This is a genomic window from Rhodococcus sp. NPDC019647 (genome assembly GCF_044389235.1).
In the GTDB taxonomy this organism is placed as follows: domain Bacteria; phylum Actinomycetota; class Actinomycetes; order Mycobacteriales; family Mycobacteriaceae; genus Rhodococcus_F; species Rhodococcus_F oxybenzonivorans.
Genome location: NZ_JBIRXS010000003.1, coordinates 455,192 through 512,862, shown reverse-complemented (window position 1 = coordinate 512,862; position 57,671 = coordinate 455,192). Strand labels below are relative to the sequence as shown.

At 66.1% G+C, this 57,671-nt stretch carries 56 protein-coding genes, 1 tRNA gene and 1 pseudogene (2 of these 58 running past the window's edge); 20 read left to right on the top strand and 38 right to left on the bottom strand.

The genetic code is table 11. From position 1 onward, the window contains the following. On the top strand, positions 1-2,109 hold the 3' portion of the coding sequence (locus tag ACH49N_RS10030; RefSeq protein WP_358271453.1) for a DEAD/DEAH box helicase. 240 nt of this gene lie to the left of the window's left edge; only the last 2,109 of its 2,349 coding nucleotides appear in the window; its start codon lies off the left edge, out of view; the stop codon is at positions 2,107-2,109. A gap of 9 nt (positions 2,110-2,118) precedes the next feature. On the opposite strand, the gene ACH49N_RS10025 is transcribed toward ACH49N_RS10030, so the two are convergent. Genes ACH49N_RS10025 through ssd form a run of 7 tightly spaced genes read right to left on the bottom strand, consistent with a single transcriptional unit; the run spans position 2,119 to position 6,747 of the window. After that, positions 2,119-2,469 (bottom strand): Rv3654c family TadE-like protein, encoded by a 351-nt coding sequence (locus tag ACH49N_RS10025; RefSeq protein ID WP_159918989.1) that lies wholly within the window; start codon positions 2,467-2,469, stop codon positions 2,119-2,121. Continuing rightward, positions 2,466-2,834 carry a TadE family type IV pilus minor pilin gene (locus tag ACH49N_RS10020; protein WP_109326385.1) on the bottom strand — a complete coding sequence of 123 codons (369 nt, stop codon included), beginning with the start codon at positions 2,832-2,834 and terminating at the stop codon, positions 2,466-2,468. The genes ACH49N_RS10025 and ACH49N_RS10020 overlap by 4 nt, the downstream gene beginning before the upstream one ends. Continuing rightward, complete coding sequence (locus ACH49N_RS10015) at positions 2,834-3,037, bottom strand: DUF4244 domain-containing protein (RefSeq protein WP_358271455.1); 204 nt, start codon at positions 3,035-3,037, stop codon at positions 2,834-2,836. Before ACH49N_RS10015 ends, ACH49N_RS10020 begins: the two co-directional genes overlap by 1 nt. A 50-nt stretch (positions 3,038-3,087) precedes the next feature. Next, entirely contained in the window at positions 3,088-3,669 is a 582-nt protein-coding gene (locus tag ACH49N_RS10010) for a type II secretion system F family protein (RefSeq protein ID WP_358271457.1), read from the bottom strand. Further along, the gene (locus tag ACH49N_RS10005) at positions 3,666-4,457 is read right to left on the bottom strand and encodes a type II secretion system F family protein (protein WP_358271459.1); all 792 of its coding nucleotides are present in this window, start codon (positions 4,455-4,457) and stop codon (positions 3,666-3,668) included. Before ACH49N_RS10005 ends, ACH49N_RS10010 begins: the two co-directional genes overlap by 4 nt. After that, positions 4,454-5,659: a TadA family conjugal transfer-associated ATPase gene (locus ACH49N_RS10000; protein ID WP_397504493.1), complete on the bottom strand. Its 1,206-nt coding sequence runs from the start codon at positions 5,657-5,659 to the stop codon at positions 4,454-4,456. Before ACH49N_RS10000 ends, ACH49N_RS10005 begins: the two co-directional genes overlap by 4 nt. Further along, positions 5,656-6,747 (bottom strand): septum site-determining protein Ssd, encoded by a 1,092-nt coding sequence (gene ssd / locus ACH49N_RS09995; protein ID WP_358271463.1) that lies wholly within the window; start codon positions 6,745-6,747, stop codon positions 5,656-5,658. Before ssd ends, ACH49N_RS10000 begins: the two co-directional genes overlap by 4 nt. A gap of 391 nt (positions 6,748-7,138) precedes the next feature. Between ssd and ACH49N_RS09990 the strand changes: the two genes are divergently transcribed. After that, positions 7,139-7,975, top strand: a complete 837-nt coding sequence (locus ACH49N_RS09990) for an HAD-IB family hydrolase (RefSeq protein ID WP_358271465.1) — start codon at positions 7,139-7,141, stop codon at positions 7,973-7,975. 389 nt (positions 7,976-8,364) lie between these two features. On the opposite strand, the gene ACH49N_RS09985 is transcribed toward ACH49N_RS09990, so the two are convergent. The 5 genes from ACH49N_RS09985 to ACH49N_RS09965 form a co-directional block, all read right to left on the bottom strand. Beyond that, a complete protein-coding gene (locus ACH49N_RS09985) occupies positions 8,365-9,114 on the bottom strand; it encodes an oxidoreductase (RefSeq protein ID WP_159918982.1) in 750 nt (249 codons plus the stop codon). Positions 9,115-9,146: 32 nt separating this feature from the next. Then, complete coding sequence (locus tag ACH49N_RS09980) at positions 9,147-10,892, bottom strand: dipeptide ABC transporter ATP-binding protein (protein ID WP_397504492.1); 1,746 nt, start codon at positions 10,890-10,892, stop codon at positions 9,147-9,149. Then, a complete protein-coding gene (locus ACH49N_RS09975) occupies positions 10,889-11,866 on the bottom strand; it encodes an ABC transporter permease (RefSeq protein ID WP_358271468.1) in 978 nt (325 codons plus the stop codon). The genes ACH49N_RS09980 and ACH49N_RS09975 overlap by 4 nt, the downstream gene beginning before the upstream one ends. Next, positions 11,859-12,785 carry an ABC transporter permease gene (locus ACH49N_RS09970; RefSeq protein ID WP_358271470.1) on the bottom strand — a complete coding sequence of 309 codons (927 nt, stop codon included), beginning with the start codon at positions 12,783-12,785 and terminating at the stop codon, positions 11,859-11,861. Before ACH49N_RS09970 ends, ACH49N_RS09975 begins: the two co-directional genes overlap by 8 nt. 67 nt (positions 12,786-12,852) lie before the next feature. Further along, positions 12,853-14,469 carry an ABC transporter substrate-binding protein gene (locus ACH49N_RS09965; protein ID WP_358271472.1) on the bottom strand — a complete coding sequence of 539 codons (1,617 nt, stop codon included), beginning with the start codon at positions 14,467-14,469 and terminating at the stop codon, positions 12,853-12,855. 285 nt (positions 14,470-14,754) lie between these two features. Between ACH49N_RS09965 and acs the strand changes: the two genes are divergently transcribed. The 4 genes and pseudogenes from acs (at position 14,755) to ACH49N_RS09945 (ending at position 18,489) form a co-directional block, all read left to right on the top strand. Next, a complete protein-coding gene (acs, locus tag ACH49N_RS09960) occupies positions 14,755-16,746 on the top strand; it encodes an acetate--CoA ligase (protein WP_358271474.1) in 1,992 nt (663 codons plus the stop codon). Between the two features lie 91 nt (positions 16,747-16,837). Next, positions 16,838-17,020: pseudogene (gene nhaA / locus ACH49N_RS09955) on the top strand (Na(+)/H(+) antiporter NhaA); the annotation flags it as partial. After that, the gene (locus ACH49N_RS09950; RefSeq protein ID WP_109326364.1) at positions 17,017-17,541 is read left to right on the top strand and encodes a phage holin family protein; all 525 of its coding nucleotides are present in this window, start codon (positions 17,017-17,019) and stop codon (positions 17,539-17,541) included. The pseudogene nhaA and the gene ACH49N_RS09950, both read left to right, overlap by 4 nt. 9 nt (positions 17,542-17,550) lie before the next feature. Then, positions 17,551-18,489 (top strand): alpha/beta hydrolase, encoded by a 939-nt coding sequence (locus ACH49N_RS09945; protein WP_358271475.1) that lies wholly within the window; start codon positions 17,551-17,553, stop codon positions 18,487-18,489. A 7-nt stretch (positions 18,490-18,496) separates the two neighbouring features. On the opposite strand, the gene ACH49N_RS09940 is transcribed toward ACH49N_RS09945, so the two are convergent. From ACH49N_RS09940 to nth, 4 genes are read right to left on the bottom strand one after another with little or no spacing between them, the layout of a single operon-like run. Continuing rightward, a complete protein-coding gene (locus ACH49N_RS09940; RefSeq protein WP_159918975.1) occupies positions 18,497-19,687 on the bottom strand; it encodes a MarP family serine protease in 1,191 nt (396 codons plus the stop codon). Then, the gene (locus ACH49N_RS09935; protein WP_159918974.1) at positions 19,684-20,445 is read right to left on the bottom strand and encodes a CoA pyrophosphatase; all 762 of its coding nucleotides are present in this window, start codon (positions 20,443-20,445) and stop codon (positions 19,684-19,686) included. The genes ACH49N_RS09940 and ACH49N_RS09935 overlap by 4 nt, the downstream gene beginning before the upstream one ends. Further along, positions 20,442-21,098, bottom strand: coding sequence for a TlpA disulfide reductase family protein (locus ACH49N_RS09930; protein WP_358271477.1), 657 nt, complete (start codon positions 21,096-21,098; stop codon positions 20,442-20,444). Before ACH49N_RS09930 ends, ACH49N_RS09935 begins: the two co-directional genes overlap by 4 nt. Positions 21,099-21,110: 12 nt before the next feature. After that, complete coding sequence (nth, locus tag ACH49N_RS09925; RefSeq protein WP_358271479.1) at positions 21,111-21,896, bottom strand: endonuclease III; 786 nt, start codon at positions 21,894-21,896, stop codon at positions 21,111-21,113. A gap of 81 nt (positions 21,897-21,977) precedes the next feature. On the opposite strand from nth, the gene ACH49N_RS09920 reads away from it, so the two are divergent. Together ACH49N_RS09920 and ACH49N_RS09915 are read left to right on the top strand one after the other, a co-directional pair. Further along, complete coding sequence (locus ACH49N_RS09920; RefSeq protein WP_109334827.1) at positions 21,978-22,250, top strand: hypothetical protein; 273 nt, start codon at positions 21,978-21,980, stop codon at positions 22,248-22,250. Between the two features lie 209 nt (positions 22,251-22,459). Continuing rightward, positions 22,460-23,134 (top strand): Crp/Fnr family transcriptional regulator, encoded by a 675-nt coding sequence (locus tag ACH49N_RS09915; RefSeq protein ID WP_005256089.1) that lies wholly within the window; start codon positions 22,460-22,462, stop codon positions 23,132-23,134. Positions 23,135-23,192: 58 nt separating this feature from the next. Here ACH49N_RS09915 and ACH49N_RS09910 read toward each other — a convergent pair whose 3' ends face one another. The 3 genes from ACH49N_RS09910 to ACH49N_RS09900 are packed head-to-tail and all read right to left on the bottom strand — an operon-like array spanning position 23,193 to position 24,634. Next, entirely contained in the window at positions 23,193-23,984 is a 792-nt protein-coding gene (locus tag ACH49N_RS09910; RefSeq protein ID WP_358271481.1) for an MBL fold metallo-hydrolase, read from the bottom strand. 4 nt (positions 23,985-23,988) lie between these two features. Next, positions 23,989-24,465 (bottom strand): RidA family protein, encoded by a 477-nt coding sequence (locus tag ACH49N_RS09905; RefSeq protein WP_358271482.1) that lies wholly within the window; start codon positions 24,463-24,465, stop codon positions 23,989-23,991. Between the two features lie 4 nt (positions 24,466-24,469). Beyond that, on the bottom strand, positions 24,470-24,634 hold the full coding sequence (locus ACH49N_RS09900) for a DUF4177 domain-containing protein (RefSeq protein WP_005248493.1): 165 nt from the start codon (positions 24,632-24,634) through the stop codon (positions 24,470-24,472). 54 nt (positions 24,635-24,688) lie between these two features. Here ACH49N_RS09900 and ACH49N_RS09895 point away from each other — a divergent pair, with 54 nt between their 5' ends. Both ACH49N_RS09895 and ACH49N_RS09890 read left to right on the top strand, forming a co-directional pair. After that, positions 24,689-25,705, top strand: a complete 1,017-nt coding sequence (locus ACH49N_RS09895) for an ArsA-related P-loop ATPase (RefSeq protein WP_358271484.1) — start codon at positions 24,689-24,691, stop codon at positions 25,703-25,705. Further along, positions 25,702-26,841, top strand: coding sequence for an ArsA family ATPase (locus ACH49N_RS09890; protein ID WP_358271486.1), 1,140 nt, complete (start codon positions 25,702-25,704; stop codon positions 26,839-26,841). Before ACH49N_RS09895 ends, ACH49N_RS09890 begins: the two co-directional genes overlap by 4 nt. Before the next feature lie 68 nt (positions 26,842-26,909). Here ACH49N_RS09890 and ACH49N_RS09885 read toward each other — a convergent pair whose 3' ends face one another. Continuing rightward, positions 26,910-27,233, bottom strand: a complete 324-nt coding sequence (locus ACH49N_RS09885) for a WhiB family transcriptional regulator (RefSeq protein ID WP_005248496.1) — start codon at positions 27,231-27,233, stop codon at positions 26,910-26,912. 258 nt (positions 27,234-27,491) lie between these two features. Here ACH49N_RS09885 and ACH49N_RS09880 point away from each other — a divergent pair, with 258 nt between their 5' ends. Then, complete coding sequence (locus tag ACH49N_RS09880; protein ID WP_358272036.1) at positions 27,492-29,837, top strand: transglycosylase domain-containing protein; 2,346 nt, start codon at positions 27,492-27,494, stop codon at positions 29,835-29,837. Positions 29,838-29,885: 48 nt separating this feature from the next. Here ACH49N_RS09880 and ACH49N_RS09875 read toward each other — a convergent pair whose 3' ends face one another. Beyond that, complete coding sequence (locus tag ACH49N_RS09875; RefSeq protein WP_159918966.1) at positions 29,886-30,353, bottom strand: GatB/YqeY domain-containing protein; 468 nt, start codon at positions 30,351-30,353, stop codon at positions 29,886-29,888. 112 nt (positions 30,354-30,465) lie between these two features. Between ACH49N_RS09875 and ACH49N_RS09870 the strand changes: the two genes are divergently transcribed. The 3 genes from ACH49N_RS09870 (at position 30,466) to ACH49N_RS09860 (ending at position 32,692) form a co-directional block, all read left to right on the top strand. Continuing rightward, positions 30,466-31,437 (top strand): metallophosphoesterase, encoded by a 972-nt coding sequence (locus tag ACH49N_RS09870; protein WP_358271487.1) that lies wholly within the window; start codon positions 30,466-30,468, stop codon positions 31,435-31,437. Positions 31,438-31,491: 54 nt separating this feature from the next. Further along, a tRNA-Pro gene (locus tag ACH49N_RS09865) sits at positions 31,492-31,565 on the top strand. Positions 31,566-31,684: 119 nt separating this feature from the next. Continuing rightward, positions 31,685-32,692 (top strand): iron-siderophore ABC transporter substrate-binding protein, encoded by a 1,008-nt coding sequence (locus ACH49N_RS09860; protein ID WP_358271488.1) that lies wholly within the window; start codon positions 31,685-31,687, stop codon positions 32,690-32,692. 6 nt (positions 32,693-32,698) lie between these two features. Here the strand turns inward: ACH49N_RS09860 and ACH49N_RS09855 are convergent, their stop codons facing one another. The 9 genes from ACH49N_RS09855 to ACH49N_RS09815 form a co-directional block, all read right to left on the bottom strand. After that, a complete protein-coding gene (locus tag ACH49N_RS09855; RefSeq protein WP_358271490.1) occupies positions 32,699-33,502 on the bottom strand; it encodes a metal-dependent hydrolase in 804 nt (267 codons plus the stop codon). A 156-nt stretch (positions 33,503-33,658) separates the two neighbouring features. Continuing rightward, positions 33,659-34,132 carry a Dps family protein gene (locus tag ACH49N_RS09850; RefSeq protein WP_159918963.1) on the bottom strand — a complete coding sequence of 158 codons (474 nt, stop codon included), beginning with the start codon at positions 34,130-34,132 and terminating at the stop codon, positions 33,659-33,661. A gap of 63 nt (positions 34,133-34,195) precedes the next feature. Then, positions 34,196-35,665: a catalase gene (locus tag ACH49N_RS09845; RefSeq protein ID WP_358271491.1), complete on the bottom strand. Its 1,470-nt coding sequence runs from the start codon at positions 35,663-35,665 to the stop codon at positions 34,196-34,198. Positions 35,666-35,714: 49 nt separating this feature from the next. Further along, complete coding sequence (locus ACH49N_RS09840) at positions 35,715-36,155, bottom strand: Fur family transcriptional regulator (protein ID WP_159918961.1); 441 nt, start codon at positions 36,153-36,155, stop codon at positions 35,715-35,717. A 48-nt stretch (positions 36,156-36,203) separates the two neighbouring features. Next, positions 36,204-36,896 (bottom strand): hypothetical protein, encoded by a 693-nt coding sequence (locus ACH49N_RS09835; protein ID WP_358271493.1) that lies wholly within the window; start codon positions 36,894-36,896, stop codon positions 36,204-36,206. Then, positions 36,880-38,592 carry a GMC family oxidoreductase gene (locus ACH49N_RS09830; RefSeq protein ID WP_358271494.1) on the bottom strand — a complete coding sequence of 571 codons (1,713 nt, stop codon included), beginning with the start codon at positions 38,590-38,592 and terminating at the stop codon, positions 36,880-36,882. Before ACH49N_RS09830 ends, ACH49N_RS09835 begins: the two co-directional genes overlap by 17 nt. Beyond that, positions 38,589-40,079 carry an NAD(P)/FAD-dependent oxidoreductase gene (locus ACH49N_RS09825; protein WP_358271495.1) on the bottom strand — a complete coding sequence of 497 codons (1,491 nt, stop codon included), beginning with the start codon at positions 40,077-40,079 and terminating at the stop codon, positions 38,589-38,591. The genes ACH49N_RS09830 and ACH49N_RS09825 overlap by 4 nt, the downstream gene beginning before the upstream one ends. Then, positions 40,076-40,600 (bottom strand): TetR/AcrR family transcriptional regulator, encoded by a 525-nt coding sequence (locus ACH49N_RS09820; protein ID WP_358272038.1) that lies wholly within the window; start codon positions 40,598-40,600, stop codon positions 40,076-40,078. The genes ACH49N_RS09825 and ACH49N_RS09820 overlap by 4 nt, the downstream gene beginning before the upstream one ends. A gap of 173 nt (positions 40,601-40,773) precedes the next feature. Then, complete coding sequence (locus ACH49N_RS09815; RefSeq protein WP_358271496.1) at positions 40,774-42,558, bottom strand: multicopper oxidase domain-containing protein; 1,785 nt, start codon at positions 42,556-42,558, stop codon at positions 40,774-40,776. A gap of 138 nt (positions 42,559-42,696) precedes the next feature. On the opposite strand from ACH49N_RS09815, the gene ACH49N_RS09810 reads away from it, so the two are divergent. Together ACH49N_RS09810 and ACH49N_RS09805 are read left to right on the top strand one after the other, a co-directional pair. Beyond that, on the top strand, positions 42,697-43,635 hold the full coding sequence (locus ACH49N_RS09810; protein ID WP_358271498.1) for a formylglycine-generating enzyme family protein: 939 nt from the start codon (positions 42,697-42,699) through the stop codon (positions 43,633-43,635). 86 nt (positions 43,636-43,721) lie between these two features. Continuing rightward, complete coding sequence (locus tag ACH49N_RS09805; protein WP_317745710.1) at positions 43,722-44,627, top strand: hypothetical protein; 906 nt, start codon at positions 43,722-43,724, stop codon at positions 44,625-44,627. Here ACH49N_RS09805 and ACH49N_RS09800 read toward each other — a convergent pair. From ACH49N_RS09800 to ACH49N_RS09775, 6 genes are all read right to left on the bottom strand, one after another. Beyond that, a complete protein-coding gene (locus ACH49N_RS09800) occupies positions 44,574-45,239 on the bottom strand; it encodes a GAP family protein (protein ID WP_358271500.1) in 666 nt (221 codons plus the stop codon). The genes ACH49N_RS09805 and ACH49N_RS09800 overlap by 54 nt on opposite strands. 98 nt (positions 45,240-45,337) lie before the next feature. Beyond that, positions 45,338-46,369, bottom strand: a complete 1,032-nt coding sequence (locus tag ACH49N_RS09795) for an aspartate-semialdehyde dehydrogenase (RefSeq protein ID WP_358271502.1) — start codon at positions 46,367-46,369, stop codon at positions 45,338-45,340. Between the two features lie 3 nt (positions 46,370-46,372). Next, positions 46,373-47,638 (bottom strand): aspartate kinase, encoded by a 1,266-nt coding sequence (locus ACH49N_RS09790; RefSeq protein ID WP_159918953.1) that lies wholly within the window; start codon positions 47,636-47,638, stop codon positions 46,373-46,375. 95 nt (positions 47,639-47,733) lie between these two features. Next, on the bottom strand, positions 47,734-48,702 hold the full coding sequence (locus tag ACH49N_RS09785; protein WP_358271504.1) for a hypothetical protein: 969 nt from the start codon (positions 48,700-48,702) through the stop codon (positions 47,734-47,736). 84 nt (positions 48,703-48,786) lie between these two features. Further along, on the bottom strand, positions 48,787-50,484 hold the full coding sequence (locus ACH49N_RS09780) for a SulP family inorganic anion transporter (RefSeq protein WP_358271506.1): 1,698 nt from the start codon (positions 50,482-50,484) through the stop codon (positions 48,787-48,789). Between the two features lie 9 nt (positions 50,485-50,493). After that, positions 50,494-50,931, bottom strand: a complete 438-nt coding sequence (locus ACH49N_RS09775; protein ID WP_159918950.1) for a hypothetical protein — start codon at positions 50,929-50,931, stop codon at positions 50,494-50,496. Between the two features lie 159 nt (positions 50,932-51,090). Here ACH49N_RS09775 and ACH49N_RS09770 point away from each other — a divergent pair, with 159 nt between their 5' ends. The 4 genes from ACH49N_RS09770 to ACH49N_RS09755 all read left to right on the top strand — a co-directional run bounded on the left by ACH49N_RS09770 (position 51,091) and on the right by ACH49N_RS09755 (position 57,179). Then, entirely contained in the window at positions 51,091-52,179 is a 1,089-nt protein-coding gene (locus ACH49N_RS09770; protein ID WP_159918949.1) for an AI-2E family transporter, read from the top strand. A gap of 161 nt (positions 52,180-52,340) precedes the next feature. Continuing rightward, complete coding sequence (locus ACH49N_RS09765; RefSeq protein ID WP_358271508.1) at positions 52,341-55,007, top strand: LuxR C-terminal-related transcriptional regulator; 2,667 nt, start codon at positions 52,341-52,343, stop codon at positions 55,005-55,007. 110 nt (positions 55,008-55,117) lie between these two features. Beyond that, a complete protein-coding gene (locus tag ACH49N_RS09760; RefSeq protein WP_109326312.1) occupies positions 55,118-55,345 on the top strand; it encodes a hypothetical protein in 228 nt (75 codons plus the stop codon). A 52-nt stretch (positions 55,346-55,397) separates the two neighbouring features. Beyond that, entirely contained in the window at positions 55,398-57,179 is a 1,782-nt protein-coding gene (locus ACH49N_RS09755) for a protein kinase (protein ID WP_358271510.1), read from the top strand. Between the two features lie 41 nt (positions 57,180-57,220). On the opposite strand, the gene ACH49N_RS09750 is transcribed toward ACH49N_RS09755, so the two are convergent. Both ACH49N_RS09750 and ACH49N_RS09745 read right to left on the bottom strand, forming a co-directional pair. Continuing rightward, positions 57,221-57,556 carry a WhiB family transcriptional regulator gene (locus ACH49N_RS09750; protein ID WP_109326306.1) on the bottom strand — a complete coding sequence of 112 codons (336 nt, stop codon included), beginning with the start codon at positions 57,554-57,556 and terminating at the stop codon, positions 57,221-57,223. Beyond that, positions 57,541-57,671 carry the 3' portion of an ROK family glucokinase gene (locus tag ACH49N_RS09745; protein WP_358271512.1) on the bottom strand. Its footprint extends 874 nt past the window's final position, so the window shows 131 of its 1,005 coding nt (coding positions 875-1,005); its start codon lies off the right edge, out of view — the gene reads right to left on this strand; it ends in the stop codon at positions 57,541-57,543. The genes ACH49N_RS09750 and ACH49N_RS09745 overlap by 16 nt, the downstream gene beginning before the upstream one ends.

The following is a 57,671-nucleotide window of genomic DNA, read 5'->3' as shown; positions in this document are numbered from 1 at the left end:
GCCGATTTTGCCCACCAGGGCACGAACGTGGTGGTGTCGACCGGAACGGCATCGGGAAAGTCGCTCGCCTACCAGCTACCGGTACTCACCACTCTGGCAATGGATCCGCGGGCGACCGCCCTCTACCTGTCACCGACCAAAGCCCTGGGCGCAGACCAGTTGCGGGCGGTGACCTCGATCATCGACGCTACGGACGACCTTCGGGGCGCTTGCCCTTGCATGTTCGACGGTGACACACCGTCGGAGGTGCGGCAGTGGGCGCGCGAGAACTCACGGTGGCTCTTCACCAACCCCGATATGCTGCACATCTCCCTTCTCCGGACCCATCAACGGTGGTCGCACTTCTTCCGCAATCTGGCGTTTGTCGTAATCGACGAATGCCACTCCTACCGTGGTGTCTTCGGCTCCAATGTGGCTCTCGTCCTGCGCCGACTCCGACGCATCGCGGCGCGATACGGGGCCGACCCCGTCTTCATCCTCGCCTCCGCCACCACCGCCGAACCCGGCTCCGCCGCGTCCCGCCTCATCGGGGCGCCGTGCGCCGAGATTGTGGACGACGGGTCGCCCCACGGCCCGCGGACCATCGCCCTCTGGGAGCCACCCCTCATGCGGGAGGTGACGGGAGAGAACGGGAGTCCGGTCCGCAGGCCTGCAGGTTCGGAGGCCGCACGCATCATGGCCACCCTGATGACCGAGGGGGCACGTACTCTCACCTTCGTCCGTTCGCGGCGCGGCGCCGAGCTGACTGCCATGGCCACCAAACGCCTACTCGCGGAGGTCGATCCCGACCTTGCCACACGGGTCGCGTCGTACCGCGCCGGCTACCTGGCCGAAGACAGACGCGAACTCGAGGCAGCCCTCGCCGACGGCACACTGCTCGGTGCGGCAACGACGAACGCGCTCGAACTCGGTGTCGACATCGCCGGACTCGACGCCGTGGTGGTGGCGGGATTTCCCGGGACGGTCGCCTCGTTCTGGCAGCAGGGAGGCCGCTCCGGCCGACGTGGTGAAGGATCGCTCGTCGTCCTGGTAGCCCGCGACGATCCGCTGGACACCTACCTCGTGCACCACCCGTCCGCACTCTTGGACAAGCCGGTGGAGGCCACCGTCACCGACCCGTCCAATCCGTACGTCCTCGGTCCACAATTGCTCTGCGCAGCAATGGAATTGCCGCTTTCCGATGCCGAAGCAGAAAAATTCGGCGGCCTCGACGTCCTCGCAAAGCTGTCCGAACAGGGCCTGATTCGCAGGCGCGCCCACGGTTGGTTCGTGACTGCGGGAACAAATCCGCATGGCGCACTGGATATCCGGGGTGGAATCGGTACGCAAGTAGCAATAGTGGTGTCGGAAACCGGACGTCTGCTGGGAACTGTCGACACCGGTCGCGCCCCGGCGACCGTCCATCCCGGCGCCGTACACATCCATCAGGGGGAGTCGTATGTCATCGACGAACTCGATCTCGATCAGGGTCTTGCCCTGGTTCACGCCGAGGACCCCGATTGGACGACCTCGGCCCGGGAAACCACCGAGATCACCGTGACGGCTGTGCTGGAGCAGAAACTTTTCGGTGACGTCGAAGTGGCGCTCGCCGAGGTAGAGGTAACGCACCAGGTGATCGGGTACCTGCGCCGACTGCCGTCCGGTGAAGTACTCGACTCGGTGGAGTTGGACATGCCGGAGCAGACCCTCTGTACCCGTGCCGTGATGTACACGATGACCCCGGAGCTGCTCTCCCGAGCCGGTGTCGCGGCCGAACGAGTGCCCGGATCTCTCCACGCCGCTGAGCACGCAGCCATCGGACTCCTGCCCCTGGTCGCGGTGTGCGATCGCGAGGACGTCGGCGGCGTCTCGACGGCGTTGCATGCCGACACCGGCTTGCCCACCGTGTTCGTCTACGACGGACACGCCGGCGGCGCCGGATTCGCCGACCGGGGCCACGCCGAGCTCGTGCGGTGGCTGGGCGCGACCCGGGACGCGATCACTTCCTGCGAGTGCACCTCCGGTTGCCCTTCCTGTGTGTACTCACCGAAATGTGGAAACGGAAACGACCCCCTCGACAAGGACGGTGCTATCCGAGTCCTCGCGGCGGTGCTCGACGCGCTCGGATGAGCGGCCGTCTCATTCCGCAGGTCCGGCCCGAGCCACTGCCCGGGCATCTCGAATGCCCAGCGAGGACAGCAACATCGGGGCCGTGACCGTCACCACCACATCCCAGTCGTCGACTGTGCAGTCGACCACCTCGGCGTGCATCCGCTCCGCCACGGCACGCGCCGCAGCGCATGCGGACTCGCTGCCCCGGTCGAGCCCCACTCCGGCGGCCAGGGCCGCAAGGTCCGCCGCGGACTGAGCCCGATGCCGCACCGAGACCGCCGAACCGAGGTGCAGCAGAGTCGCCGTTATCACCACCAGCGCCGCGAGCCCGAAACACGCGAGCACTGTGGCGGAACCACGCTCGTCGCGAGCATTCATCGCCCACCCCACCCAGCGGCGGTGGGCTCGCGTACCGCGACAGCTTCGGCCGAGATATGCACGAGCGGAAGGAGCGGACTGCGGGCGCGTACGGTGGCGACGACGAGATCCCCCTCCTCGCGCAACACCACGTCGGCGCCATCAGGAGCCACCCTCGCCGCTGCGGACATCGCCGACTCCCGATCCCCGCGAGCAGCGAGGCGAGCCGCTTCACGGGCCGAGTCGACACAGCGAACATGGAGCGTCGCCGCCGTGATCGCTCCGATGCACAGGACGACCACCACCACGATGGACGCGATTGCGATGGCCGCCTCCACCGTGACCGCCCCCGCATCCGAACGCCGCAGCCCCCTCGACTGTGTCATCAGACCGTGGTACTCAGCGCTTTGTCGATGATATTCGTCAGCGCGGTCACAATGCTGTCACCGGTGACCACCGAATAGAGCACCGCACCGAACGCCGCCGCGGCGATCGTGCCGATTGCGTACTCGGCGGTCGACATCCCCTCCTCCTCGACCGCAAGCAGTGTCAGGCGAGCCGTCAGAGCACGCATCGTGTTTATCATCATGTTTCCCCCTTGTTGTACCGGCGCAGTGGATCTGCACCGGGAGTGCGAAGTCAGAGCAGTCCGCCATCGAGAACCCGGGAGGCGAGACCGACGACGACGGGAATGATCCCGAGGCAGATGAAGGCAGGCAGGAAGCACAGACCCAGCGGACCGCTGATCAGCACACCGGCGCGTTCGGCCGAAGCCGCCGCCGAATCCTCGGCCTGGGAGCGACTTTCTGTAGCCAACTCGGTCATCGAGCCTGCCAACGACGATCCTGAGCTGGCCGAGCGTCGAGCCATTCGGGCAAGTGATTCAGTGGCCGGATCCGACGCCGCCGACTCCCATGCGGTGGCCGCGTCCGCTCCCAGGGACAGTAGATCCGCCGCTCGGCGCAACGACTCCGACAGCGGTGCTGGAGCCGTGAGCGACACCGCCTCGGCAGCGACCGCGACAGGGAGCCCCGAGCGTAGGCACGCGGCCAGCAGGTCGAAGGTGGCAGCGACGGCGAGCGGGTCCTCGCGCCGGTGTAGATCGTCGCCGTCGTTCTGCACGACCGGGCCACGCTCGCCTTGCAGGCGCGCCCGTGAAGGCCGGCGACCCGGAAGGATGAGAAGTGAGCCGGCCATCAGCGACAGCGTGATCCAGGTCATTGTGTTACCTGCGCGGTGATGCGATCGGTCCACAGCAGTCCCGCACACACCAAGCCCGTCCCCAGCACGGCCAGACCACCGCCCAGTCCGCCGCCGAGCAACACTTCGAGTGGCGCAGCACCCATCATGTGGCCGAGGCCGATGCCCAGGACCGGAAGAGCAGCCAGCACGCTCGCCGTTGCCCTCGCGCCCGCCAGCCCCGCCTCGGTGCGCCCACGAAATCGCCGTCGACCGAGCAGATCAGCGCGCGCCGCCTCGAGTAACTCGGCGAGCGCAAGACCGTGCTTCTCCGCGACGTCCCAGATGTCGGCGATGCGCGCCAGCTCCACTCCGACTCGGGAGTCGTTGATACGCAGTCCATCTGCTGCGGTACCCCCGAGACGCGCGCGTGCCGATGCGGATCGGAAGGCCACCGACACGACACCGGAACCCTCGTTTGCGGCCGTGTCACACGCCGTCGCAGGATGCGCACCGACGCGAAGTTCGGCAGTCACCACCTCGAGACTCGACAGGATTACGCGCAGGTCGGCATCTCTCGCCCGAGCCGCTCGCCGCCGCACATATCTGAAACGAACTGTGGCGCACGCAATCATCGCCGCGAGTACGACGGCGACACCGCCCAGTTCGTAGGAAACGGGAAGGACGAGGAGAGCAGCCGGAATTATGCCGGACACCCTGGCGCGCCTCCGCGGTGGCCGTCGCCCGACAACCGCGAGCAACCGAGTACGGGACAACGCCGAGGGCATCGCGAGGACAGCGCCGGCCAGCACCACGAGACTTGCGATCACGTCGCCACCACACGTTCGGCAGATTCTTCTCCGATGCGGCGGGCGCAGAGTTGCTGCAGGACCGCGGCGCCCGCATCCGACCCGGTGCCGAAAGTCCAAGCCGGGACGATGGAGACGTATCCCCGGTCGTCACTGGTGACCACACCGATCTGCATCAGCTTCCGAGTTCCATTCGAGGACCGATGCACGTGCAAGATCACTTGGACCGCAGCGGCCAGCTGACTGTGCAGGGCGCTGCGGTCCATTCCCCCCAGCGCGGCGAGGGCTTCGAGCCGGGCGGGCACTTCCTCGGGCGAGTTGGCATGGACGGTTCCCGCACCGCCGTCGTGGCCGGTATTGAGAGCCGTGAGAAGGTCGACGACCTCCGCGCCGCGCACCTCCCCCACAACTATTCGATCAGGACGCATGCGCAGGGACTGGCGCACCAGATCCCGGACGGTCACCTCGCCGACTCCTTCGACGTTGGCCGCCCGCGCCACCAGCCGGACCACGTGCGGATGTCTGGGCGCCAGCTCGGCGGCGTCTTCGACACAGATGATGCGTTCGGCCGGATCGACGGCGCCGAGCAGCGCGGCGAGCAGCGTGGTCTTTCCGGCGCCCGTGCCCCCGGTGACCAGAAAGGCGAGCCGCGCGCGCACCACTGTTCCGAGCAGCGCGTGGGCTTCTTCGGTGAGCGCACCGCCCGACAGCAGCGCGTCGAGGCCCTGAGTGGCCGGCCGCAGCACACGCAGCGACAGGCAGGTTCCACCGTGCGCCACGGGGGCGAGCACGGCGTGGAGCCGCACTCCGAACGAGCCATTGCCCACCCTGCGCAGGCGCCCGTCGACCCAGGGCTGCGCGTCGTCGAGCCGGCGACCGGCTGACAGGGCGAGGCGTTGAGCGAGTCTGCGTACCGCCGCCTCGTCGGCGAACCGTACGTCGGTGCGTTCGAGACCGCGACCCTGATCGACCCACACCTCGTCGGGAGCAGTGACGAGGACATCCGCGACGCCGGGACGCGTGAGCAGGGACTCGAGGGGACCGGCACCCGTCAGCTCGGTCATCAGCACGCGCAACGCACCGAGAAGATCCGTGTCACCCAGTACACCACCGGACTCGGTCCGGATGGCGGCAGCGACCGTTGCCGGGGTCGGCTCCCCCGAGGTGTGGGCGAGGCGTTCGCGGACCCGGTCGAGGAGGTCGGGCGTGACGAGGGAACTCACGCCGCCCACTCCCGTGAACGCGGCCTCTCGGCCGCCGTGTCGAGGATCGCCGATGCCGCGGCGATGAGCGCTGAGCGCCGGCCGGGTTTCAAGCCGCCGTGTTCGAGCATTGCGGTGAGGGAGCGCTCGGCGCGCATGGACGCGATCAGAGGGAGTTCGAGCACCTCCGCCACATCCGCGCCCCGCAGACCTCCCGGCGCCGGGCCGCGCACCACGACGCCCTGGTTCGGGTTTCGCTCGGCAATCCACTGCGCGACCTTGCCGGCAGCGATGCAGGCACGGACGGTCGCCGGCACGACGAGGACTACCAGATCCGCCAGTTCGAAGACCGTTTCGGTGACCGGTCCCGGAAATCTCGACGCGTCGCATACGACGAGATTCCCGGCGTACCGACTCGCCTCGATCACTGCGCGTGCCGCTGCCGGTGTGGGCCCCGAGCTTCCGTGGCCGCTGCGACTGCAGGACAGAACCCGTAAGTGCTCGCCGCGTGCGGGGAGCGCGTCTCGGAGTGCGTCGGACGAAATCCGTCCACCCTCGATCGACAGGCCCGACCACCTCAGGCCGGGGACGTCCTCGAGGCCGAGGAGCACGTCCAGACCCGACCCCCACGCGTCGGTGTCCACCAGCAGTGTCGTTTCCGCTTGCGCACCGGTGGCGGCACACAGGGCTACCGCCGTTGCCATGGTGGACGCACCGGCACCACCGCAGCCTCCGACGACAGCGACGACGCTGCCGTCCGCCTCCGGCTTTTGAGGCTGCTCACCGAGCACCGTGACCAGAGTGGCTTCGTCCTCAGGTACCGCGAGGACGTGCTCCGCACCGATCGCGGTCGCGATCCGCCATTCGTCGATCCCCGGCGTTCCGTCACACAGCAACACCACCCGACGTCGGCGAGGGAGGCGGTGACACGCGATGGCGGCCCGGGTGTCGAGTACGACGAGGGGAGCATTCCCCCAGGTGTGGTGCGCATCGGCGACCTCGGCTTCGTCGATCCTGCGGTCCGCCGCGGCGGCGACCCGCCGAATGCTGTGCAGCAGTGCAGGGTCTTCGATCAGAACCAGCACTTCGCCACCGATGTCCGTGTCCATGCAGTGAGCGTGCCCGGCACCGCATATGCGCGAAAGGGGCACAGAACGATCTGTGGACAACTTCGGCCCTGTGGATAGAAATAGGTACGTGCGTACCATTACGTATCGGAGAATCCTGGCCGCATCTGCCGCGAAATCCATACCTGCTGCAGACAGAGGACGACCCTCGCCAGGGGGGGAGGAGGCGAGGGTCGTCGGCGTTCAGCCCCGGGGGGTCGGGCTGAACATGTCCGAATCAAATCCGGACATCTTTGATAGTACACCTCCCCGGATGTGTATTTGCAAGTTCAACTGTCGAACGATTGTGCCGTGTCGCACGAATGTTTCGAGGCCACTCGCGGTGGCGTCCGGAACACAGCTTCCCTCCCGAACAGCGCATATCCTGGCAGCTGTGACCGTGAAGCCACAGATAAGTGCAAAGACAGGTCGACACACCGAGACGGGTCGAGTGGCCGCATTTTTCGACCTCGACAAAACGATCATCGCCAAATCGAGCACCCTCGCGTTCAGCAGGCCGTTCTTCGACCAAGGTCTCATCAACCGGCGGTCCGTCCTCAAGAGCAGCTACGCCCAGTTCCTGTTCCTTCTGTCCGGGGCCGACCACGATCAGATGGAGCGCATGCGTGCCTACCTGACGAGCATGTGCACGGGGTGGAATGTGGAACAGGTCCGGGCCGTCGTCGCCGAGACACTGCACGACATCGTCGACCCCCTCGTGTTCGCCGAGGCCGCCGACCTCATGGCGGATCACAAGCTGCGGGGCCACGACGTGGTCGTGGTGTCGGCGTCGGGCGAGGAGGTGGTGACACCGATCGCCGAAGCGTTGGGAGCTACCCGCAGCATCGCCACGCGCATGGCCGTGAAGGAAGGGCTCTACACGGGCGAGGTTGAGTTCTACTGCTACGGCGAAGGAAAAGTGGAAGCCATCGTCGAACTGGCCGAGAAGAACGGCTACAACCTGTCGTCCTGTTATGCCTATTCCGACTCCGTCACCGACCTTCCCATGTTGACGGCGGTGGGGCACCCGACCGCGGTCAATCCCGACCGTGCCCTACGAAAAGTAGCGTCCGGAAACGGTTGGCCCATACTGACTTTCTCCAATCCGGTGTCCCTCCGGGCGCGCCTCCAGTCCCCGTCGGCGACGACGGTCGCCACCACCGCAGCGGTCAGCATCGGCGCCCTCGTGGCTGGCGCATTCACCTACGGAGTAATGCGCCGCAGGCGCTGACGGGTGACAACACCCGACACGGCCACAAACCGAATTTGACACTTGCTGTGAGGTGGGTCACGGGGTACAAAGGAGTTACGGAAGAACGGAAGGCCAAGATCGACCCGGAAGAGAAGGATCGATCTCCCGACCGCGATTCCCGGCACGGGCACTAGGTACCCACGCGGAGCACAAGCCACTATAAGGGCAGAAGCGTTGTGGGCCTGCGAGACTCGCGTTTCATCGGCAAGGACCCTGCACCGGTTGCAGGGACGACCCGACGATCGTCGAACTCTCGCCGAGGCCACCCACACAACCCACCGAGCACGCTTGGTAACCGGTAGTCCGCGCTGACGGGCGGCGAAGTCGACGAGAGTCGGCAGCGCCGCCCGTTTCGTGTGGCGCTCGGGTCAGGTCGCTGCCGCCTCGGCGATGGACATCGCCTCCCGCGCACCTGCCTCCAGCGCCCCACAGCACAGGATCACCCAGCTGCCGACCCCCTCCGCGGCACCGGATGCGAAGGCGCCGATCCCGTTGCGGTACGCCTGCTGGCGGCGAAACCAGCTCACTTCCGGCACACCGAGGTTGTGGGGGTCGAGGCCGCTGGACACGCACACCAACCGTGATGCCGCTCGGGCGACGACACCGTCGCCGACACCGAAGGGCTTCAATGCCAACAGTTCGCCGTGCACTACCGCGGCAAGGACCGGCGCCGGCGCCGTTGTCTCTCCGGTGACGAGTTGCGCGAGACCATCCAACCGCTCGGCCACCCCGGCGGCCGGGCGGGGCCTGCCCAGCAGCTCCGGATCCTCCACGAGGTCTGCGGCGGCGAGGAGGTGAAGCCTCGCGAGCGCTTGCAGCGGAGCGCGCTGCCACGTCGACTGCAGTAGACCCAGCGCATCCCCGTCGAGCGCCTGACCGACACGCAGTGCACCCGACAGGATCGGATCCGCGACCTCGCCCGGCGCCGGCAGTTCCGTGCGTCCACCGTCGAGTGAGGCCGACGCGCGAGCAGCCCGGACGGCTGCCTCCGCCGCCGTGGTCGGCCAACCACGGCGGTTGGTCTTGTGGCGATGCACCTCCCCGAGCGCGTCGCGCGCACGGTCGGCGGCGTCGCGGACACCGGGAAGGTCGACGAGGGGTTGCAACGGGTCACTCACGTCTGAGAACGCTACCCGGCACCGAGTCGTCCTCAGGCGCCGAGCCGGATCGATCCACCCGGGATGGCCGCGAGCAGTTTCCGCGTATAGGCCGCCTTGGGCGAGCGAAACACCTCGTCGGTAGTGGCCTTCTCTACGATGGCGCCCGCCGACATGACCACGACGTCGTCAGCGATCTGCCGCACCACCGCCAGGTCGTGAGTGATGAACAGGTACGTCAACCCCAGTTCTGCCTGCAGGTCGTTGAGCAGGGTGAGGATCTGATCCTGTACCAGCACGTCCAGCGCCGACACCGCCTCGTCACACACCACCATCTCGGGTTGCAGCGCCAGCGCACGGGCGATCGCCACACGCTGGCGCTGCCCGCCGGAAAGCTCGTTCGGGAATCTCCGCATCACCGACGCAGGCAACGCGACCTTGTCCAGCAGGTCCCGCACCCGGGCCTCCCGCTCCTTGCGGGTACCCACCTTGTGCGTGCGCAGAGGTTCTTCGATGGTGCGGAAGATGGAGTACATCGGGTCGAGGGTGCCGTACGGATTCTGGAAGATGGGTTGTACGCGGCGCCGGAAAGCCAGCGTCTCCCTCCGGTCGAGCGTCGCGACATCCTTACCGTCGAAGACCACGTGTCCCGACGTCGGGGCCAACAGTCCGAGCACCATGTGCGCCACGGTCGACTTGCCCGACCCGGACTCACCGACGAGGGCGGTCGTCGTTCCCCGGCGGACCGCGAACGAGACGTCGTCGACGGCCTTGAACTCGGTGGATCTCCGTAAACCGTGACGGATGGTGAAGACTTTGTTCAGTCGGGTCACCACCACCACATCATCGGTGACCTCACCGAACTTGCCCTCGAGCGCACCGTGCTGCTCCGCCTCACCGACCACCTCGAGTGCCTGATCCCGGATGTCGGCCCGCGCGAGCGAAGAGCTGCGTCGCTGGGAGGCCAGCGAGGGCGCTGCGGTGACGAGTTTCTGCGTATAGGGGTGTTGCGGGCGCTGCAGGATCTCGAGGGCAGGCCCGGACTCCACGACGCGGCCCTTGCTCATCACGACGAGATGCTCCGCCCGCTCGGCCGCGAGACCGAGGTCGTGGGTGATGAGGAGTACTGCCGTCCCCAGCTCACTGGTGAGCCCGTCCAGGTGATCGAGTATCTGTCGCTGGACGGTGACGTCGAGGGCCGACGTCGGTTCGTCGGCGATGAGCAACTGCGGGCGGGCCGACAGTCCGATGGCGATGAGCGCCCGCTGGCGCATGCCACCCGAGAACTCGTGTGGATACTGCCCCAACCGGTCTTCGGCATCGGCGAGCCCGGCCTCTTCGAGGAGTTCGGCCGCGCGGATCCTCGCGGCCTTCCCCTGCGCGATCCCGTTGGCCGACAGTGCCTCCCGGATCTGGAAGCCCACCTTCCACACCGGATTGAGGTTGGACATCGGGTCCTGCGGAACGAGGCCGATCTTCTGTCCACGCAAGGCGACGAAGTCTCGCTCCGGGGCAGCGGCCAGGTCACGTCCTGCGAAGAGAATCCGGCCGCCGGTGACCTTCCCCGTACCGGGCAGCAGATCGATGACGGCGTGAGCGATCGTGGACTTTCCCGACCCCGACTCACCGACGATCGCCACCGTCTGCCCCGGATACACGGTAAGACTCACCCCGCGCACCGCCGGAACCGAACCCGAACGGGACGCGAAGGTGACCTCCAGGTCTCGGATATCGAGCAGCGGCGCCTCGTCGGCCGTAGCCATCGGTCCGGTGGTTTCATTCGGGGACATCACGCTCACCGCTTCCGCGCCCTGGGGTCGAGCGCATCCCGGAGAGCGTCGCCCATCATGATGAAGCCGAGCACCGTAATCGCCAGCGCGGCAGCCGGGTAGAACAAAATCGCCGACCCTTGACGGAGTGTCACCTGCGCAGTGCTGATATCTCCGCCCCACGAGATCTCGGAGGACGGGAGGCCGATACCCAGGAACGACAGCGTCGCCTCGGCCACGATGTAGACACCCAGCGAGATGGTCGCGATGACAATGATCGGCGCCAGGGAATTCGGCAGGATATGACGCAGCAGCGTCCGGAAGTTCGAGACGCCGAGCGCCCTCGACGCCATCACATAGTCGTTGTTCTTGGCCGAGAGGACCGCCCCGCGAGCGATTCTCGCCATTTGGGGCCAGCCGAAGAGGGCGAGTACGACGATCAGCGTCCAGATACTGCGATTCGCGAACAACTGCATGAGAACGATAGCAGCGAGAATGAGCGGGACACCGAAGAAGATGTCGGTTACCCGCGACAGCAACGAATCGGCCCAGCCTCCGTAATATCCGGCGAGGGAGCCGAATACGACGCCGACAAGTAAGACGATCGTGGTGACCCCCACGCCGACCAGCACCGACGCGCGGGCCCCGTAGATGGTGCGGGAATAGATGTCACATCCCTGCTTGTCGAAACCGAACCAGTGGCCGGAGGACGGGCCGCGCATGCTGAACGCAAGGTCGCAGAACCGTGGGTCGGTGCCGGTGAACAGGCTCGGGAAGGCGGCTACCGCGATGACGACGAGAATGATGACGGACGCCACCACGAACAAGGGACGTCGACGAAGATCGCGCCAGGCATCCGACCACACACTCGTGGGCGGCTGATCGAGGGACACGGTGTCGGTCTCCCCCGGCGGCGCGACCTCCTCGGGAGCGACGAAGTGTGATTGGCGAATCTTCCGGTCTCCGGTCCGGGGCGACTCGTCGTTGACCACTTTCTCAGACATAACGGATCCTCGGATCGAGTGCGGCGTACAGGAGATCGACGATCAGGTTGGCCAGCAGGTAGATGACGATCAAGACGGTGACGAACGAAACGACCGTGGGCGCCTCCCCCCGGGTGACCGCCTGGTAAATCGTGCCGCCGACTCCGTTGATGTTGAAGATGCCCTCGGTGACGATCGCCCCACCCATCAAGGTGGCGAGGTCGGCACCCAGGAAGGTCACGACAGGGATGAGCGAGTTCCGCAATACATGCACCTGCACGACTCTGCGCCGCGAAAGCCCCTTGGCGGTAGCTGTTCTCACGTAGTCGGCCGTCAGATTCTCGGCCACCGAGGTGCGGGTGAGCCGCAGCACGTACGCGAAAGACACCGACCCGAGCACGAAGGCCGGGAGCAGAAGATTGACGAAGCTGGTATTGCCCCCCACCGTCGGCGGCACCCATCCCCACTTCACCCCGATGAAGAACTGGGCAAGGAACCCGATGACGAAGATCGGGACCGCGATGATCACGAGGCTGACCAGCAACACGGTGCTGTCGAAGACGCCGCCCTTGTGCAGTCCCGCAAACAGCCCGAAGCCGATTCCGAAGAGCCCTTCGATGGCCAGTGCCATCAGAGACAGCTTGATGGTGATCGGAAATGCCTGCGCCAGAACCTCGCTGACCGGACGACCCGAGAAGGATGTGCCGAAGTCGAGAGTGAAGATGCCTTCGAGATAGAGGAAGTACTGCATCAGGAACGGTTGATCGAGGTGGTATCGGGCGCGGAGCTGGGCTGTGACGGCGGGACTCAGCGCCTTGTCGCCGGCGAGCGCGGCGATCGGGTCACCGGGCAGGAGAAACACCATCGCGTAGATCAGGAAGGTCGACCCGAGGAACACAGGAATCATCTGGAGCACACGGCGGCCGATGTACCAGAGCATCGGGTCCCATCCTCTCCGCAGGCCGGCGACGGCGGAAGCTCGCCCCACCCCGTCGGCGACTCCGGTGTCAGTTCTTCTCGATGTCCGAATACATCGGGATACCTTTCCAGTCGATCGTCACGTTCGACACGTTCTCCGACCAGCCGCTCGCGGCATTGCGGTACCACGTGGGAACAGCGGGAAGATCCCTCAGAAGAACTTCCTGCGCCTCGTCGAGCAGATCCTGAGCCTTACCCGGATCGACCTCGCCGGCCGATGCGCGCAGCAGCCGGTCGAACTCCGGATTGGAGTAGTCACCGTCGTTCGAGCTGCCGCCTGTCTGGTAGTTCTGCGCAAGGAAGCCGTACTGCTGGGGGTAGTCGCCCTGCCATCCCGAACGGAATGCGGACGGGATCGTGCGGTTGGTGGCCTCGGTCCGGATTTGAGCGAAGGTCGGGTATTCCTTGCCCTTCGCGTCGATGCCCAGCGTGTTGCGGATGCTGTTGGCCGTGGCATCCACCCATTCCCTGTGCCCGCCGTCGCCGTTGTACGCGATCTCGAAACTGCCGGTCCACGGCGCAATGGCGTCGGCCTGTGCCCACAGTCTTTTCGCAGCCTCGGGGTCGAACTTCAAATTGCCGTTACCGGCGAGCGAATCCGACCAACCCTCGATGGCCGGACTGGTGAAGTCGAGAGCCGGAGTACGGGTGTTGTTGTAGATCTGTTCCGTGATCTGGTCGCGGTTGATCGCCATCGAGATGGCCTGACGACGGAGGGTGCCTTCTTCACCACTGAAGTGCGGCAGACGCCCCGGAATGGTGAAGGTCTCGATGGTCGCGGATGGCTGGTTCACGGTGCGACCGGGCAGATCCGACTCGAAGGTGGTGACTGCGCTCGGCGGAACCTGGTCGAGAACATCGACGTTGCCGGCCAACAGATCGGTGTAGGCGGTGTCGAGGCTGTTGTACATGATGAAGTCGACACCGTCGTTCTTCGGCTTCCGATTCCCGTCGTAATCGGGGTTGGTGACGGTGTCGATCCGCACGTTGTGCTGCCAAGCACCGGGTCCGGCCAGCTTGTACGGCCCGTTTCCGACCGGGTTCTCGCCGAACGCTGCCATGTCCTCGAACGCCACCTGGGGCAGGGGGAAGTACGCGGCGAATCCGAGTCGATCGGGGAACGCCGACTCCGGTTGCTTCAGCTCGATCGTGAAGGTGGTGTCGTCCACCACCTTCAGTCCGGACATCGTCTGGGCCGTCGGGTTCTCGGCCGCCACCTCGTCGTAGCCCTGGATCGGGTCGAAGAAGGACGCCTGGAGCTGCGCATTGGTGGACAGCGCGCCGTAGTTCCATGCGTCGACGAACGACGATGCCGTGACGGGTGACCCGTCCGTGAAGGTCCAGCCGTCCTTCAGCGTCACAGTGAATGTCTTACCGTCCGTGGTGTCGATGGACTCGGCCACTTCGTTGGTAATTGCACCGTGGGCGTCGTAAGAGACGAGGCCGGCGAACAGGGCATCGATGACACGGCCGCCCTGGTTCTCACTCGTATTGGTGGGGATCAGAGGATTCTGCGGCTCACCCGCCCAAGCATTGACGATCCCGCTTCCTCCTCCGCCCGAGGATTCACCGGACGAGCAGGCGGACAGCATTCCCGCTGCAATGCCCACCGCCAGAACAGCAGTTGCCACGCGTGTCCTACGCACAACGGTCCTCCAGCCCCGGTGGAATGATGGGACGACGATAGTCACGTTACGGCTCCGCGGGGCCGGAGACGCAGAATCTCGTCGAAATGCCGTCTCGGCGAATCTTCGACCGGGACAGTTCGGCCGTTCGGCCGCCGAGGAATACCGTCCGGCGCGCCGAAAGGACCGATCGTCGCAGAACACGGGCATGCAACCTCGTGCAACGGTGCGCTCCCGAGCCCTTGTGACTACCCTCACACGTGCTAGAACTGCCGTTTTCGAGACTGGAAAGAAGGCCGGGCCACAATGACCAGTGCAGCACAGGCGAACGGATCGACGGAGAAATCCGCACAGCCGGATGCCGTCCCGCAGGTGTACCCGCCGAGCCCCGAGTTCACCGCGACCGCGAACGCCGGACCCGAACTCCAGGCCGAGGCAGATGCCGATCGCCTCGCATTCTGGGCGAAGCAGGCGCAGCGACTGCACTGGCACGCACCATTCACCGAGGTCCTCGACTGGTCGGATGCCCCCGTGGCGAAGTGGTTCGTCGGCGGCCGGCTCAACGTCGCATTCAACTGCGTCGACCGCCACGTCCTCGAAGGCAACGGCGACCGCGTCGCCATCCACTTCGAGGGCGAACCGGGCGATACCCGCGACCTCACCTACCACGACCTCCTCACCGAAGTGAGCAAGGCGGCCAACACCTTCAGCGACCTCGGACTGGTCCCCGGCGACCGCGTCGCCATCTACATGCCGATGATCCCCGAGGCCATCGTCACGATGCTCGCCTGTGCACGCTTGGGCCTGACCCATTCCGTCGTCTTCGCCGGTTTCTCCGCCAGCGCCCTGCGCTCCCGCATCGACGACGCCGAAGCCAAACTCGTCGTCACCGTCGACGGCCAGTGGCGCCGAGGCCAGGCGGCCCCCCTCAAACCCTCGGTCGACGACGCTCTGGCCGGCGCAGCCGATGATCCGACGGATGCTGGCGCCGAATCCGTCAGGAACGTGCTCGTCGTCAAACGCACCGGCATCGACGTCGACATGGCCGAGGGCCGGGACCTGTGGTGGCACGACACCGTCGAGAAAGCCTCCGACACCCACGAGCCGAAGCCGTTCGACTCCGAACATCCCCTGTTCATCCTCTACACCTCCGGCACCACCGGAAAGCCCAAAGGCATCATCCACACCTCCGGCGGCTACCTCACCCAGGCCTCCTACACCCACCACAACGTGTTCGACCACAAAGTCGGGCAGGACGTGTACTGGTGCACCGCCGACATCGGCTGGGTCACCGGGCACAGCTACATCGTCTACGGACCGCTGTCCAACGGCGTCACCCAGGTGGTCTACGAAGGCACCCCCAACTCCCCCGACGAGCACCGCCACTTCCAGATCATCGAAAAGTACGGTGTCAGCATCTACTACACCGCTCCCACCCTGGTGCGTACCTTCATGAAGTGGGGCCGGGAGATCCCCGACGCCCACGACCTGTCCTCGATCCGGCTCCTCGGCAGCGTCGGCGAACCCATCAACCCCGAGGCGTGGAAGTGGTTCCGTGAGGTGATCGGCGGAAACACGGCACCGATCGTCGACACCTGGTGGCAGACCGAGACCGGGGCGATCATGATCTCGCCGCTCCCCGGCATCACCGCCACCAAACCCGGATCCGCCATGGCACCGCTACCCGGCATCTCCGCCAAGATCGTCGACGACGACGCCAAGGAACTCGGCAACGGCGAATCCGGCTACCTGGTGCTCGACAAGCCGTGGCCGGCGATGCTGCGCGGTATCTGGGGCGACATGGACCGCTACCGCGACACCTACTGGTCCCGCTACCCCGATCAGGGCTGGTACTTCGCCGGTGACGGCGCCAAGTACGACGAAGACGGCGCCCTGTGGGTCCTCGGCCGCGTCGACGACGTCATGAACGTTTCCGGCCACCGCATCTCCACCTCCGAGGTCGAATCCGCCCTCGTCGGACACCACGGAGTCGCCGAAGCCGCCGTCGTCGGAGCCGCCGACGAGACCACCGGCCAGGGCATCGTCGCGTTCGTCATCCTCCGCGAAGGCGTCGAGAACACCGGCGACGACCTGATCGCCGAACTCAAAGCCGAGGTCGCGCGGGAAATCAGCCCCATCGCGAAGCCGCGGCAGATCACCGTCGTCCCGGAACTACCCAAGACCCGCTCCGGCAAGATCATGCGTCGCCTGCTCAAGGACATCGCCGAAGGTCGCGACCTCGGCGACACCTCCACCCTCGTCGACCCCAAGGTCTTCGACGCCATCCGCGGCAAGTAGGGCGCTTCGCGCCCCGTGCGCCTTTTTGGTAGCTCCCACTACCAGAAAGGCGCACGGGCGGCGGAGCCGCCTACACCCGGGCAGCCCACTGACCGCTAGCCTTCTCGTAGCGAATCTCGCAAACGCGGGAATCGGTGACGGCAGCACGGCCGACGCGATGAAGGTCGGGCTGCTCGTGACATCGTCGGCAGTTACTGTGACGACGGTGTCGGGCACACATGGCCAGAACGAAGACTCGGACGTGCAAGAGCTACCTGGAGGGGTCGACAAGTGAGCATCACTCACGGCAAGGGAGACAGCCCGCGTTACACGGGAGACGGGGTGCCGAACACGGTGTCGTCGATCCCGCTCACCGACGCGGACATTTCACCGTCCGGCGAGGTGACCCTCGGCACGCTGGTCAAGCACGCAACCGCGCAGGTGTCCACGCTCGTGCGCGCCGAGGTGGAGCTCGCGAAGGCCGAGGTGACCGGCGAGGTCAAGAAGGGTCTGCAGGGCAGTCTGTTCTTCATTCTCGCGTTCACCGTGCTGCTGTTCAGCTCGTTCTTCTTCTTCTTTTTCCTCGCCGAACTCCTCGACGTCTGGATTGCACGCTGGCTGGCCTTCCTCATCGTCTTCCTGATCATGGTCGTCGTCACGGCGATTCTGGGTCTGCTCGGCTATCTGCGGGTCCGCAAACTACGTGCACCGGAAAAGACGATCGATTCCCTCAAGCAGGCCAGATCCGTGCTCCCGACGTCGTACTCCGATGCGGAGGCCCACCTCGCGTCTCCCAGCGGACGACACGCACGATAGTTCCGTCCGGTGGCGCCACCCGATCCGTCAACCGTCCGTTTCGACGGCCCGTGGATTCACCGTGACATCCATGCCAACGGAATCCGTTTCCACACCGTCGAGGTCGGCGCATCCGCCCCGGATGCGCCGCTCGTCGTCCTGCTGCACGGATTCGCGGACTTCTGGTGGTCGTGGCGACATCAGCTGATCGCCTTGTCCGACGAGGGTGTCCGCGCCGTGGCCGTCGACCTCCGCGGTTACGGCGACTCCGACAAACCTCCCCGCGGCTATGACGGCTGGACCCTGGCCGGTGACATCGCGGGCCTGATCCGGGCGATGGGCTACAGCGAGGCCACGCTGGTGGGGCACGCCGACGGCGGCTTGGTCTGCTGGGCTACCGCGGTGCTCCACGCGCGTCTGGTGCGGTCGATCGCACTGATCAGCTCCCCACACCCGATCGCCCTGAAGCAGGCGGTTCTTCGCGACCGTCACCAACGCAAGGCCGTTCTGCCCCCGTTCGTGTCCTACCAGTTGCCGTGGCGGCCCGAACGGCGGCTCACGCGTGACGGTGGGGCCGAAGTCGAGCGTGTGATCGTCGAACGGTCGGGGCCGGCGTGGCCGAAGTCTCCGGAATTCGACCTCGTGATGTCCCGGATGCGATCGGCGATCCAGATTCCCGGCTCCGCGCACTGCACATTGGAATATCAGCGGTGGGCGTTCCGTAGCCAGTTCCGCCCGGACGGCCGCCGGTTCATGGCCTCGATGGATCAAACGCTGCGGATACCCGTACTCCACCTCCACGGTGACCTCGACCCCTACGTGCTCGCCGACACCGTGCGGCGCAGCCGTCGCTTCGCCCCCACACAGCAGCTCGACACGATTCCCGGTGTCGGGCACTACGCGCACTGGGAAGCGCCCGAGCGAGTGAACTCCGCCCTGCAGGGGCTGGTCTCGACGCGCCGCGTGTAGGGCTCGCTCAGAGGATGCAGCTTCCGGTGTCCACTGCGGCGGTCGCGCCGGACGCCGTCTCCAGCTGGCGCGACACCTCGGCGGCGGTGAGAACGAAGCCGGTGTCACTGTTGTCTACCGCGGCGCCGAAGACCACCCCGAGCACCATGCCCTCACCGTCGACGAGCGGTCCACCCGAGTTGCCCTGCCGGATGGACCCGCGCACCGTGTACACCTCGCGCTGAACCGTTCCGGCCCGGTAGATGTCAGGACCGCTGAGGTCGAGGATCTCGCGTATCCGCGCGGCACTGGCCGTGTAGGACCCGCCGCCCGGGTATCCGAGAACCAGCGCACTGTCACCTGTTCGTCCCGGCTCCGGCGCGAAGTTCAGCACGGGAGCGTCGAGACCCGGTACCTCGAGAACGGCCACGTCAGTCGACGGGTCGAACAGCACCACCTCGGCGTCCAGAGGTCCGTCTGCGGTGTCCACGACGATTCCCGCCGTGCCCGCCACGACGTGCGCGTTGGTCATCACCCGTTCCGGCGCGACCACGAAGCCGGATCCCTCGAGCGCACGCTGACAACTGGGCGCCACACCCCGGATACGGAGCACGCTGGACTGCAGGGAGGACGCCACCGGGCTCTCGAGAACACCGGCGTCGGGCGGATCGACCGTGGTGATCGGGGTGCGTCCGAACGGACCGATGACGTCCGGAAGGCCGGAGGTGTCGAGTAGCGCGGAGAACTCGGTGGGGAGTTGGCGCATCCACGCCGGTGCAAGGTTGTCGACGGTCTCGAGCACGCTCGAGCCGCGCACCGCGGCTGCGAGTTGCGGTTGAGACGAGGACGTCAGCGGGATGGCCAACAGCCACGCCGCCACGAATACCGCGACCGCCTGCACACAGGCACCGATGACGCTGTCGACGGAGCGCGCCGCCGGACTGTGCATACTGCCGCGGGCGGCTCGGCCCAGGACCATGCCCGCCACTTCCCCGATGATCACCAGCACCACGATCAACGCAATGCCGACGAGCACCCGGCCGCGTCCCTCGTCGACGTGCACCAGCACGTGCGGGGCGATGAGGATGCCTGCGACCGCACCGAGCAGCACACCGACGAAGGCGAGTACCGACGCCACCGCACCCTGCCTCCAACCGGAGCTGGCCGCTATGAGCGCGATCAACACGATCGCCAGATCGATCCAGCGCGACCCCGTCATCGCTCACCCACCCGATGTCCGTGCTTGTGAGGCAGATGGTCGTCGTCGATGTCGTTCTCCATTTCGGCCAGGACGGTGTCGAGGTCCCGGATGTCCCGGCGGTCCCACTCCTGTTCCCAGCCCGAGATCGCGAACAACGCCGCAAGGATGCCCGCCGTGAATCCCCACACCAGCATGCCGTCGGCCGAAAATGCCGGACCCTGGTAACCGGCGGGGTGGCGCACCTGGAACCGGTTCCGCGGGTCGATCAGGGTGTGCAGCGGAACCCGTGCCACCCGCGCCGCCTCCGCCGGATCGACGACTCCCACTGCGCTCGGCTTCTCCCAGTACGCAAGAACCGGGGTGACCTCGAAGCCGGACGGCGGGACGAAAATCTGTTCCAGAACGGCGAGCGGCTGCACCCCGGCCGGATCCAGCCCCGTCTCCTCCTGCGCCTCGCGCAGAGCTGTCGCGATGGGACCGTCGTCGCCGGGATCGCTGGCACCGCCCGGAAACGCGACTTGCCCACTGTGCTGACGCATGGTGGCCGCGCGCTGGGTGAGCAGGACGTCGGCGCCCGCGGGCAGTCCCCCGGACATCAGGGGGTCTGCCTCGGCAGGACCGCCGAACAACACGAGTACCGCAGCCTCGCGCGTGGCTGCCCCGCTGGGGGCACGCCGATTCAGGACCGGATTGATGCGATGCGGGTCGGCCGGTGTGCGCCGCACGACCTCACGCAACCAGGTCGGAACGGCTGCGCCGTCGACGGACGCGGTCATGCCGCAACCCCCAGGTTCTGCTCGACGGCGACGGCGATCTCCTCGACACTGCGGAATGGCTGCGGCAGGATTTTCGCCACGCTGCCGTCGGGCCGGATCAGCACGGACACAGGCAGGACCGCGGGCGCCCCCACCGCAGCGGCGACCCGCCCGTCAGCGTCCTGCACACCGGGCAAGGTGACGGAGTAGTCGACGAGCCGCGACAATGCGCTGGCCTGCTGGGGATCGGTGTGCACGGTAAGGACGGTAACGGCGTCACCGGCCCGATCGGAAAACTGCTGCATGTAGGGCAGCTCCTCCGCGCAGGGACCACACCAGTACGCCCACAGGTTCAATAGCGCAGGCCGGCCGGCGAGAGCGGATGCGAGATCGACCCCGCTGCCGTCACCCACGCATTCGAGCGTGATGCCGGCCAATACCGAGTCGGCAGCGGGCGCCGAGGAGGGTGCGGGACAGGGCTCGAGCGCCGCATCCGAACGCAGCGCGGAGAGGGCGCCCGGATCGGCGCCAACGGACATCGGCGTACTTCCGCCCGGACCGAAACGGTCCTCGTACGACGGCGCCTGCGCATCGTTCCCGCGCGGCCAGATCGCGACGACGAGAGCTGCAACAACGACGAGGGCGGCCACACTCCACCGCGCTGCACTAGACACTCGTATCGATCCTCACCGGCCGGCCAGACGAAGCAGATGCTCGGTCTCCGGTCCGCGCACCAGCTCGGCAGCGACGTCGGGGTCGACCGGGCCCAGACCGTACGACGGACAGTCCTTGGCCAGTACACACACGCCACATGCCGGCTTGCGGGCATGGCAGACGCGCCGACCGTGGAAAATCACCCGGTGGGACAGCAGAGTCCATTCCTTGCGTTCGATGATTGCCCCGACCGCGTGCTCGACCTTGACGGGATCCTCCTCGTCGGTCCATTGCCAGCGCCGGACCAGCCGACCGAAGTGAGTGTCGACGGTGATGCCCGGGACATCGAAGGCGTTGCCCAGAATCACGTTGGCGGTCTTGCGGCCGATACCGGGAAGCTTCACCAGTTCCTTCAGGGTGTTCGGAACCTCTCCGTCGTGATGCTCGAGCAGAGCCTGCCCGAGGCCGATCAGCGACGTCGCCTTGTTGCGGTAGAAACCGGTGGACCGGATGTACTCCTCGAGTTCCGTGCGGTCGGCTTCCGCATACGCCTTCGCGTCCGGGTAGCGGGCGAACAACGCCGGCGTCGTCATGTTGACCCGCACATCGGTGCACTGCGCGGAGAGGATGGTCGCGACCGCGAGTTCCAGTGGAGTGGTGAAGTCGAGCTCGCAATAGACGTGCGGGAAAGCCTCCGCGAGGCGGCGGTTCATCCTCCGGGCGCGTCGCACGAGGCCGAGCCGGGATTCCTCCTGATTCGCGGCCCGGGAACGGGCGCGTCCACGCGGACTGGAGCCGTCACTGGGGGTCACATGCACGGGTCCAACTCTACGGACATGGCCGCAATCCGAATCGCCGCTGTGTCGCATCTGAGACATTCGCAGTGTTTACTACCCGGTATGCAAGGTCTCGCTGTGGTCCTCTTCCCAGTGCTGCTGATGCTGTTTGCGCTGGCCATGGAACGTGTGGAGTTCCGGCTCCGCCGGCTCACCGTTCGGCAGCAAGAGGTGGAAGAGTTTCTCGACCAGGCAAGTCACGACGAAGTGGCCACCCTGGCACATGAGGGATTCCCGCATGCCCTTGCCCGCTTCCACCGGCGGCGCAGAGGGCACTCGCGGTTCGACAGCGACGACGCTGCGGTGACGGAAGTCGGCTCACGTCGCGCCAGCTGACCACCGGAGAATGTGTTTCGGAGCACATACGTACGGTCAACTTTTCCGACTTGCGTGGTATCGGTCACTCAGACCGAGCCGTCTCAACGTAGACTTCAGAGCCGTACCTGTTGCACAGCGACACGCCGCCGATGACCGGGGCGCCGTCGCCGTGCAGCAAATCGCGCACAATATGACTACAGACGAACGAATATTCCCAAGGAGCGCACGTGGACGACGTCCTGGCAAGAGCCGGCATCTTCCAAGGAGTCGAGCCCTCAGCAGTAGCGGCGCTGACGAAGCAGCTGCAGCCTGTCGACTTCCCCCGCGGACATGTCATCTTCAACGAAGGTGAGCCCGGTGACCGCCTGTACATCATCGTCTCGGGCAAGGTGAAGATCGGCCGCCGCTCACCGGACGGCCGCGAGAACCTGCTCACGATCATGGGGCCGTCGGACATGTTCGGCGAACTGTCCATCTTCGACCCCGGCCCGCGTACGTCCACCGCGACGACGGTGACCGAGGTTCGCGCCGTGAGCATGGATCGCGAAGCACTCAAGGCGTGGATCGACCATCGTCCCGAGATCGCCGAACAGCTCCTCCGGGTGCTCGCGCGCCGTCTGCGGCGCACCAACAACAACCTTGCCGACCTGATCTTCACGGACGTTCCCGGCCGTGTCGCCAAGGCCCTGCTACAGCTCGCTCAGCGGTTCGGCACGCAGGAAGCCGGTTCGCTGCGCGTCACGCACGACCTCACGCAGGAGGAGATCGCCCAGCTCGTCGGCGCCTCCCGCGAGACGGTCAACAAGGCGCTCGCGGACTTCGCACACCGCGGCTGGCTGCGTCTCGAAGGCAAGAGCGTGCTGATCTCCGACTCCGAGCGTCTGGCGCGTCGCGCCCGGTAGCTTTCACGCTCGACAACGCTTCGGCCACCCCTGCGATCGGGGGTGGCCGAAGCGTTTCTCAGTTGGGCGCCCGCAAGTAGGCGAGCTGCACGTTGACCGACTTCTCGGCCGCCGGCCACAGCTGCGGATCGACGTCCGAGTACACGTGCTCGACCACCTCCCTGGCCGTGGCTTCCTCGCCCAGGTCCGCGATCGCTGCCTGAACCTGAGCGAGACGCTCCTCACGATGATCGAGGTACTGCCGGGCGACGGTGTGCAAGTCGGGCAACTCGGGTCCGTGGCCGGGCATGACGCGGTGACCGGGCCCGAGGTCGAGTAGACGACGCAGCGAAGACAGATAGTCGCCGAGGTCGCCGTCCGAGTCGTCGAGGACTGTGGTGCCGCGCCCGAGGATCGTGTCCCCAGTGAGGACCGTGCCTTCGCCTTCGACCGTGAAGGACACCGAGTCACGGGTATGACCCGGTGTCGCGACAACCCTGATGGTGAGCCCGGCGACGTCGATGATCTCGCCGTCGACGAGCGGCTCCCCGCCTCCGCGGAGGAACTCGGGGTCGACCGAACGCACCGGGGCTCCGGTCAGTTCGAAGAAACGCTGCACCCCGCCGGTGTGATCGACGTGACGATGGGTGATCAACGTCACGGCGACGGGACCGAGGGCGGCGACCCGGGCGAGGTGCTCTTCGTCCTGATCGCCCGGATCCACCACCACGCACTCGTCCCGACCCGGTGCTCGCAGGATCCAGGTGTTCGTGCCGTCGAGCGTCATCATGCCGGGATTGTTCTCGAGCACGACCGAGACGATCGGGGTGACTGCACGGACCTGCCCGTAGGCGGGATGGGCAAGCGTCATCGCTTTACGCTTCCGTCCGCACTTCGGCGATGACTTCCACCTCGACGGGCGCACCGAGGGGCAGTTCCGCGACACCGACAGCGGACCGGGCGTGCGCGCCGGCCTCACCGAAGATCTCACCGAAGAACTCGGATGCGCCGTTCACGACGCCGGGCTGACCGGTGAATCCCTCGGCGGACGCGACGAAGCCGACGACCTTGATGATGCGCACCACGGAGTCGATGCCCACCAGCGCGTCGATTGCCGCCAGCGCATTGAGTGCACACGTGCGCGCTCCCGCTTTGGCGTCGTCGTCCGACACGTCGGCGCCGACCTTGCCCTTGGTGGTGAGCCTGCCGTCGACGATCGGCAGCTGTCCCGAGGTGTACACGTAGTTGCCGGTGCGCAGGGCCGGGACGTAGGCGGCGACCGGTGGCACGACGGGCGGCAGCGTCACGCCCAGCTCGGTCAGGCGGGCCGACCAGTTCTGTGTTTCCGTCACGCTCTCAGCCCTTCGGACGCTTCAGGTACGCAACGTGCTGCTCACCGGTGGGCCCGGGGAGAACCGTGACCAGTTCCCAGCCGTCGGTTCCCCACTGGTCGAGGATCTGCTTGGTGGCGTGTGTGAGCAGCGGAACGGTGGCGTACTCCCAGGAAGTCAATTCACTCATGCCGGTGAGCCTATCCCCCGCACATCCCGGCTCCCAGACTTATAGGCTCGACGCGTGGTTGCATCCCCAGAGCAGTTCACCCCGACATGGCCAGAGAAGGCGGCGCGAGCGCGGCTGCACTTCGTGTCCGGAAAAGGTGGCACCGGAAAGTCCACGGTCGCCGCCGCGTTGGCCCTCGCACTGGCGGAGGGCGGACGTCGTGTGCTGTTGGTCGAAGTCGAGGGCAGGCAGGGCATCGCCCAGCTCTTCGACGTGCCTCCACTGCCGCCGCAGGAGACGAAGGTCGCGGCGGCCGAAGGGGGCGGCGAGGTGATGGCGCTGGCCATCGACATCGAGACCGCCTTCCTCGAGTATCTCGAGATGTTCTACAACCTCGGCTTCGCGGGCAGGGCGATGCGCAGATTCGGTGCCATCGAATTCGCCACCACCATCGCGCCCGGACTTCGCGACGTGCTGCTGACGGGCAAGATCAAGGAATGCGTCGTGCGCACCGACAAGTCCGGACGGCGGGTCTACGACGCCGTGGTCGTCGACGCTCCCCCGACGGGTCGCATCAGCAATTTCCTCGACGTCACCAAGGCAATGGCTGACCTCGCGAAGGGCGGCCCGGTTCGCTCGCAGAGCGAAGGCGTGGTGCGGCTGCTTCATTCGGACGACACCGTGGTGCATCTGGTCGCGCTGCTCGAGGCACTGCCTGTGCAGGAGACGGCGGACGCGGCTGAAGAACTCGCCCGGGCCGATCTCCGCTTGGGAACCATCATCGTGAACCGGACGAGCCCGCAGTTCCTTCCGGACGAGACCTTGGCGGAGGTCGCGAAGGGACGCATCGACGCAGACGCCGTTCGTACGGGGCTGGAGAAGAGCGGAATCACGGTGACCGACGAGGACTTTGCCGGACTGCTGACCGAGACCATCGAGCACGCCTCGGTACTCGAAGCCCAGCAGGAGAGTGCCGGACAGCTCAGCGAAGTGGACGGGGCGCGGCTGCACCTTCCCTCCCTCGCCGACGGTGTGGACCTGGGCGGGTTGTACGAACTCGCGGAATTTCTGACGGAACAGGGTGTCCGATGACCCAGACGATGGAACACGAGCGGCGTCGAACCGCTCCCGCCCTCGACATGGCCGGCATTCTCGAGAGCCCGGCCACCCGGATCGTGGTGTGCTGCGGAGCCGGTGGGGTCGGCAAGACCACGACGGCTGCGTCGCTGGCGCTGCGGGCGGCGGAACGCGGAAGGAAGGTGGTCGTGCTGACCATCGATCCGGCCCGCAGGCTCGCCCAGGCTCTCGGGGTTCAAGAGCTCGACAACTCGCCGCAGCCGGTGCAGCTCGGACCCGGTGCCACGGGTGAACTCCACGCGATGATGCTCAACATGCGCCGCACGTTCGACGAGATGGTGATCGAGCATTCCACGCCGGAGAAGGCGCAGCAGATTCTCGCCAATCCCTTCTATCAGACCGTCGCCACCTCGTTCTCGGGAACGCAGGAGTACATGGCGATGGAGAAGCTGGGCCAGCTCGCGTCCAGCAAGGAGTGGGACCTCGTGGTGGTCGACACCCCGCCGTCCCGCAACGCGCTGGACTTCCTCGACGCCCCACAGCGTCTCGGCGCCTTCCTCGACGGTCGCATGATCCGGTTGCTGACCGCACCCGGACGCGGCCTCACCCGGCTGGTGACGGGAGCGATGGGCCTGGCGCTACGCGGTGTGTCCACTATCGTCGGTAGCCAGATGCTGTCCGACGCATCGAGTTTCGTGCAATCACTCGACTCCATGTTCGGCGGCTTCCGCGAAAGGGCAACGCGTACTTACGAGTTGCTCCGACAGCCCGGCACCAGTTTTCTGGTGATCGCAGCGGCCGAGCCGGATGCCCTGCGGGAGGCGGCGTTCTTCGTGGACCGGCTCGCGGGCGACGGCATGCCGCTCGCGGGCTTGGTCTTGAATCGGACGCATCCCACCCTCAGTTCCCTGCCCGCCGATCACGCGGCCACAGCCGCCGATCAACTGGGGGAACAGGATCCCCTCACCTCCGCTGTCCTGCGGATTCACGCCCACCGAGCAGTGATAGCGAAGCGAGAGGTACAACTGCTGAGCCGGTTCACGGCCGCCCACCCTCGGGTGCCGATCGTCGGCGTTCCCTCATTGCCGTTCGAGGTGTCGGATCTCGAGGCGCTGAGAGCGGTGGGTGATCAGCTCACCCGCAGGAGCTGATAGCTCCGCCGGAGAAACGGCTCACCCACCTAGCGAAACTCTTCCGTCAGCCCACCCGGAGTGGGAGGTCAGACGGCGGACTGGTGCTGCCGCTGCGCTTCGAAGAAGTCGGACCACGACTCGACCTCGGGATGCTGCTTGAGCAACGCCCGACGCTGACGTTCCGTCATGCCGCCCCACACCCCGAACTCGACCCGATTGTCGAGAGCGTCGGCTCCACACTGCATCAACACCGGGCAATGCCGGCAAATCGTCGCAGCCTTGCGCTGCGCTGCGCCACGTACAAAAAGTTGATCGGGATCGACTTCCCGGCAACGGGCCTGCGTAACCCAGGCGATTCGGGCTTCTGCTTGCTCGACGTCCAGACGGCTGGTTGGGGTGGTCATGTGCATTCGTTTCCCCTTTTCGAGTCTGCGCAGCCCAGCACTTATCACGGAAGAGCTGCACCACATTCGCAATAGAGTGTTACCTCCATCACACTGTTCCAACAACTTAAGTAAAGAAACCGCAACGCGCAAGACGGGGAAGACGCTTTTTTGGTACGCCCGTCCATACCCCGTGCTCAGGGCAGTTTCTTCGCCGAAATCCGCGCCCAACCAGGGCACCCGCGGAGCCCACGTAGTCTGTAGATCGTGTCGATTGCAAAAACAGTGGGGAAGCTCGCCGGATCCTCCGCCCTGGCAGGTGTACTGCTCGCCGGCGTGATGTTCCCGCTCGCCGGCGGCTTCGGTTTCATGTCCAACCGAGCGGCTGACACCGTCGACAACGTCTCCGCCGAATTGGTCGAGGGCACCGTGCCGGCCGTCTCGACGATGGTCGACTCCGCGGGCAACCCCATCGCCTGGCTGTACGAGCAGCGACGGTTCGAAGTCCCGAGCGAGAAGATCTCCAACGAGATGAAACTCGCAATCGTCTCGGTCGAGGACCGCCGGTTCCCCGAGCACAAGGGCGTCGACTGGCAGGGCACCATGCGCGCGTTCCTCACCAACACGACCAGTGGTGAGGTGCAGCAGGGCGCGTCCACGCTCGACCAGCAGTATGTGAAGAACTACCAGCTGCTCGTCGTCGCGAAGACCGACGCCGAACGCCGCGCGGCGATCGAGACCACTCCGGCGCGCAAGATCCGGGAGATCCGGATGGCGCTCACGCTCGACAAAGAGCTCACCAAGGACGAGATCCTCACCCGGTATCTCAACCTGGTCCCCTTCGGCAACGCCTCGTTCGGCATTCAGGACGCCGCGCAGACGTACTTCGGCATCGACGCGTCCGAACTGAACGCCGGCCAAGCCGCGATGCTCGCGGGCATGGTGCAGTCGAGCTCGGCGCTCAACCCGTACACCAATCCGGAGGGCGTGCTCGAGCGCCGCAACGTCGTCCTCGACACGATGATCGCCAACATCCCCGACCGCGCCTCGGAGTTCCGGGCCCTCAAGGAGACCCCGCTCGGGGTGCTGCCCGAGCCCAACCGGTTGCCGCGGGGGTGCATCGCCGCGGGTGATCGCGGCTTCTTCTGCGATTACGCCCTGCAGTATCTGGCCAACGCCGGAATCAGTCGCGAGCAGATCGACAAAGGCGGCTACCTGATCAAGACCACGCTCGACCCGGCCGTGCAGGCGTCGACCAAGGCGGCGCTCACCGCGAATGCCAGGCCGGACCTCGACGGCATCGCCAATGTCATGAACGTCGTCCAGCCCGGACAGGACTCGCATCGAATCCTGGCGATGGGCAGTAGCCGCACCTACGGGCTCGACGCCAACGCCAGTGAGACCGTCCAGGCGCAGCCGTACTCACTGGCCGGTCACGGCGCCGGATCGATTTTCAAGATCTTCACGACGGCCGCCGCCATGGAGAAGGGCCTCGGCACCAGCGCCGTCCTGGACGTTCCCGGTCGATTCGAGGCCCGCGGCATGGGTAGCGGTGGCGCGCGAGGATGCCCTGCGGCCACCTACTGCGTCGAGAATGCGGGCCGGTATCCGGCGGCACTGTCGGTGACCGATGCGCTGGCGCAGTCGCCGAACACGGCGTTCGTGAAGTTGATCCAGGCCACCGGCGTTGCCCCGACCGTCGACATGGCGGTGCGTCTGGGGCTGCGCTCCTACGCCCAGCCCGGCACTTCCGGCTTCGACGAGCGCAGCATGGCCGATTTCCAGAAGGATCAGAATCTGGGGTCGTTCACCCTCGGGCCCACCTGGATCAACCCCCTCGAACTGTCGAATGTCGCCGCCACGCTGGCCTCGCACGGCAAGTGGTGCCCGCCCACCCCGATCGACTCGGTGTTCGACCGCGAAGGCAAGCCCGTTTCGGTGACCCAGCAGGCCTGTGAGCAAGTTGTCGAGCCAGGACTGGCCGATACCCTTACCAACGCGATGAGCAAGGACGACAAGCCTGGTGGCACCTCAGCGGCCGCGGCGGGCAGCGTCGGCTGGACGCTCCCCATGGCCGGTAAGACCGGCACCACCGAGTCGCACATGTCCTCGGGCTTCCTCGGATTCACCAACAACCTCGCGGCAGCCGTGTACGTGTTCGGCGACTCGCCCACGCCGGGCGAGATCTGCTCGAGTCCGCTGCGTCCCTGCGGTGACGGCAACCTCTTCGGTGGTAACGAACCGGCCCGCACGTGGTACGCGGCGATCAACCCGATCGTCAACAACTTCGGCCCGACGACCCTGCCGCCGATCGACCAGAAATATGTGCGGGGATCCCAGAACGGCCAGGTTCCGGATGTCGTCGGACTCAGCCAGTCGGCCGCCACCTCGCGGCTGCAGGCAGCAGGCTTCACCGTCAACGCCGTGACCACGCAGGCTCCGGCGGCCAAGGGAACGGTGACGGGCGCCTCGCCCTCCGGATCGGCCATCCCCGGTTCGACCATCACGATCTACGTCAGCGACGGATCGGTGCGGGCGGCGCCGCAGCAGGTACCCGGTCAGGGCATCCCCCTACCGCCCATCCAATTGCCCGGTCTGCCGCCGATCCAGCTGCCGCCCATACCGCGCTGACCATGCGTGCGTGGGAAGTGCGCACACACACTTCCCACGCACGTCGGTTCAGAGGCGGGACTTGACGGCGTGGGACAACCTCGAGCCATCGGCCTTGCCGCCGGCGAGTGCGGTGGCCGCCTTCATGACCTGACCCATCTGGCGCATGCCGGGGCGCTCCCCGATCTCCTCCGCCACCTGAGCGATGGCCGTGTCCACGACGTCCACGAGTTCCGCATCGTTGAGCGGGGTCGGCAGATATTCGTCGATGATCTGGGCTTCGGCGCGTTCCTGCGCCGCCAGTTCCCCGCGGCCGTTCTCGGTGTAGATCTCGGCGGACTCTCCGCGCTTCTTCGACTCCTTCGCAAGGACCTTCAGCACCTCGTCGTCGGTGAGTTCACGGGCTTCCTTGCCGGAGACCTCCTCGGTCTGCACGGCGGCCATGAGCATGCGAATAGTAGCGGTGCGCAGCGAGTCCTTCGCCTTCATGGCGGCCGTCATGTCGGAGCGCAGTCTTGCTTTCAGTGAATCTGGCATGGCCGAAACGCTACGCGCTCGCACGCACGGGAATGCCGCGTCCCACGCACGGGAATGCGGAGCATCAATTTGTACCCTGCACCTCGATCGCGCGCACCCGTATCCTGAAAGGGTGTCCAACGAGTTCCGCACCACCCTGACCCGTGCCGCGCTGGGTACAGCGGGCGCCGCCGCCCTCGGTGTCGGCTACGCCTCCCTCATCGAACGCAATGCGTTTGCGCTCCGTGAGGTCACGATGCCGGTGCTGGCGCCCGGGTCGTCCACGCTGCGGGTGCTGCACATCAGCGACCTGCACATGATGCCCGGACAGCGCCTGAAGCAGAACTGGCTGCGTGAGCTGGACAACCTCGAACCCGACCTGGTGGTGAACACCGGCGACAATCTGTCCCATCAGCGGGCCGTCCCCGCAGTGGTCCAGGCGCTGGGGAATCTGCTCGCGCGCCCGGGCCTGTTCGTGTTCGGCAGCAACGACTACTTCGCGCCCAAGCCGAAGAACCCGCTGAAGTACTTCAGCAGGGAGCACAAGCGCGTCCTGGGTGACCCCTTGCCGTGGGGTGATCTCCGCGCTGCCTTCACCGAGCGGGGCTGGTTCGACGTCACACATGTGCGCCGCGACCTCGAGGTGTCGGGGGTCCGGATCGCGTCGGCCGGGGTGGACGATCCCCACTTGCAACGCGACCGTTACGACACCATCGCCGGGCCGCCGAATCCGTTAGCGGATCTACGTCTGGGCCTCACCCACTCCCCCGAACCGCGGGTGCTCGACCGGTTCGCGGACGACGGGTACGACCTGGTGCTGGCGGGCCACACCCACGGCGGTCAGCTGTGCCTGCCGTTCTACGGGGCACTGGTCACCAATTGCCAGATCGACCGTTCTCGGGTCAAGGGTCCGTCGAAGTGGGGTGCCCACACCCGATTGCACGTGTCCGCTGGAATCGGCACGTCGCCGTGGGCTCCGGCACGCTTCTGCTGCCGCCCCGAGGCGACGCTGCTGACGTTGGTACCAGCCAAGCGTGGCGGCTCGGACAGCGGTGCGGGCGAAGGTTGGACGCAGCCGTCGGAAAGCTCGGTTATACGCCGCTGAACTGCGGATTTAATCGCGGCTGACTCTGTGCTGTAAGCTAGCCGAGGTTCGACACGGGGTGTGGCGCAGCTTGGTAGCGCGCTTCGTTCGGGACGAAGAGGTCGTGGGTTCAAATCCCGCCACCCCGACAGTGTGGGATTGATGTAAGACCCCTTCCGCTCAGGCGGAGGGGGTCTTTCTCTTCTCCGGACCCGGTGCCCACGACTCCCGGACACCCGCCGCCGGGTCGGTAGGCTAGCCTGCCCTCATGTCTACGAGGTCTCCCCTGAAGGCCGGGCTCGTCGCCCTGGCCACCGTCTTTCTCGCCGCCTGCGGCACCACCGACACCGGGTCCAGTTCCGGCAACACCGACGTCGCCACGGGCGGACGGCTGTTCGCCACCGCCGACGAGGAGACCGCCAAACTGGGTAGTGATGCCGAACCCGGCGCATTCCCGCGCACTGTCATACACGCACTGGGCGAGACGGTCATCGAGAAGAAGCCGGAACGGGTCGTCGTCCTCGACGGCGGCGAACTCGACGACGTCCTGTCGCTGGGAATCACCCCCGTGGGATTGGCGAGTCCGGAGAGCGCTGCGGGTCAGCCGTCGTATCTTGCCGACAAGCTGGCGGGTGTGCCCGATGTGGGAACGACCAACAACCTGAACATCGAGGCGATCACCGCATTGCAGCCCGATCTGATCCTCGGCAGCAAGCTGCGTGCCGACAAGCTCTATCCGCAGCTCTCCTCGATTGCACCGACCGTGTTCAGCATCCGTCCCGGCTTCCCGTGGAAGGAGAACTTCCTCCTGGCCGCCGACGCGCTCGGTGAGGAAGCGAAGGCCGAAGAGGTACTCAACGCATATCAGACCCGGGCCGGGGAGGTCCGGGACGCGATCACCGGCGAGCCCACGATCTCGTTGGTACGCTTCATGTCCGGCAAGATCCGGCTGTACGGCAACCTGTCATTCATCGGCGTCATTCTCGAGGATGTGGGGCTGCCCCGCCCGCAGGTGCAGGACGTCGACGAACTCGCGGTCGAGGTCAGCCAGGAGACCATCTCGCAGGCCGATGGTGACCGAATCTTCTACTCCAGCTATGGCGCACCCGAGACGACCGACGAGTCCGCTGTGGTCGGTGGACCGCTGTGGAACCAGTTTCAGGCGGTCAAGGACGGCCACGCCGTGCACGTCAGCGACGAAACTTGGTTCCTGGCCCTCGGTCCCACCGGTGCCATGCTGGTACTCGACGACCTCGAGAAGATGCTCGCCGCCTGACGCGTCCTACTGGGTTACGGGCATGAACGCGTCGTAGATCGCCTCCGGTGCACCGTCGACTGCCCAGATCATCATCAGCCCGACGGCGATGGTGAGGGCGGGCCCGAGAACGAGTTTCTCGAAGGGCCCGCCCGCCCGGATGGAAAGGAAGGACGGCAGCCGGAACTCCCACCACCGCTCTCTGCCCAGCGGCAGGAACGGGGCGAGGAAGGGCACGCCTTCCTTCGTGATGGCATCGCCGAGGCAGTGGGTGGCGCAGCCGAGGGCCACCGCGACTCCGAGCCCGGTGGAACCGGCCTCCGTGGGATACGACTGCCAGGTGAGCGCCGACAGCACCGCGGCCACGGCCGAAACGGCGAGCCAGCCTTTTTCTTTGGCGAACTCCCCGGCGAGGCCGCGGAGTGCCAGCCCCAGACAGAGAAACAGCGTGGCGATGATGGCCGGCTTGCCGAACTGCACTACGAGCGCCGACACGCCTGCTCCGAGCCCGGCGGCGAACAATGCTGTGTGCGTGAGCGTGCGGTGCCCGCCGCGGCGCTTACCGTCTCGTTTGCCCTTGGTCACCGTGTAGAAGCCGAGCGACACCGCGTCGACGCCCTTGGCGACGATGCTGCTCACGGGGCCGAAGGACCGCGAAACGGTCGACTGGCTGGTATCGAGGTCGGGTAGCAACGCCGCGCCTGCGCATACGGCCGCGAACGTGAACGTCTCGGCCGTCGAGGTAGGCCCACCCCATTCCAGCGGGAGCAGATCTGCCGTCGCCAAACCGACGGCAGCACCGGACATTGCGTGGGTGGGACCCATCACCATGGAAGAACGCACCTTTCGAACCCGACCCGGGACACGGTCATCCGAGCCGGTGTCCTGACACCGCTCAACCTAGCAACACCATCCGACACTCCAGTCACACGCCGGACGTACTCCGGCACCGTCGGCGGCGACGAAGTACATCCGGACCCGAACTGCTCAGACGCCCTGCGCCTGCCACATCCAATGCAACTGCTCGAGCCGCGCGGTGATGGAGATCAGCAGGTCCTGCGTCACCGGGTCGGCCGTTTCGGTGGCCGCGATACGCTCACGGAGTCGGTCGATCAGGGCGGCGAGGTTACCGACGATCGACGCGGTGATCTCCGCATCCTTGGTCCACCCTTCGCCGATGCCCTTGGCCCCGGAATCCCGTGCGACCGTGGCTGCGCGGCCGTCGGGACTGACGCCGATCGCGGTCGCGCGTTCCGCCGCCTCGTCGGTGAAGTCGCGGGCCGCGCTCACGAGCTCGTCGAGCGCGAGATGCACCGATCGGAAGTTCTGGCCGATCACATTCCAGTGCGCCTGTTTGGCGATGAGGGTGAGGTCGATCAGATCCACGACGGTGGCCTGTAGTGCGTCGCCGGCGGTCTTCTGCTGAGCGGGATCCAACGTGCTGGTAATGGGATTAGTCATGATGTATTTCCTCAGTGGTCGTGTTCGTTGCGGGCGCATCGACACCGACGCCGGTGGTGCGCCTCAGGCCTTGTTCTGTCCTTCGCGGACACCGATTTCCACGCGCTTGCCGAGGTCGGCGTCGACATTCTTCCAGTACTCGAAGACGCGCAGCAGAACCGGCTCGCTGACGCCATCGAGCGCGTGCCCGACGATGTTGTTCACCAAGCGCTCGCGTTCGTCGTCGCCGAGAACCTCACGTACGAGCGTGCCGGCCTGGGTGAAGTCGCCGTCCTCGGAGTGCTGGATGTAGCCGGCGCGCACCGACTCTCCGTCGAAGGCCCACAGGCCCTCGTCCCCGGCGAGGGACGCGTCCGCGTGGGGACCGCCGTACGAGTTGGGCGCGTACACCGGCGTTTCCGGCGAGTTGGTCGCGTACCGCATCGCCCCGTCCTGCGAGTAGGAGTTGACCTGGTTCTTCGGTGCGTTGACCGGCAATTGGGCGTAGTTCGCGCCGATCCGGTACCTGTGTGCGTCGGCGTAGGAGAAGACACGCCCGAGCAGCATCTTGTCGGGCGAGAAGCCGATCCCCGGAACCACATTCGACGGCTCGAACGAGGCCTGCTCGATCTGCGCGAAGAAGTTGTCGGGGTTGCGGTTCAGAGTCCACTTGCCGACCTCGATCAGCGGGTAGTCCTTCTGGGACCACACCTTGGTGAGATCGAACGGGTTGAATCGGTAACCCTCCGCCTCGGCGACCGGCATGACCTGCACTTTCAGCGTCCAGCTGGGGAACTCGCCGCGGGTGATCGAGTCGTACAGGTCGGCGCGGTGGTGGTCGGGCGACGTGCCGGCCAGCTCGTCGGCCTCCGCTTGGGTGAGGAATTCGATGCCCTGGTCGGTCTTGAAGTGGTACTTCACCCAGAACCGCTCACCCTCGGCGTTCACCCACTGATAGGTGTGGGAGCCGAATCCGTCCATGTGACGCCACGTCTTCGGAATCCCGCGATCACCCATCAGCCAGGTGACCTGGTGTGCCGACTCGGGCCGCAGGGTCCAGAAGTCCCACTGCATGTTGTGGTCGCGCAGGCCGGAACCCGGCAGGCGCTTCTGCGAGTGGATGAAGTCGGGGAACTTGATGGGGTCCTTGATGAAGAAGACCGGCGTGTTGTTGCCGACGAGGTCGTAGTTGCCGTCCTCGGTGTAGAACTTCACCGCGAATCCGCGGGGGTCACGCCACGTGTCGGGACTGCCCTGCTCGCCCGCCACCGTGGAGAAGCGCACGAGCGACTCGGTCTTCGCTCCCGGCTGGAAAAGCTTGGCCTTCGTGTACCGGCTCACGTCGTGCGTGACGACCAGCTCACCGAAGGCACCGCCGCCCTTGGCATGGACCACCCGCTCCGGGATACGCTCGCGGTTGAACTGGGCGAGCTTTTCGACGAGGTAGTGGTCGTGCAGAAGGATGGGGCCCTGCGGTCCCGCGGTGAGCGATTCGTTGTCGCTGACGACAGGAATTCCGGCGTTGGTGGTGGTAGCGCGCTGTGTTTCAGGCATGGCAAAGCCTCCAGAGTGCTTCATTGTGAGGGTGGTAGATGAAGACGGGTCAGGACTGGGATGCCGTTGGCCCGGGCCGGCACTGTTCGCACAGACCCCAGAAGACGACTTCGGCCTCGTCGATCTGGAAACCGTGCGACTGCGACGGCTCCAGACACGGCGCCTCACCGACGGCGCAATCGACGTCTGCAACGGTGCCGCACGATCGACACACGAGGTGGTGGTGATTGTCTCCGGTTCGTGTCTCGAACCGTGCGGGTGACCCCGCGGGTTCGATACGGCGAAGGAGACCGGCGGCCGTACACGCTTTCAGCACGTCGTACACGGCTTGCGTGGACACCGAACCCAGCTGGTCGCGCACCACGGCAGCGATGTCGTCGACGTCGGAATGCGGCTGCGCGGCAACCGCATTCAACACCGCCACCCGGGGTGCAGTGACACGGAGGCCCACGTCACGCAATTGCGCTCGGGGATCGTGGTCGTGTCGCATGTGTTCCAGTATGGCCCTTTTTTGGAATTAGTCAAGAAAAGCGATCGCTCAGCGCAGCTCTGCAGGCCCGGTGGTCATACGGCCGTCCGTGATCACGACACCATGATGAGTTCCGGCCACCAGCCAGTCGGCCAGAGTGGGACCCTCTGCCCGAACGCTCACACGGGCATACCGGAAGTGCCCGCGCAGCCGGGCCGACGCCGTCACCAGGCTTCCACCCGACTCTGCGGGCTGGGCGAACCCCAAGGCGCCCGCGATCGGCAGCCGCGGACCGCGCGGGTGCGCCGTGGTCGACACACGCCACTGGCCTTCCGATGACGACGCGGACGGCCCGGACGACGCGGATGACGCGGATGACGCCTCGAACACACCGTGGACGTCACCGTCGAACGCGGCCAGGACCTTGGGCAGGCTCCAGTGCACGCGTCCGCCGTGGACGGACGGTTCCGAGTCGACCGCGATGAACGGCACGGCCATGCGCGGCAAGGGACCGCTGCGACGCCCGGGCGCCCGCAGCACCGGGCTGGCCAGGATCTCGCGATACGGCCCGACGGGCGAGTCGAGGTAGTCGACCATCATGGCGAGGGTTACCGGCAGCACCGCACCCTCGGGTCCGAGTTCACGGGCGGCGGCGGTCGCGCGATGCCACCACAGCGTTGCACGCACCTCGGCAGGCCACGGCGGCGGCGCGCTCTCGGGCCATTCGGTGCGGTCGGTGGTCGATTCAGGCACGCTCCACATCGACGGCCTCCTTTCGGGTCGTCACAGTGAGGGGAAGTCGCAGGGCTCCCGGCGCGTCGGCCGGTACCACCGGGAAGCGCGGCGGCGTCGGGTCGATACGTACGTATGGCTCGTCCGGATCAGGTCTGGGATCCAGCTCTCCCTTGTTCGGCCACAATGCGAATGCCCGCTCCGCTTGCGCCGTGATGGTGAGCGACGGATTGACGCCGAGGTTCGCGCTCAGCACGGATCCGTCCGCCACGTGGAGTCCGTCGTGCCCGTAGGCCCGCAGGTACGGGTCGACGACTCCGGTGTCCGGCGAGTCGCCGATCGCGCAGCCACCCAGGAAATGGGCGGTCATCGGGATGTTCACCACGTCGCCCAGCGAGCCACCGGGGTCTCCGTCGATCTTGTCGGCGACCTTGCGGATGGCCGTGTGCCCCTGAGGTATCCACTCCGGCGGCGGAGCGCCGGGACCGGGCCGACTGGTGACCGCACGCCCGAAGCGTCCCCGCCCCTTGGTGAGTTCCAACGAATTGTCGTCGGTCTGCATCACCAGCGCAATGACCGTCCGCTCGGACCAGTGCCGCACCGACAGACTGCGCAGGAAGGCGTCGGGTCGGCGCAGTGCGACACCGACGGTCTTCAGCAGTCGAGGTGTCCGGCCGCCGCCATCACTGAGGACCGTCTGCAGCAGCCCGATCGCATTGCTGCCCTTGCCGTATCGGACAGGTTCGATGTGGGTGTGGTCGTCGGGATGGAACGAGGACGTGATGGCGATGCCGCGCGTGAAGTCGGTGCTCCGGTTCTTCGCGGTGGCCGCGAGTACGGCCTCCGAATTGGTCCGGACGACCGTTCCGAGCCGCGGCGACAACCGCGCCAAGGTTCCGGCCTCCTTCATCGCGAGTAGCAGCCGGGCCGTTCCGTACGTGCCGGCAGCCACGACCACCTGGTCGGCGGTGAAGGTGCTCTCCCGCTTACGGATACCGTTCGTTCGACGAGTACGCACCTCGTATCCGCCGCCCTGACGTGGACGCAGTTCCTTCACCGTGGTGAGCGGATGGATCTGCGCACCGGCCTGTTCCGCCAGGTACAGGTAGTTCTTGACCAGCGTGTTCTTGGCGCCCACGCGGCACCCGGTCATGCAGCCACCGCACTCGGTGCAGCCGGCCCGATCAGGCCCCTTGCCACCGAAGTACGGGTCCGCGACAGCGACTCCGGGCTCGCCGAAGAAGACACCGACCGGCGTGGATGTGAACGTCTCACCGACCCCCATCTCTTCCGCCACCTCGCGCATGATCGCGTCGGCCGGGGTGAACAGCGGGTTGGTCCGCACGCCCAGCATCCTCTTGGCCTGCTCGTAGTACGGCGCCAACTCCGACTGCCAGTCGGTGATGTGCGCCCACTGCTTGTCCTCGAAGAAGCGCCGGGGCGGCTGATACAAGGTGTTGGCGTAATTGAGCGATCCACCGCCGACACCGGCACCCGCCATCACGAGCACATCGGGAAGTAGATGGATACGTTGCATGCCATAGCAACCCATCCACGGAGCCCACAGATAGCGTCGCAATCTCCAGCTGGTCTCCGGCATTTCGTCGTCGGCGAAACGCCGTCCCGCCTCCAGCACTCCGACCTTGTAGCCCTTCTCGGTGAGCCGCAGCGCAGCCACACTGCCGCCGAAACCCGAGCCGACCACCACCACGTCGTAGTGCGTCACGCGACGGCCTCCTTCTCCGACTTCCGGCGCGCCACGTAATTCTCCCGGTCGAAGTGCTGCAGCTGCGAGCGGAATCGGAAGGTGAACGTCGGCCACTGCACCGAGTTACGGCCCTCCGCATCGTAGTACCAGCTCGAACAACCGCCCTTGTTCCAGACCGTGCTCTGCAAGCCCGATTGAATCCGCGTGTTGTACCGTCGCTGCGCCTCCTCTGTGACCTCGAATGCCGCGATGTCGTTGCCGCGCATGGCATCGAGCGCGTCGGTGATGTACGCAGACTGCGATTCGAGCATGTACACGATGGAGCTGTGCCCGAGGTTGGTGTTGGGTCCGTACATCAGGAAGAGGTTGGGGAATCCGGCGACCGTGGTCCCCTTGTAGGCGTGCGGACTGCCCTTCCAATACTCGGCCAGCGTGTGCCCGTCGGTGCCCCGGAGCACATGCGCGACAGGAGGTTCCGTAGGAGTGAAACCGGTGGCGAAGATGATGGTGTCGACCTTGTGTTCGTTGCCGACCGCGTCGACCACACCGTCCTCGGTGATACCCGCCAGGCCTGCGTCGACGAGCGTGACGTCCGGCCGGTCGAGCGTCCGCAACCAGTCGTTCGACAACAGCATCCGCTTGCAGCCGATAGTGAAATCGGGGGTGAGCTTCCGTCGCAGTTCCGGGTCGCGCACCTGCCGACGCAGATGTGCCTTGGCCACCATTTCGAACAACGGCAGCAGTCCGGTGGCATGGGCCAGGACTCCGCCGAGCGCTTCCCGGAAACTGTAGACAGAACCACGGACAGCCTTCTGCACCAGAGGCATTCGCCGATACAGACGCTTTTCGGGATCGGAGAGCACTCGGTCGAGCCGCGGGATGACCCACGCCGGCGTGCGTTGAAAGACCGTCACATGCTTCGCGCGGGGCGCGATTTCCGGAACGAACTGCACCGCCGAGGCACCCGTGCCGATGACGGCCACCCGCTCACCGGTGAGGTCGTGATCGTGATTCCACGTCGCGGAGTGAAACGTGGTACCGCGGAACGTGTCGAGTCCCGGCATAGCCGGGATGCTCGGGGTCGACAGGGCACCGGTGGCCGCCACCACCACATCGGCGGTCAACGAGCCACGGCTCGTGCGCACATGCCACACCGCCTTGTCGTCGTCCCAGTCTGCCTGCTCCAGGGCGCAGTCGGTCACGACCCGGGACAGAATGCCGGTGTCGGCCGCGACCTTCTTCAGATACCGGTAGATCTCCGGTTGCCGGGCGAAGGTGTGACTCCAGTCGGCGCTGGGCGCGAAGGAGAACGAGTACAGCGACGTCGGGACATCGCACGCACACCCCGGGTAGGTGTTGTCGCGCCAGGTCCCACCGACATCGTGGCCGCGCTCGATGATCAGGACGTCGGCCTCCGGACGGGACCGCAGGATCCGCGCCGCGAGACCCATTCCTGCGAAACCGGCTCCCACGACCAGCGTGTGTACATGTTGCGGAAGTCTCACGACTTCTTCACCTTCGATTCCCACGCCGGCAGCAGCCGCGCGCGTAGTGAGCGATCAGCCTCGGGTGTCCGGAACAATGCCGACACCGCGAGACCGCGAACCAATTCGATACCGAGCTCGATGGTGTCGGCGTCGTACCGATCGCCGAACACCTCCGCAGACCCGTGTCGCAGGGCCTCGGTGACCTTCCGCTCCAGCGGAACCATCGCCTCGAACAACGCGGGGTCGGTGCGGGCGGCCACCCACAACTCGAGTGCCGCATAGAACAACGGGCCGGAGAAGGCGTCGGCCAGCACGTCGATGCCACGGTCGGTGTCCACCTCGGCGGCGAGAATTTCCGCCATCCGCTTGTCGACGAGGTACTCCACTGCCGCCACCACCAGCGACTCCTTGGTGGGGAAATGGTGCAGCTGGGCTCCCCGCGACACACCCGCCCGGCGGGCGATGCCCTGGGTGGTGGTGCCCGCGTAGCCGAGCTCGACCAGCGAGTCGACCGCAGCCTCGAGCAATCGTGTGCGCATCGCGGCGGTGCGCTCGGCCTGGGTGCGGGTCGGTTTGGCGACTGCTATGTCGGAGGTCACATCTGCACTGGTCACATCTGCACTGTAGGCCGAAAAATCAAAACAGTCCAGACTGCTTTTAAATTGCGCAAGCGCCTGTGAGTGCTTGTCAACAACGGGAGGTTAAGAAGTACTCACGGGACGAGGCGGTACTTCAGCATCATGTCGTGGTCCTCGTGATCGAGCATGTGGCAGTGCCAGACGTAGCCCCGCAGAGGTTGGGGTGCCTGCCCGGTGTGTCCACCCGAGTGATCCGTGGCATGGGCCGACATGCCGAAGGTCGCGTCGGGATCGAAACCCAGTTCCTCGGCTGTCGGAAACCGCACGACCACCCGGGTGACGGAATTGGCGTCGGCGATCACGGTGTCCTTGAAACCGGACTCCCACGGCTGCGGCGACAGCACCGGTCCCCGGGTGAACGGATCCGGAGACGGCGTCCATCGTGTCCCGACCGCGGGGAGCGGCGACGCCGACATCAATGCGGCCGTATCGACCGCCTGCCGCCCGAGCACGCGGAACCTCACCAGATGCAGATGGATCGGGTGCGGCTCCGGGGTGGCATTGACGATGTTCCACTGTTCGACCGCGCCCTGGCGCGGCATTTCGATGTCGTCGGTGGTGTAGCGCAGGTTGTTGAGCGACATCAGCGGTGACGGTTGCCCGAGGCCCTGTCCGATCTGCAGTACCGAGACGTTGCGCACCCCCTGAGGTTGCGCGACCGGCGCCAGCAGAGGCGGTTGCCGGCGGCCGCCGCGCAGGGTCTGCGGCACCGGGCCGGTGAACCCCGCCGCAGCTCCCACGCGGAAACGGCAGAAACGCGGCATGGGCAGGACCCCGCGCTGAGCCACCTGGTCAGGAATCGCTTCGTCGTTGCGCAGCTCGACGGTCGTGCCGGGCGCCAGAGCACCGAAGTCGACGAGCAGGTCGGCGCGCTCACCCGGTCCGAGGCGAACATGGTCGACGGGGACCGGGGCGTCGAACAATCCGCCTTCGGCGCCGATGACCCAGAACCGCATTCGATTGTCGAAGAAGAGGTTCCACACGCTGAACGAGGCGGCGTTCACCATGCGCAGGCGGTACAGCCCGCGCGCCACGGCCATCTCCGGCCACACCTTGCCGTTCACCACGCCGGTGTCGCCGGGGGTCGCCGCTTCCCAGCTGCCCTGCGGGTTCAGCGGGTTGGAGCGAACGCTCTGCCTGCCGTCATCCGTGAAATTCTTGTCCTGCAGAATCAGCGGAACCTCGAACTCGCCGGCGGGCAGCCCGAGCGGATTGCCCACGGTACCGGTGTCGAACTCGTCGCGGAGCAGGTACAGACCGGCCAGTCCAGCGAAAATGTTGAGCCGGGTGACCCCCATTGCGTGGTCGTGATACCAGAGGGTGCACGCGTCCTGCTGATTCGGGAACTCGTACACCAGCCCTTGCCCGCGCCGCAGCGTGTGCTCGGGGTGCCCGTCGAACTCGGGCGGATTGGACCCCCCGTGCAGGTGCAGCGCGGTCGCCACGTCGGTGCGGTCCGCTTCGGTCACGCCGTGCAGTCTGGTGTCCACATCGGCGGCGAGGGGATTGCTCGCGATGTCGTTGCGGTAGACGAGCGATGTCCGTTCGCCGACCCGGGCCTCGATCGTCGGTCCCAGGTAGTCGACACCGCCGTACGCGAGCGCCGGGGAGGCGGGAAGGTCGGAGTGGAACGTGTGCATCGTGCTGCTCGCGTGCACCTCGACGGAAGTGCCACCGAGTGTCGGCAGCAGGGGAAGTGGGTCCCGAAACGGTTCGAGTGGCGGTGACCGGAAAACGAAGGGCCGCAGGGGGTCGATGCCGAAGGGAAAGGCGCTTGCCGAGCCGACCCCTACGGCGCCCAGCCCGGCCGTCAGTGCCAGTCCACGAACGAACGACCTGCGCGGAATTCGTCCATCCATTCGCCGGCGCCCCCTGCACGATGAATATCCTGTTGCGACTCGGAAAGCCGACGGTACCTCGAGTGGGGTACCCCTCAGCCCGGTTTCGGCACCGGGGATTCTGTCGCACCCGCGCGCCGACCATGCCACGCTGGCCTCATGACTCGAGCGGTACCGAAGAACATGGCATGGATTCCGGGTGGCACGTTCTGGATGGGATCGGAGGACTTCTATCCCGAGGAGCGCCCGGTCCACCAGGTGACGGTCGACGGGTTCTGGATGGACTCGCACCCGGTAACCGTCGCCGAGTTCCGGCGGTTCGTGAAAGACACCGGTCACGTCACCACCGCCGAGGTCGCCCCCGACCCCGCACAGTACCCGGACGCGGACCCGTCGTTGCTGGTCCCCGGCTCCCTCGTGTTCACCCCGACACCGGGACCGGTGCCGCTCGACGACTACACCCGCTGGTGGTCGTTCACGCCGGGGGCGGACTGGCGTCATCCGGAGGGTCCGGGCAGCAACGTCGGCGGACGTGAACGCCATCCCGTCACCCATGTGTCGTGGTTCGATGCCCGCGCGTACGCGAAGTGGGCAGGCAAAGATCTGCCGACGGAAGCGGAGTGGGAATTCGCGGCGCGAGGCGGACTGGACCGGCAACCGTTCGTGTGGGGTGACGAGCACGAGCCGGGTGGCAGGCCCGGCGGAAATGTCTGGCAGGGCCAGTTCCCCTGGGAGAACCTGCTCGCGGACGGCTTCGCCCGCACGTCGCCGGTGGGTCACTTCCGGCCCAACGGATACGAGCTCAGCGACATGGCCGGCAACGTGTGGGAGTGGACCACCGACCACTTCACCGCTGATCATTCCGCGAGCGGGAAAAATGTCGCGCCGACCAGTTCCTGCTGCATTCCGACCAACCCGCGCGTCGATACCGCGCGCGCCGAGAACCCCGGCGAACCCTATGCGCGGCGAGTGATCAAGGGGGGTTCACACCTCTGCGCACCGAATTACTGCCTCCGTTACCGGCCGTCGGCTCGGCAAGGCGACACCGAGGAGACGTCGACCTGCCACATCGGTTTCCGATGCGTCGTCCGCGAGTGAACGCGGGCCGGACTCACCTGACGGGGATGAAGACAGACCGCGTTCACTGCGGTTGAGTAAGTAAGGTGCGGTCGACCAAGTTGTCAGTGATGCTGGCTCGGGAAGCTCTCGCGGCGCGGACCGAATCGGCCAACGGCTGGATGCAGGGCACTCCTCCGGGCCGCACGGTTCGACGGGTCATAGATGGGCTGATCGAGATCGAACTCGTCGACCGGTCGATGACACTTGCCGCGCGGATCTTCACGTCGGTGCTCCCCGTGATGATTGCGGCCTCGACGTTGAGCAGTTGGCACCTGACCGCCCGCACCATCAAGACCCAGTTCGGTTTCGACCCCGCGGAGTTGTCCTCCACGTCCGGCACCGTGGACACCACGGACCCGTCGTTCGCGGCCTTCGGGGTGGTCGGCCTGCTGATGATCGCGATCAGCGGTACGTCGTTTGCCCGGGCCCTCGCCCGGATCTACGGGAAGATCTGGAACGTCCCGTCGATCAATCTCCGGGACGCCTGGCGGTGGCTGGTGGTCCTGTTCGCCGTTGCGTTGTCGAGTACAGCGATCGGCCTGGCGAGTGAGCTCACGAGCGTCAGGTTCATCGGACCACCGCTCGCAGTCGCCGGGGAGTTCGCGGTGTGGATGGCCGTCTGGACTCTCAGCCCGTACCTGCTGACGATGGGCACCCTCGAGGGCCGCGTGCTCTGGGCCACCGGGGCGTTGACCGCCGCAGCACTGACCACTCTCCACGTCGGCGGACGTATCCTTCTCCCCCGGATCACCGCCTCGGCACAGCATCAATTCGGGTCACTCGGCCTGGTGTTCACCGCGATCAGCTGGCTCTTCGTGATGTCCGTCGTCATCGTGGGAGCAGCGGTGATCACCAAGGCGCTCGCGCTGGACGAGGCCTACATCGGTCGGTACCTCCGCGGGCCCGATGCGGTCGCCTCAGAACGCTCCGCCGAGTCCCTTCCCGAGAACGACGGCTCCCATCACCAGTAGCAGCACGCTCATCACCGCGGCGTTGTTGGCCTGCAGCCAGACCTTCAGGTTGTCGAGGGTGCCGCGCATCTTGTCGGCGGCGACTGCGTAGGCGACCACGGGAACGATCACCGTCGACCCGGCCAGCACGGTGAACACCGCCAGCGCGATCGCCTGCTCACCGCCACTCACACCGGACGAGCCGATCACCACGCCCGCGGAGACACACAGCAGAAGGTTCTTCGGATTGATTGCCGCCAGGACGAATCCGAGTCCGATCGACTTGACGATGTTCAGGTCATCGATTGCCCGCATCCACTTCGGTTGTTCCGCGTCGGCATTGCGACTTCTCCACTGCCGTCCGGCGAGCAGGAGCAGGAGCACGCCGAGGACTATCTTGACCCATGACGTGGTCGCCGACGGACCGTCGGAGTCGGTGGTGCCGATACCGCCGGCGAAGAGCACGACGATGCCGGTAGCCACAAGGATTCCGGCGAGCCACCCCACACCGAAGCCCGCACTCGCACCGCCGGCGCGCTTCGACAACAACATCAGGATGACCGCGATGATCGGGATCGGTGAAATGGCGACACCGACTGCGAGCGGGAGCATTTCTCCGAGAACTGAGCCCATGTCCGAACCCTAGGGTCGGTGAACTCGTGTGCGCCTCGCACTTGCCGGGTGAATCGCACGTGAGTGGCAGAGCGTGCCCTGCCACTCACGTGGGGAGATCACACCAGCAGTTCGGCGATCTGAATGGTGTTGAGCGCGGCACCCTTACGCAGGTTGTCGCCCGACACGAACAGCGCCAGACCGCGGCCCTCGGGGACACCCGGATCCTGGCGGATGCGCCCGACCAGTGACGGATCGCTGCCCGCGGCCTGCAGCGGGGTGGGCACGTCGACGAGCTGCACCCCGGGAGCCTTCGACAGGATCTCCTGCGCGCGTTCCACCGACAGCGGACGCTCGAACTCGGCGTTGATCGACAGCGAATGCCCGGTGACGACGGGGACGCGGACACACGTACCCGACACCAGGAGGTCGGGCAGGCCGAGGATCTTGCGGCTCTCGTTGCGAAGCTTCTGATCCTCGTCCGTCTCACCGCTGCCGTCGTCGACGAGAGAGCCGGCGAGCGGGAGCACGTTGAACGCGATGGGCGCGACGTACTTGTTCGGGGCGGGGAAGTCGACGGCGCTGCCGTCGTGGACCAGCTTCTCCGCATTGTCGATGACGGCGCGCGCCTGGCTCACCAGTTCCTCGACGCCGGCGATACCGCTGCCCGACACCGCCTGGTAGCTGGACACGATGAGTCGCTGCAGTCCGGCCTCGTCGTGCAGCACCTTCAGGACCGGCATCGCGGCCATCGTGGTGCAGTTGGGGTTGGCGATGATGCCCTTCGGCGGGTTCTTCGCCTGCTCCGGGTTGACCTCGCTGACGACCAGGGGAACGTCGGGGTCCTTGCGGAACGCGGACGAGTTGTCGACCACGACGGCGCCTGCAGCGGCGAACCGTGGGGCCTGCTCGCGAGAGAGCGTGGCACCGGCCGAGAAAAGGGCGATGTCGATGCCCTTCAGGTCCTCGTCGGAGGTGGCGGACGCATCTTCGACGACGATTTCCTCGCCGCGGAACGGCAGCTTCCTGCCCGCCGACCGCGCGGAGGCGAAGAACCGCACCGTGTCCGCGGGAAAGTTTCGTTCCTCGAGGAGAGTGCGCATGACGATGCCGACCTGACCGGTGGCACCGACGACAGCGATGGTGGTCATGATTTACCGTCCCGTTCCTGCGTGCACGACAGCTTCTTCGTCGCCGCCGAGTTCGAATGCGTCGTGGATCGCCTTCACAGCCTTGTCCAGATCGGTGTCCTTGACGAGCACCGAGATGCGAATTTCGGACGTGGAGATGAGGTCGATGTTGATCCCCGCCTCTGCGAGCGCCTCACAGAAGGTGGCGGTGACGCCGGGGTGGCTCTTCATGCCGGCTCCGACGAGCGACACCTTGCCAATGTGATCGTCGAAGACGATCTGGGTGAAACCGATCTCGCCCTGCAGCTTGGAGAGCTTCTCGACGGCGCGCGGCCCGTCAGCCGTCGGCAGAGTGAACGTGATGTCCGTCTTCCCGGTCTCGACCTTGGAAATGTTCTGCAGCACCATGTCGATGTTGATCTCCGCGTCGGCGACCGCCCGGAAGATCTGCGCGGCGTAGCCCGGGGTGTCGGGAAGGCCGACGACGGTGACCTTGGACTCGCTGCGGTCGTGCGCGACTCCGGTGAGAATTGCTTCTTCCACGGGGATGTCCTCCATCGATCCGGACACGATGGTGCCCGGCTTGGTCGTGTATGACGAGCGGACGTGCACAGGCACGTTGTAACGGCGGGCGTACTCGACGCAGCGCAGCATCAGCACCTTTGCGCCGCACGCCGCGAGTTCGAGCATCTCCTCGAACGACACCGTCTCGAGACGCTGCGCGTCGGGAACGATGCGCGGGTCCGCGCTGAAAATGCCGTCGACGTCGGTGTAGATCTCGCAGACGTCCGCTTTCAAGGCAGCCGCGAGAGCCACAGCGGTGGTGTCGGAACCGCCGCGCCCGAGCGTCGTCACATCCTTGCTGTCCTGGCTGACGCCCTGGAATCCGGCGACGAGGACGATCGAACCCTCGTCGAGCGCGTCGCGAACGCGACCGGGTGTGACGTCGATGATTTTGGCGTTACCGTGCGCACCGGTGGTGATGACACCTGCCTGCGAGCCCGTGAACGAACGGGCTTCGGCACCGAGCGAATGGATCGCCATCGCGACGAGAGAGTTGGAGATGCGCTCACCGGAGGTCAGCAGCATGTCCATTTCGCGGGCGGGTGGGGCTGGGCACACCTGCTGAGCCAGATCGAGCAGCTCATCGGTGGTGTCCCCCATCGCTGAAACCACGACGACGACATCGTTGCCGGCCTTCTTGGTCTCGACGATCCGTTCAGCCACTCGTCGGATTCGCTCGGCGGTTGCCACCGAGGATCCGCCGTACTTCTGGACGACGAGAGCCACGCGTTTCTACCTCCAGGTCGAAGAATCTGTACTGGTCCAGCTGTCGAGCTTACCGGCGCAGTCCAATGTGATCCCGGGTGAGTCCGTCGGGCCGCCTATCCGAACACCGTGGTCGCGGCCTCCGCGACCCTCGCGACTTCGGTGCAGTTCGGCCCGTGAACAGTGACGACTGCACCTGCGGAACCGAGCCTGCGGGCGAACTGGTCAACCTCGGCTCCGGGCCGCGTGACGTCGATCGGCTCACCCATCGGGCTCGTCCAACGGCACCGGTCGCCGATCGTCTCCGGCTCGGCAGGAACGGGTGGTCGGTTCTCCTTGACCGACGACACGGTGAACGAGACGGTCACCTCACTTCCGGGCACCCGATCCGGGTCGGGAAACAGAACGCAGTCGAACGGCGTCGGCGGTGCGTCCGGATCGACGACCCGTCCGCCGGGGTCGCCCAGCACCTCGAGCACTTCGCACGGGTCGTGGACCGCGAGTGCCACCTGATTCCGGGCCGCGGCGTCACGGGCGGGCAGTCCCAGCCGCATACTGTCGATCGCAGAGTCCAGCACCGCGTCGGCCAGCGGGCAGGCGTCCTCCCCGGCGACGGTTCCGACGCGGACGGTCCCGAATAGAGGGTTCACGCGTTCCTCCAGCGTTCCGAGGTTCAGCTGGAAGACGCGTTCACACGTCCCGCGCGCGAGGTCCGCGCCCGGGCCGCGGTAGACAGTGACCCCGTCCACCGTGTCCGGCCGGGTCAGCGCTGAGTCCGACAGCATCGATGGCAGCAGAGACACGTCCACATAGGTCTTCGCGCCGCCGGGCCTTGCAATCAGCGCCGAACACACCGGCAACTGCACAGCGGATCCGAATTGCTGAACCGTCCCGAACTGCCGCACCACAGCCTCGTCCAGAAGTCCGCACGGATCGGCGGCGCGTAGGGCGTCCTCGACGTCGATGTGACGTTGCTGCCCTGGACTCGACTCGTCCAGCGGAGACGCCCCCGCAGTCCCCGACACGTTGTGCGCACACCCGGACGTGATGACGGCGCACAGGAGCGCCGCGGCAATTCTCTTCACTCGTTCCCCCTCGAAACCGCCCGAACACTACCGGCGGCTCCGCCACCCGTGAGTGGTTGACGAGTCCCTGCACTCGTCAACCACTCACGGGCGCGAAGCGCCTGCGTCGAGCGCGTCCTGCACGGTGGCGTACAGGTTGACGGGTGTCGCATCGGAGCCGGACAGCCGGAGCGTGTCCCGGAACTGTCCGATGTCGTGCGCGACTCGGAGTTCGATTCCCCTGCGTGCGAGCACACTCCGCAATTGTCCGAGCATCTGCGCGGCAGTGACGTCGACAAAAGGTGACGTCCCGGCGTCGAGAACCACCACCCGTGTGTCGTCGGCGCACAGGTCCTCGATGCGGTCCTTGACGTGCTCGGCATTGGCGAAGAACAGTCCCGCCTCCACGCGCACCACCACCACGTGCGGTGCGGTCGGAAGGCCGGGGTGACGCTCCGCGTCCACCCACAGCGATCCTTCCTTCGCCAGCGCTGCGACGTGGGGACGCGACGCTCGGTAGAGGAGCAGCAGCATGGACACGCCGATTCCTATGACGAGTCCGGGAAGAGTGTCGAACAGGAGCACCCCGACCATCGCGGCGAGCGCGGCCGCGAAATCGGCACGCGCGGCGTATCCGTAGATGTTGCCGAGCCTTTCGGTCCACACGCCGTAGAGCCGGCGCAGCGCTCGAATGTCGACGAGCTCGATGACGGCCGCGATCACCACCGCCGACAACGTCGCCTCCGGCAGCTTCTCGAAGAGTCCGATGAGGAACAGCAGCGTGACGATGGTCAACGCGGCCACGACCAGGCCGCTCACCTGCGATTTCGCCCCCGCCCCACCATTCACGGCGGTCTTGGACAAGCTGCCGTTGACCACCATTCCCGAGCAGAGACCGGAGCCGAGATTCGCGGCGCCGAGACCGAACAACTCTCGATTCGGGTCGACCTCGTAGCCCTCTTTCGTCGCATATGTCTTCGCGGCGCCCAGTCCTTCCGCGAACCCGATCAGCAACACACCCACAGCCGGGCCCATCAGATCGAGGAAGTCGTCGAATCCGACGCCTTCCGGTAACCCGAGCGTCGGCAGACCGGAATCAATGGGTCCGACGATGTCGACGCCCTTGCCATCCAGGTCGAACAGCGAGACCGCGGCGATTCCGAGAAGGACGACGAGCAGCGAGCCGGGGACGACCGGCACCCAGCGCCTGAGCCCCAGCACCACGGCGAGACTGAGCCCGCCGACGACGAGGGTGCCCCAGTCGGTGTCCCCGAGGTGAGCGATCACCCCCCAGGCCTGTTCGAAGAAGTTGCCCGTCGTCTTCTCGATCCCGAAGATCGCCGGCACCTGCCCGATGATGATGGTGAGGGCGAGACCGACTATGAAGCCTTTGAGCACGGGTTCGGAGATGAATGACGCGATGAAGCCGAGACGGAGCAGGGCGGCGAGCAGTCCCGTGACTCCGGTCGCGATCGCCAGGACGGCCGACAGTGCTGCATATTTCCCGCCGTCGGCGGCGGCGACGGGTGCGACGATGGCCGCAGACAGCGCGGCTGTCGCAGACATCGGCCCCACCACCAGGTGCCGCGAACTACCCGCCGCCGCATAGAGAATTAGCGCGGGGACCGCCGCATACAGGCCGACGACGGGCGGCACACCCGCGATGGTCGCGTAGGCCAGGGCCTCGGGGACCAGAACAGCCCAGACGGTCAGGCCCGCGAGCACATCGGGCCTGACCCATCCCTTTCGATACTCCCGCAGTGAGCCGAAAACCGGCCAAGCGCCCGCCCGGGGACTCACCACTCCCTCGTCCTAGTACGTGGCGGTGTCGTACTTGCTGGTGTCCCAGGTGGTGACTGCCCAGATCACGACCACGTCGAGGGCGATGATGAGAATCGACCACAGCGGGTAGTAGGGAAGCCACAGGAAGTTCGCGAGGATGGACAGTGCGGCAATACAGACGGCCACAATTCGCGCCCAGGTGGCGCCCGTCATCAGACCTACGGCACTGGCGATCAGGACGAGGCCCAGAACGATGTGAATCCACCCCCACGTGGTGGTGTCGAACTGATAGGTGTATTCGACGCCGATGACCAGCAGGTCGTCGGAAGCGACTGCGGCAATTCCCTGGAAGAACGAAATTACCCCGACTGTCAGCAGCAGAATCGCCGCTGCCAGGGACGTTCCTGCTGCAAAACCCTGCTTTACAGGGCTGTTCGTTCTGGACTCGGGATTGGTCGTCATGTCCATGCCCTTCTCGAAAGTGTGTTTGCGAACAAGTGAATGGTCCGGCCTCGTTCGGCCGTGGACATCATCCGCGCCGGGTGATCCTCATCTGCAACGGATGATGTGCGTCGGCGCACCGAATGCGAGAGTCGATGCGGCCGACCTTTGCGAAGGGGACACGAGATGACGGAACCTCAGGACCGGTCCGGTAAACCGGCAGACACCCAATGGTCGATGCCGCGTGGTCTGATCGTCATTCTCGGGCTGGCCGCGCTCGTCGTCACCGTGGCGGGGATCCAGGTGGCTGCGTCGATCGTCGGCCCCATCTTCCTCGCTCTCATGCTGACCGTCGCAGTCCACCCGCTGCCCGTATGGCTCTACAGAAAGGGTGTCCCGGGTTGGCTCGCGACAATCGCGGCGATCGTGGTGGTCAACAGCATTCTTCTCGTCCTCGTGCTGTCGTTGGCCTTGTCCGTCGCGCGACTCGCCACGCTCCTACCGGAATACGCGGACGACTTCACCGGCCTGATCGATGACGCCCAGAGTTTCCTGAACAGCAACGGGGTGAACTCCACCGACGCTCAGACGCTGCTGTCCCAGGTGGACTACGGCAAGGTCTTCGGACTGGTCGAGGGAATTCTGCAGGCGATGCTGGGTGTCTTCTCGAACCTGCTGTTCGTCCTCGCACTCCTGCTGTTCATGGCCGTCGACGGCAGCTCCTACGGTTCGCGGATGTCCATCGTCACGCAGATGCGCCCCGACATCGCTACCGCCCTCACCGCCTTCTCGGCCGGTACGCGCAAGTATCTGATCGTGTCCACGGTGTTCGGATTGATCGTCGCGGTCATCGACACCGCGGCGCTGTGGGCGTTGGGGATTCCGCTGCCGATCCTGTGGGGACTGCTGTCGTTCATCACCAACTACGTCCCGAACGTCGGCTTCGTCCTCGGGCTCGTTCCACCGGCTCTGCTCGCGTTGCTCGAGGGCGGTCCGGGACTGATGCTGACGGTCATCGTCGTGTACAGCGTCATCAACGTCATCATCCAGTCGGTGATCCAACCGAAGTTCGTCGGCGACGCGGTCGGCCTATCCGTGACCTTCACCTTCCTGTCGCTGGTCTTCTGGACGTGGATACTCGGTCCTCTGGGCGCGATTCTCGCGATTCCGTTGACACTGATGGCGAAGGCGCTGCTGATCGATATCGACCCGTCCACGAGGTGGGTGAACACAATTCTCAGCGACGCTCCCCCGCCCCCGGAACCGGCCGCATAGGCCCTTCGGGCTCGTGCGCCTTTCTGGTAGCTGGGGCAACCAGAAAGGCGCACGAGCCCGGAGCGCCCTGCCGTTCACCGACACGAACAGCGCTTTCTCGCTAAAATCACCGCACCGGCCCACGGCGTCGGAGATTGGCGTTTGTCGAAGGTCGTTTCTCGGTGCAGCGAGAATTGGGGGTCGGCGTGACGGCAGTACATTTCGGCGAGTTTCATTCGAGTATCCGAATACCTTCGGATGCGGTGGGCCGAACGGTCACCCGCACCAGATTGCACAATCTCCTTACCGATGCGCTGACCAGCGAAGATCACCCCTATCCTGTCGTTCTCGTGTGCGCGCCCGCCGGGTCGGGCAAGACCCGGCTGGCCGCCGACTGGGCATCCGAAGTTCTGGCGGGCGTGGATTCACCGACCATCGCCTGGATCACGATCGAAGAACGCTACAACGACATCGGCGTCATCCACCGCGCCATTCTGCGGGCACTGAACGAAACCGGAAATCCTCGGCTGCGTGCGTTGTGTGACCGCCTCGACCCCGATTCCCCCGACCTCGGTGCGCACATGTCCGCGGATCTGGGTGAACTCGGGGAGAACCTTTGGATGGTGATCGACGACGCTCATCTGCTCCTCGACACCGGCATACTGAACGACCTCGAGTCGTTCATGCGCTGGCAACCGCCGATGCTCCGGACAATCATTTGCGGACGATTCGAGCCGCCACTCGCGCTGCAGCGACTTCGGCTGGACGGCAAGCTGTTCACCGTCACGGCCCGCGATCTCGCCTTCACCGCCGAGGAGGCTGCCGCGATGCTCACCGAGCACGATGTGCGGCTCGATTCCGGCGACCTCGACGCCCTGATGGAGCGCACCGAGGGTTGGGCAGCCGGAATCCGTTTGGCAGGAATGTCTTTGGAAGGCCATCCCGATCCCAGTCGGTTGATCGCCGAGTTCTCCGGTAATCGACGAGCGGTCGCCGACTATCTCATCGAGGAAGTTCTCGCCGGCCAGACCGACGAGATGCGCGACTTCCTTCTCCGCACCTCCGTGCCCGCGTCGTTCACAACCCACTTCGCGGAGATCCTCACCGGCTGCACCGACGCGCACGACAAGGTGGATTGGCTCGAACACCACAATTTTCTGATCAACCGAATCGACGGCTTCCCGACGGAGTATCGGTACCACCCACTGTTGCGTAGCTATCTGCGAGCGGAGATCAGCCGCGTCGGACACGTCGAGGTGGAGCATCTCGAGCTCACCGCCGCGCACTGGCACGCGGAGTTCGGGGATGAGCTGGTGGCGCTCGAACATGCGGTCAACTCGGGCGACCACGATGCGATTGTCGCGCTGCTCTCCCGGACGTCGCTGTCGCTGATCGTCGGGGGGCATGGTGAGGCGGTCGATCGTCTCCTCACGCGGGCGCCGCGCACCACTCAGGAGCATCCGTCGGCGCGGTTGATCCGCGCGGCGGCGGCGCTGGCCGCGGGCAACGTTCCCGTGGCGCGGTCCACGCTCGACGTTCTCGACCGCACACGGGCAGAGGTCACGATCGACGGAACGGATCCGAGACGGCACCTGCTGCTTCGGGAATCGCTCCGCGTGCAGACCGCCGTTCAGACCGGCGACATCGACGACGCACTTACCCGGCTACGGTCGGTGGGACCGGAATCGACCGGCGAATCCGAACTGGACGCGTTCGTACTTCTTCAGGAAGGCAGGGCCCTACTCTTCCTCGGCCGAACCGAGGAATCGGAGCACGTGCTCGGGAAGGCGCTGGCTCATGCCCGCCTCGCCGACGCGTCGCTCACCGTCATGTACTGCCTCGGCTCTCTCGCGGCCCTCGCCATGTCGAGAGGTGAGGTAGTTCGTGCCGCCGCCCTCGTGAGCGAGTCGCTCAGAATCGGAGCGGAGCAGTCCGCCACGGACAATCCGACGTTCCACCTGGTGCGATTGGTCGATTCATGGTGCCGGTACGTCCGTCTCGACGACGACGCCGCGCGGATCGCCGCCGAATCGGCCGTAGTTCTGCACCGTGAGAACGCCGGGACCGCAAAATTCGCTGACGGCGCAGCGGTGTTGTTCGGACTGGACGGGTCGGACCATCGGCACAGTGCGGTGACCACGCTCCATGCGCACAGCCCTGTGTCGTCGTCGATTCCAGTGCCGCCGGGTATCCGGGCGGTGTTGCTGCCGGCGATCCAGTACGCGTACCTCACCGCCGGCGAGGTCGGGTGGGCCCACGAACTCGCGGCGGACGCGCGGACCCTGATCGGATCGACCGGTGACACGGCGGTCCTCGACGCCATCGTTCACGTCCACGCCCACCGTCTCGATCAGGCCCGCAAAACCTTGCAACCCGTGCTGGACGGCTCCGTGGTGTGCGCGGCGGGCACCAATTTGATTGCGGCATGGCTGGTCGACACGGCAATAGCGCTTGCCCGCAAGCATGATTCGCGGGCGCACGGTGCCCTCACCGAGGCGCTCCGCCTGGCCGAGCCCGATTCGGTGCTGCGTCCGTTCCACGACTGCGGACCGCAGATCCGAGAATTACTGATCCGGAGCACCGGGCGGTTCGGGGTGCTCGAGACATTCGCGGAGCGGCTGCGCGCGTCGTTTCCACGGTCCGGAACCGCGGCATCCGACATGCTGACTCCCCGCGAACTGGAACTGCTCGTGGAGCTTCCGTCGTGGCGCACGGCGGAGCAGATCGCCACCGACCTATGCGTGTCCGTGAACACCGTGAAGACGCACCTGCGCGGGATCTACCGCAAATTGGGGGTCACCTCCCGACGTGACGCCATCGCGGCGGCGCAACAGGCCGGCTTGCTCTGAGCGCGATTCACCACTTGCGGGTGAGGCGCGCTGCTGTCTTTCGAGTCACCCTGTATTCACTGGCTGACCGCTTGTCGAAGGACTGCACATCCGCGAATGAAGGAGCCGCCGTGGAGCAATCGACCTGGCCCGACAACGTCAGGTACGCCTTCCTGATCAGCGGCACCTTGTCCGAGCGGGTTATCGCGGCTTTCCCCGAATTGGACGTTTCGGGTGTGACAACCGGTGACACCACGCTGTACGGCCGGGTCGACAGCCCGACGGACCTGCGGGGGATGCTGGCCCGTTTCGACGCGCTGGGATTGACCGTCATCGAGATGCGTCGGCTACCGGACTGAGCCGGGGTCGGGGTTCAATGGGTGGAGGGACCCGGGAGGCGGTGAAGCCGGTGTGAGTGGCGAGTTCGAACCGGGCACGGTGTTTGCCGGCTACGTGATCGAACGGGTTCTGGGACGAGGCGGCATGGGCACCGTGTACCTCGCTCAGCATCCGAACCTGCCACGCAAGGTCGCCCTCAAATTGCTGGACTCGGTGTGGGCGAGCGACGAGTACGTCCGCTCACGCTTCGAGTCGGAGGCCGACCACGCCGCGAAGCTCGAACACCCGAACATCGTGACGATCCACGACCGCGGCCGGGAGCGTGGCCGGTTGTGGATCGCGATGCAGTACGTTCCCGGCGTCGACGCGCGGAAAGCCCTCGTGTCCGGCGGACTGGATGTCGCGCGGGCGATGCGCATCGTGTCCGAGACCGGGAACGCCCTGGACCATGCACACAGGGCCGGGATTTTGCATCGCGATGTGAAGCCCGCCAACATCCTGCTGGCCGAAGGTGATCCCGAACGGATCCTGCTGGCTGATTTCGGCACCGCGAAGGCGCTGGACGAAACACATCAGCTGACCCGGACGGGGATGCTCGTCGCGACGTTGCATTACGCCGCACCCGAGCAGATCGAGGGTGCGTCACTCGATCGCCGGGTCGACATCTACGCGCTGGGATGCACGTTCTTCCACCTTCTGACCAACGAACCGCCGTATCCGGGCACCACGGCCTCCGCGGTGATGCACGGTCATCTGAACGGTCCGATCCCGAAGCCGAGCAGGGTGCGGCCGGATCTGCCCGCCGGATTCGACGATGTCGTCGCGCGGGCCATGGCCAAGGACCGTGACGACCGGTATTCGAGTTGCCGTGAGTTCAGCGACGCGATCGACGCCGCATCACGCAGCGCACCCGCCCTCGCCCCCAGCCCATCCCGGCCCGTCGATCCCGCGGCAACCACCCATGTCAGCGGCGGGACTCTCACCGAGACCGTCCCGGCGCCGCGGCGCCGGCCGTGGTGGCGCACACCGGTGGCGGTGACCGCGGCCCTGACCGGCGCCGTGATCCTGGCCGGTGTCGCCTTCTTCGCATGGCCGGACGAACAGCCGACAAGCGAGCAGGTGGTCCTTCCGATCACCGGCCTGGCGAGTCCTGCGGGACTCGCGGTCAGCGACGCCGGGGACCTCTACATCGCGGACAGCTCGGCCAAGCAGGTTGTGCGGGTGCACGCCGGCTCAGGACAGCAGACCGTCCTCCCGTTCACCGGACTCGCGGTGCCGCAGGGCGTGGCCGTCAGTGCTTCCGGTGACGTGTACGTCTCCGATCTGGTGACCAACACGGTGACACTGCTGCACGACGACACCGCGTTGCCACTGCCGTTCACCGGTTTGAACCAGCCGTTCGGCGTCGCGGTGGGGCCGGACGGAACCGTGTACGTCGCCGACACGCTGAACAACCGGGTGGTGTCCCTGCACGACGTCACGGCGACCCCCGTCGACGTACCGCTGACGGTGATCGGCCCGTTCACCGTGGCCGTCGACAAGCAGGGTGACCTCTATGTGGGCACCCCGAACAAGGTTCTGGCGTGGAACGCGGCCACCCGCGCGCAGAGCTTTCTGCCCCTCACCGACCTGCAGAGCGTGGGCGGGGTGGCCGTCGACGACAACGGGACGGTGTACGCCATCGACCAGAACCACCACCGCGTGCTGCGACTTCGGGCCGGCTCGGACGAACAGGAAGTTCTGCCGTTCACCGGACTCAGCGAACCCGAGGGCATCGCCGTGTCGAACCGTGGCGACGTCTATGTCGCGGATACCGACAACGGCCGGGTGCTCATGCTTCCGGCCGGTAACTGAGGCCGAACAGCGTCAGGCGTGGCGCTGCAGATCGAACGGCGTCAGGCGTGGCGTGCCAGATCGAGGCCGAACGATTCTGCGACGGCGTCGTCCACCCGGCCCTGGTGGTTGGCGAGGAGTTCTTCGCGTTCGTGCGCGGCGAGCCCACCCCAGATTCCATACGGTTCGCCCACCCTGAGTGCATGCTCGCGGCACTCGACCAGCACGGGACAGCCTCGGCAGGTCTGTTTGGCGCGGAAGTCCCGCAGTTCGCGTGCCCGGCCGCGTTCGCGGTCGGGGTGGAAGAAGTGTGACGATTCGTAGCCGCGGCAGGCGGCGTCTCGTTGCCAGTCCCACACTTCGGCGACCGGAACGGGAAGACTCAGCCGATTGGACATTGCACTCCTCCAGATACTTGTGAGCCGTCATGAGCGAGCCCTAGCAGGTGCTCGCGAGCCAGGTCGGCGGCGCCGACGATGCCGACGTTCGCGCCGAGTTCGGCCAGCCGGACTT

Coding starts and splice junctions, on each gene's coding strand:
- ACH49N_RS10025 (WP_159918989.1), bottom strand. CDS start 2,469: ATGAATGCTCGCGACGAGCGTGGTTCCGCCACAGTGCTCGCGTGTTTC.
- ACH49N_RS10020 (WP_109326385.1), bottom strand. CDS start 2,834: ATGACACAGTCGAGGGGGCTGCGGCGTTCGGATGCGGGGGCGGTCACG.
- ACH49N_RS10015 (WP_358271455.1), bottom strand. CDS start 3,037: ATGATGATAAACACGATGCGTGCTCTGACGGCTCGCCTGACACTGCTT.
- ACH49N_RS10010 (WP_358271457.1), bottom strand. CDS start 3,669: ATGACCTGGATCACGCTGTCGCTGATGGCCGGCTCACTTCTCATCCTT.
- ssd (WP_358271463.1), bottom strand. CDS start 6,747: ATGGACACGGACATCGGTGGCGAAGTGCTGGTTCTGATCGAAGACCCT.
- ACH49N_RS09975 (WP_358271468.1), bottom strand. CDS start 11,866: ATGTCTGAGAAAGTGGTCAACGACGAGTCGCCCCGGACCGGAGACCGG.
- ACH49N_RS09970 (WP_358271470.1), bottom strand. CDS start 12,785: ATGCTCTGGTACATCGGCCGCCGTGTGCTCCAGATGATTCCTGTGTTC.
- acs (WP_358271474.1), top strand. CDS start 14,755: ATGACCAGTGCAGCACAGGCGAACGGATCGACGGAGAAATCCGCACAG.
- ACH49N_RS09940 (WP_159918975.1), bottom strand. CDS start 19,687: ATGACGGGGTCGCGCTGGATCGATCTGGCGATCGTGTTGATCGCGCTC.
- ACH49N_RS09935 (WP_159918974.1), bottom strand. CDS start 20,445: ATGACCGCGTCCGTCGACGGCGCAGCCGTTCCGACCTGGTTGCGTGAG.
- ACH49N_RS09920 (WP_109334827.1), top strand. CDS start 21,978: ATGCAAGGTCTCGCTGTGGTCCTCTTCCCAGTGCTGCTGATGCTGTTT.
- ACH49N_RS09910 (WP_358271481.1), bottom strand. CDS start 23,984: ATGACGCTTGCCCATCCCGCCTACGGGCAGGTCCGTGCAGTCACCCCG.
- ACH49N_RS09900 (WP_005248493.1), bottom strand. CDS start 24,634: ATGAGTGAATTGACTTCCTGGGAGTACGCCACCGTTCCGCTGCTCACA.
- ACH49N_RS09890 (WP_358271486.1), top strand. CDS start 25,702: ATGACCCAGACGATGGAACACGAGCGGCGTCGAACCGCTCCCGCCCTC.
- ACH49N_RS09885 (WP_005248496.1), bottom strand. CDS start 27,233: ATGCACATGACCACCCCAACCAGCCGTCTGGACGTCGAGCAAGCAGAA.
- ACH49N_RS09875 (WP_159918966.1), bottom strand. CDS start 30,353: ATGCCAGATTCACTGAAAGCAAGACTGCGCTCCGACATGACGGCCGCC.
- ACH49N_RS09860 (WP_358271488.1), top strand. CDS start 31,685: ATGTCTACGAGGTCTCCCCTGAAGGCCGGGCTCGTCGCCCTGGCCACC.
- ACH49N_RS09855 (WP_358271490.1), bottom strand. CDS start 33,502: ATGGTGATGGGTCCCACCCACGCAATGTCCGGTGCTGCCGTCGGTTTG.
- ACH49N_RS09850 (WP_159918963.1), bottom strand. CDS start 34,132: ATGACTAATCCCATTACCAGCACGTTGGATCCCGCTCAGCAGAAGACC.
- ACH49N_RS09845 (WP_358271491.1), bottom strand. CDS start 35,665: ATGCCTGAAACACAGCGCGCTACCACCACCAACGCCGGAATTCCTGTC.
- ACH49N_RS09840 (WP_159918961.1), bottom strand. CDS start 36,155: ATGCGACACGACCACGATCCCCGAGCGCAATTGCGTGACGTGGGCCTC.
- ACH49N_RS09835 (WP_358271493.1), bottom strand. CDS start 36,896: ATGTGGAGCGTGCCTGAATCGACCACCGACCGCACCGAATGGCCCGAG.
- ACH49N_RS09820 (WP_358272038.1), bottom strand. CDS start 40,600: ATGCGCACACGATTGCTCGAGGCTGCGGTCGACTCGCTGGTCGAGCTC.
- ACH49N_RS09815 (WP_358271496.1), bottom strand. CDS start 42,558: ATGGATGGACGAATTCCGCGCAGGTCGTTCGTTCGTGGACTGGCACTG.
- ACH49N_RS09810 (WP_358271498.1), top strand. CDS start 42,697: ATGACTCGAGCGGTACCGAAGAACATGGCATGGATTCCGGGTGGCACG.
- ACH49N_RS09800 (WP_358271500.1), bottom strand. CDS start 45,239: ATGGGCTCAGTTCTCGGAGAAATGCTCCCGCTCGCAGTCGGTGTCGCC.
- ACH49N_RS09795 (WP_358271502.1), bottom strand. CDS start 46,369: ATGACCACCATCGCTGTCGTCGGTGCCACCGGTCAGGTCGGCATCGTC.
- ACH49N_RS09775 (WP_159918950.1), bottom strand. CDS start 50,931: ATGGACATGACGACCAATCCCGAGTCCAGAACGAACAGCCCTGTAAAG.
- ACH49N_RS09770 (WP_159918949.1), top strand. CDS start 51,091: ATGACGGAACCTCAGGACCGGTCCGGTAAACCGGCAGACACCCAATGG.
- ACH49N_RS09750 (WP_109326306.1), bottom strand. CDS start 57,556: ATGTCCAATCGGCTGAGTCTTCCCGTTCCGGTCGCCGAAGTGTGGGAC.